Genomic DNA, 56271 nt, shown 5'->3' with positions numbered 1-56271 from the left:
CCGGGACGGGAGGGACCTTCAGCCTCCCGCAAGGCCGGGGCGCTATCCTGCGCGCGTGGACTACAACCAGCTCGCCGTCAATCTGCTCGACGCCAAATCGCTCGTCGCATCGGTCGGTGTGATCGGCATCCTGGCGATCATCTTCGCCGAGACCGGCCTGCTGGTCGGGTTCTTCTTCCCGGGCGACTCGCTGCTCATCCTGGCCGGCGTGGCCGCCTCCAGCGCAGCCGAGAAGGTGCTCGGGGAGGGGGCGCAGATGTCGATCGCGGCCCTGCTGATCGGCGCCCCGCTGTGCGCCATCGCCGGGGCCCAGCTGGGGCACCTGTTCGGGGTCAAGGTCGGGCCCAAGATGTTCGACAAGCCGGACTCGAAGATCTTCCGCCGCGAGTTCGTGGTGAAGGCGGAGGAGTACTTCGACAAGTTCGGCCCGGCCAAGGCCGTGGTGCTGGCCCGCTTCATCCCGATCGTGCGGACCTTCCTCAACCCGGTCGCGGGCGTGCTGGAGATGCCGGCCAAGACCTTCTTCGTGTGGAACGTGATCGGCGGCCTGCTGTGGACCGAGTCCATGCTGCTGATCGGCTACTTCACCGGTGACCAGCTGGCGCCGGTGATCGACAAGTACCTGATCCCGGCGATGCTGCTGATCATCCTGGTCTCGCTGTCGCCGGTCTTCATCGAGGTCTGGCGCGAGCGCAAGAAGCGGAAGGCCGGCGGCGCGGCGGCCGAGCAGGCCCCGGTCGAGGCGGCCGGCAACGGCCGGCACCGCAAGGGCTGATCCCCCGTCACGCGCGAGTGGCCCGCCGTTTCACGTGAAACACGTGAAACGGCGGGCCACCGTCATGTGGCCGTCCGTCAGAGGCCGAGGTCGTCCAGGTCGTAGGCGGTGACGTACTCCAGGCCCGCCTCGGCGATGGCCGGGGCCGCGCCGCGCTCGACGATCACCGCGACGCCGACCACCTCGGCGCCCGCCTCGCGGAGCGCCTCGACGGCGGTCAGCACCGAGCCGCCGGTGGTGGAGGTGTCCTCGACCGCCAGCACCCGGCGGCCCTTGACGTCCGGGCCCTCGATCCGGCGCTGCAGGCCGTGCGCCTTGCCCGCCTTGCGGACCACGAAGGCGTCCAGCTTCCGGCCGCGGGCGGCGGCGGCGTGCAGCATCGCGGCGGCCACCGGGTCGGCGCCGAGGGTCAGGCCGCCGACGGCGTCGTACTCCAGGTGCGCGGAGGCGTCCAGCATGACCGAACCGACCAGCGGGGCGGCCTCGGCGTCCAGGGTGATCCGGCGGAGGTCGACGTAGTAGTCGGCCTCCTTGCCGGAGGAGAGGGTGACCTTGCCGTGCACGACGGCCTTGTCCTTGATCTGCGCCAGCAGGGCGTCGCGGTCGTTGCTCATGGGCAGTCAGTCTACGGGCGGGTGGTCGTCGCCCCGGTCGGTGCCCGGCGCCGCCACGCAGTCGGCCGGTCGGCCCGGCCCGGCCCGGTCAGCGCCTGCGCAGGGCGCGGACCAGCACCACCGCACCGCCCAGCAGCACCGCCCCGCCGCCGATCACCCAGGGCAGCGGGCTGCGGTCGGCCGGGGCCACCGCCTCCGGGCCGCCCCAGCGGGTGGCCGCCCGGGCGCGGGCGCTGCGGGCCGGCAGGGCCGGGGCGTAGCGCCCGCGCGGCGGGGCGTGGTCCACCTCCTCGGCCGACCGGCCGACGATGCTGCGGCGGACCGGGCCGGTGGCGGCCGGATCGGTCAGGTACTCCAGGGCCGGCTCGGGCACGGGGTGCAGCTCCGGCTCGGGCTGCTCGGGCCGCTCGACCGGGGTGGCCTCCTCGGGGAGGTCGTCGGAGAACGCGATCAGGTCGGAGAGGTCGTCGTCCAGGTCGGCGGAGAAGCCGCCCGCGTGGTCCTCCAGGTAGACCACGGTGGCCTCCGGCGGCTCGGCGCCGCTCAGCTCGGCCGCCAGGTCGGCCGCGAAGCGGTCCAGCAGGCGGCGACCGGTGGCGGCCAGGGTGGCGGAGTCGAACTCGGTGAGCCGGCCGGTGGCGGACAGGTCGCCGGTGAAGCGCAGCGTGCAGGACGCCGGGGCGCCCTCCGGGTCGGCACCGGGCTCGGTGCCGGGGCCGGGCCGGACCGAGAGCCGGACGGTGGCCGTCACCTCGCCGCTGCCGCGCGCCTCCTGACCCTCCGCCAGGACGGTCAGCACGCCCTCGCGGCCCTCGATCAGGGAGAGCTCGCCCCGGTAGGTGATGGTCGATCCGCCGATTCGCAGGCGCAGGCGCCCGACGCCGCCGGGCTCCTCGTCGGTGGTCAGCCCGGGGACGCAGCGGGAGAGCAGCTCCTGGTCCCGCAGGGCCTCCTGGACGGTGGCGGCGGGCAGCTGGACGACAACCTCATGCTCCATGCCAGCGAGCCTACCCACCCGGGGTGGCGGGGGAGCAGAGGCCGCACGCACCAGGGCCGATCGGGGGTTGGGCGGGGGTGGCGGCAGGTGCGGCTCCCTCCGGGGGCGGGGTGCCTGTTGGGGGTGGGGAGTGGTCGTGGGTGCAGCCGGCTCGTGTGCCCCGGGCCGGGGGTGGGGTGTCTGCTGGTCCGCGCGGTTCCCCGCGCTCCTTGGGGCCTTCGGCCCCGAAGCAGCGGGTGTGTGGGGAGTGGTCGTGGGTGTAGCCGGCTCGTGTGCCCCGAGCTGGGGGTGGGGTGTCTGCCGGTTCGCGCGGTTCCCCGCGCCCCTTGGGGCCTTCGGTCCCGAAGGACCCGAGGAGCTGGGGGGCGTCAGCCGAGCAGGGTCCGGGGGGATGGCAGGGGGTCGGGGCGGGTGGTGGCGAGGGCGGCGGCTGCGGTGCGCAGGCGGTCGGTGGTGAGTGAGCGGGTCGGGGTGGTGAGGGAGAGGACCGGCGGGGTGCGGGCGGCGAGGACGAAGGTGGCGGGGGAGCGGGGACCGCGCGGGCAGTTCCGCGGGCCGTCTGCGGCGGGGTAGGGGGAGGTGCGCAGCCCGGCGGCGCGGAGGGTGGCCTCGGCGGGCCAGAGGTCCTCGGCCCGGACCGCGAGTCGGCCCCCCGGTGCGAGCAGTCGGGCGGCCAGCCCGTAGAACTCCTGGGTGTCGTACGGCCGCCCGCGCAGCTCGCTGAGCACCACGTCGTAGGAGCCGTCCGCGCCGCGCAGCCAGCGCAGCGGGTCGCCCGTCACCAGCCGGACCCGGGGGTCGGCCAGCGAGTGCTCGCCGAGGGCGGCGAGGGCGGCGTCCCGGCGGGCCAGGTCGGCCAGCGCCGGATCGGGCTCGACCACCACGACGGCCCGCACCGCCGGGTGCCGGAGCACCTCGCGCAGGGCCAGGCCGTCGCCGCCGCCGAGCAGCAGCACCCGGCCGGCCGGCCCGCCGCCGAGCGCGGGGTGGGTGAGCGCCTCGTGCTCGCGGTACTCGTCCGGGCCGCAGACCGTCAGCCGGCCGTCCAGGTAGAGCTCCAGCGGGCCGCGCTGCGCGGGCACCCGGGGAGCGGCCGGGCCGGCGGGGGCGGCGTCGCCGGTGAGCACGATCTCCTGGAGCCGGCTCTGCAGGGCCAGCCGGACCTGGGCGCCGTAGAGGGCCTGCCGGGCGGCGCGTTCGATCGCGTCGGTGCAGGCGGCGGCGACGGCCAGGGCGACCAGGACCAGGCCGCAGCCGGTCCAGAGCAGGATCCGGGTGCGGGGTGACACCTCGTCACGGAACAGCCGGAGCACCACCGCCGCGCCGGCGATGGCGTTGACCGCGCCGGTGAGCAGGGCGCCGGTGCTCTGGCCGAGCTGCGGCAGCAGGACGAACGGGAAGGCCAGCCCGCCGACCAGGGCGCCGACGTAGTCGGCGGCGAACAGGTCGGCGGCGGCCCGGCCGGCGTCCTCCCGGCGGATCCGCTGGATCAGGGTCATCAGCAGCGGGATCTCCGCGCCGATCAGCACGCCGATCAGGAAGGTGGCGCCGACCACCCCGGCCAGGGTGGCGCCGTGCTGGTCCAGCCGGGCCCAGGCCCAGTAGAGCAGCAGGACGGAGGTGCCGCCGGTGAGGGCGAGCGCGCACTCGATCAGCGCGAAGGAGGCGGCGGGTCGGCGAGTCAGCCGCTTGGCCAGCAGCGAGCCGACCCCCATGGCGAACACCATCACGGAGAGCACCACCGAGGTCTGGGTGGTGGTGTCCCCGAGCAGCTGGCCGCCGAGGGCGACCAGTTCGAGTTCGTACACCAGCCCGCAGGCGGCGCAGACGAAGGCCGCCAGCAGCACCAGCAGCCGGGCCGCCCGGGCCCGGCCGCGCAGCGGTGCCGGGCGGCCGGCGGTGTCCCGGGCCCGGACCGCGCTCGCCCCGATCACGGCCAGTCCGGCCGGGTCGTCGGGAGCGGGGCGCGGACGGAGGGGCGGGCCCGGTGGATGGTTGATCACGAACAAACGCTAGGCGAGGTGGGCGGCCGGACGCTGCACCCATTCGACGGACTTGACGGTGCGGGGAATTGACGTTTCATCACCATGGATGACCCCCGGGGCGGTCCGGTTCGGACGCGTTTCCGAAGATCGTCAACGAGGACCGGGTACAGACCAGCCGCCCCTCCTGCGGGTAGGCGTGCCAGGTCCGCCAGAGCACCCGCTGCTCGTCCCCGTGCGCGACCAGCGCGGTGAAGGCGCTCGGGTCGCCCGGGAAGACCCCGGCCAGCGCGTACGGATGCCCCTCCACCAGCGCCAGCAGCTCCTGGGCCCGGGCCGCGAAGACGTGCGGCGAGAGCTCCTCGATCCGGGCCGCGAACTCGTACTCCCACCCGCCGACCTGCTTGGCCACCCGGGCGGGCAGCGGAGTCTGACGGCCCGGCAGGCAGGCGACCGTCTCCAGGCACTCGCCGGGCCCGGCCGCCAGGATCACCTGGTGGGAGGCGCCGAGCAGTCTGAGCTGCAGCGTGCCGCCGGCCAGCCGACCGGGCGGCGTGCTGCCGATGCGGTCGAGTCTGAGGTCCCGCACCGCGAGCGCGGGCAGCGGACTGCCGCCCAGGCACCAGGCCAGGTCACCGGCTCGGGTGTCCGTGTAGGAGGTCTGCAGTGTGGTGAGCATGCTGGGCTCCGCGTTTCAGCTCCGTGCGCGCCCGCCGCAAGCGTCCGGCCCGGCGTTGGCGTCGGGGTCGTTCGAAGCTGTGCGGTCCGTGGCGCGGCCGACCGTGGAAGGAAGGATTCCGGCTGGAGATTCAGCAGCAGAGAAGCACGAATTCTCCGGGTCCGTCAGGGATTTACCCAGCTTTGCCCGGCATTCACCGTTCTGGCTACACCCTCTGCCCTGGTGTGATCAACCCGGTGCATGACTCTGAGCAACACGCGCCCCCCAGCCCGGAGTGTGCGCCGTTCACCACGGGTGTGCGCTGGGCGTATTCGCCCGGCGCGCCGGGACCGTTCCATCATCTGCCCGGACGTGGACTCCGGGCCGTTCCTGCATCCGGGTGGCGGACCGTCGGCTCCGGCTCGGTGCAGGAGGTGGTGAGAGGAGCGAAGCACGGACTCGCCCAGCGTCATTTCCGACGGGGCCGTCATGCCCGGAGGATTCGCCGACGGGGGTGAGGTCGGGCAGCTGCTCGCCGACTCGTCGACGCCGCGATGGACCGGCGCCGGATGTCGGTCGACCGTCCCGAGGAGGGGGTGCGCACCATTGCGGTCCGACCGGCCCGGCAGGCCGAACGCGAGATCGTCTGCCCGGTACCCGCGCCGTGCGGCCATGAGGTCGTCCAGGCCGCCCCCGCCCTGTCGGCACAGCTCCGGGAGCTCCGGCGCGATGGCCGGCAACTCGCCGTCCAAGCCCGCCTGTTCGGGCACCCGGATCACCGTCGCCCGGTCGGTGACGTTCCCACCGCGCTCCCGCCGGATGTCCAGCAGCGCCCGGAACGCCCGGTGCCGGTCACCCAGGGTGCCGAGCAGGCGGGTGGAGCCGTCGACGGTCTCCCGGCCGAGGCCGTACCTGGTCCCGGAAGTGCGTTGCCGTCATGACCGGCCGAGCTGCTGGGTCCGGCTCCACGGGGTGATCTGCCTGGAGGTCTTGGGACACCTGAGCTCCGCGCTGCCCGATCCCAGCGCCTTCTTCGAGCGCGAACTCCAGCAGCTGTGCCGGGAGTTGGACATGCCCGCAGAGGCATAGGGGCTGCCGCGGGCATGTCCTGCCGCCCGGCTCAGAGCCGCCGGAGCCGGGCCACCGCCTCGGCGAGCACCTCGTCCTGCTTGCAGAACGCCCAGCGCACCTGGCTGCGGCCGGCCTCCGGGTCGTCGTAGAAGACCGCGTTCGGGATGGCGACGACGCCGCAGCGCTCGGGGAGCTTGCGGCAGAACTCCAGGCCGTCCGTCTCGCCGAGTGGGGTGATGTCGGTGGTGATGAAGTACGTGCCCTGCGGGAGGTGCACCTCGAAGCCGGCCGCCGCCAGGCCGTCGGCGAGCAGGTCGCGCTTGCGCAGCAGGTCGGCACGGAAGCCGTCGAAGTAGCCGTCGGGCAGGCGGAGGGCGTCGGCGATCGCGTACTGGAAGGGGCCGGCGCTGACGAAGGTGAGGTACTGCTTGGCGGTGCGGACGGCGGCCACCAGCTCGGGGGAGCCGGTCACCCAGCCGACCTTCCAGCCGGTGAAGGAGAAGGTCTTGCCGGCCGAGGAGATGGAGACGGTGCGCTCGCGCATGCCGGGCAGGGCGGCGATCGGGTGGTGGGTGGCGGGGCCGTAGACCAGGTGCTCGTAGACCTCGTCGGTGACCACCAGCAGGTCGCGCTCGACCGCGAGTTCGGCGATGGCGCGGAGCTCGTCGGGGGTCAGCACGGTGCCGGTGGGGTTGTGCGGGGTGTTGATCAGCAGCAGCCGGGTGCGCGGGGTGACCTTGGCCCGGAGCTCGTCCAGGTCCGGGCGGAAGGCCGGGGCGCGCAGGGTGAGCGGGACCCGGGTGGCACCGGCCATCGCGATGCAGGCGGCGTAGGAGTCGTAGAACGGCTCCATCGCGATCACCTCGTCGCCGGGCTCCAGCAGGGCGAGCAGCGAGGCGGCGATGGCCTCGGTGGCGCCGGCCGTGACCAGCACCTCGCGGTCGGGGTCGTAGGCGAGGCCGTAGTGGTGCCGCTGGTGCTCGGTGATCGCGTGGCGCAGCTCGGGGATACCGGGGCCGGGCGGGTACTGGTTGCCCCGGCCCTCGCGGACGGCGCGGATCGCCGCCTCGGCGATCTCGGCCGGGCCGTCGGTGTCGGGGAAGCCCTGGCCGAGGTTGATCGAACCGGTGGCGGTGGCCAGGGCGGACATCTCCGCGAAGATCGTCGTGCCCATGCCCGCCAGGCTGCGGTTCAGCAGCGGCCTCGTACCCATCGCGGTGCTCCTCACGGTTCGTCGGATCACGGACATCCTGGCGGGGCCGGTGAGGAGGGGCAAGGGGACGCCCTGCGGGGACGCCGAAGGCCCGCCTCCCGGGGGAGGCGGGCCTTCGCGCGGGCGTGTCAGCTCTCGTCGGTGGGCGCGGCGGCGTCGCCGCCCTCGCCCTCCTCGATGTCCTTCTGCAGGCCGAGGCGCTCGACGATCCACTGCTCGAAGCCGACCGCGGCCTGGGTCCAGTTGGCGGTGGTGGTGACGAAGTACTCCAGGTTGACGCCGGTGCCGACGATCATCTGGGACTCGCCGATCAGGCGGACCACGCCGTCCTCGTGGGTGTGGGTGTAGACCTTCGGCCAGAGGGTCTCGCGGTTCCACTCGTCGATCAGGTCGAGGATCTCGCCCTTGTCCTCGAGCGGGTAGGCCCGGTCGTAGAAGGCCCGGACCGCGAAGAGCTCCTTCTGCTCGCCGCGGAACATGTAGTAGACCCGGAAGCCCTCCCAGGGGGCGGTGAGGTCACCCTCCTCGTCCACCACGTGCTTGAGCTGCATCTGGTCCAGCAGCTGGCCGACCAGCGCCTGGTCCGGGACGACGATCGGCGGCGGGCCCTGCGGAGCCGGCTGGCCGCCACCCTGTGGGGTGCCGAAGGAGGGGATGGACGACGGGTCGATGCTCATCGGGGGTCCTTTTCTCAGTGCGGGGAGGTGGCAGGCACTGAGGGCCGCCCTTCCGTGACCCATCCTGCCTCATTCGCGGCCCGGGACACAGGGCCTACCCGGCCCGGGCCGCGAACGTCGCTACTCCCTGGGCGAACGCGGCCGGAGTGCCCCGGAGCTGCTCCGGCTCACTTCCGCAGCCCGGTGCCGGGGGTCTGCGCCCGGACGGTCAGCCGGTCGCCCGCCTCGTCCAGCTCGACCACCACGGCGTCGCCGTCGTGCACCTGGCCGGAGAGGATCGCCCGGGCCAGCTGGTCGCCGATCGCGGACTGCACCAGGCGGCGCAGCGGCCGGGCCCCGTAGGCCGGGTCGTAGCCGGTGAGCGCCAGCCAGTCGCGGGCCGCCGGGGTGACCTCCAGGGTGAGCCGGCGGTCGTGTAGCCGGGCGCCGAGCGCGGCGACCTGGAGGTCGACGATCCGGCTGAGCTCCGCGGTGCCCAGCGGGTCGAAGACCACGATGTCGTCGAGCCGGTTGAGGAACTCGGGCTTGAAGGCGGACCGGACGGTGTCCAGCACCAGCTGCTTCTTCCGGTCCTCCGGGGTAGCCGGGTCGACCAGGTACTGGCTGCCCAGGTTGGAGGTGAGGATCAGGATGGCGTTGCGGAAGTCCACCGTCCGGCCCTGACCGTCCGTCAGCCGGCCGTCGTCGAGCACCTGGAGCAGGACGTCGAAGACCTCGGGGTGGGCCTTCTCCACCTCGTCCAGCAGCACCACGCTGTACGGGCGGCGGCGGACCGCCTCGGTGAGCTGGCCGCCCTCCTCGTAGCCGACGTACCCGGGCGGGGCGCCGACCAGCCGGGAGACCGAGTGCTTCTCGCCGTACTCGCTCATGTCGATCCGGACCATGGCCCGCTCGTCGTCGAAGAGGAAGTCGGCCAGCGCCTTGGCCAGCTCGGTCTTGCCGACACCGGTCGGGCCGAGGAAGAGGAACGAGCCGGTCGGCCGGTCCGGGTCGGCGATCCCGGAGCGGGTGCGCCGCACGGCGTCCGAGACGGCGCCGACGGCCTCGCTCTGGCCGATCAGGCGTCGGCCCAACTCCTCCTCCATGCGCAGGAGTTTGGCGCTCTCGCCCTCCATCAGCCGGCCGGCCGGGATGCCCGTCCAGGAGGCCACCACGTCGGCCACGTCGTCCGGGCCGACCTCCTCCTTGACCATCGAGTCGGAGGCGTCCTCGTCCTTCGCGTGCTGCTGGGCCTCGGCCAGCTCCCGCTCGGCGGCCGGCACCTCGGCGTACATCAGCTTGGAGGCGCGCTCGAAGTCGCCGTCCCGCTGGGCGCGTTCGAGCGCGCCGTGCAGGTCGTCCAGGCGCTCCTTGAGCTCGCCGACCCGGTTGAGCGACTTCTTCTCCTGCTCCCAGCGGGCGTTGAGCGCGCTCAACTGCTCCTGCTTGTCGGCCAGATCGCGGCGCAGCCGCTCCAGCCGGTCCACCGAGGCCGGGTCGAACTCCTTCTCCAGCGCCAGCTCCTCCATCCGGAGCCGGTCGACGGAGCGCTGGAGCTGGTCGATCTCGACCGGGGAGGAGTCGATCTCCATCCGGAGCCGGGAGGCGGCCTCGTCCACCAGGTCGATGGCCTTGTCCGGCAGGAAGCGGGCGGTGATGTAGCGGTTGGACAGGGTGGCCGCGGCGACCAGCGCGGCGTCCGCGATCTGCACCTTGTGGTGCGCCTCGTACCGGCCCTTCAGGCCGCGCAGGATGGCGATGGTGTCCTCGACGCTCGGCTCGCCGACCAGCACCTGCTGGAAGCGGCGCTCCAGCGCCGGGTCCTTCTCGATCCGCTCGCGGTACTCGTCCAGCGTGGTGGCGCCGACCATCCGCAGCTCGCCGCGGGCCAGCATCGGCTTGAGCATGTTCCCCGCGTCCATCGCGGAGTCGCCGCCGGCACCCGCGCCGACCATGGTGTGCAGCTCGTCGATGAAGGTGACGACCTGCCCGTCGCTGGCCTTGATGTCGTTCAGGACGGCCTTCAGCCGCTCCTCGAACTCGCCCCGGTACTTGGCCCCGGCCACCATCGCGCCCAGGTCGAGCGAGACCAGCCGCTTGCCGCGCAGCGACTCGGGCACGTCGCCCGCCACGATCCGCTGGGCCAGGCCCTCGACCACGGCGGTCTTGCCGACGCCCGGGTCGCCGATCAGCACCGGGTTGTTCTTGGTGCGGCGGGACAGCACCTGGATCACCCGGCGGATCTCCTGGTCCCGGCCGATCACCGGGTCCAGCTTGCCGTCCCGGGCGGCCTGGGTGAGGTCGGTGCCGTACTTCTCCAGCGCCTTGTAGGTGCCCTCCGGGTCGGCCGAGGTGACCTTGGCCGAGCCGCGCACCTCCTTGAACGCGGCCAGCAGCGCCTTCGGGGTGGCGCCGTGGTCCTTCAGCAGCTCGGCCACCTGACCGCCCTCGGCGGCCAGGCCGACCAGCAGGTGCTCGGTGGAGAGGTACTGGTCGTCCAGGTCCTCGGCGCGCTTGCCGGCCTCGGTGAGCACCGCGAGGGTGTCGCGGGCCAGCTGCGGGGCCGAGACGGTGGAGCCCTGGGCGCTGGGCAGGGCGGTCGCCTGCCGCCTGGCGGCGGCCGTGACGGCGGTGACGTCCGCGCCGACCGCTTCGAGCAGCGGGCGGGCGATGCCCTCCGGCTGCTCCAGCAGGGCCAGCAGGATGTGCACCGGCTTGACGTCCGGGTTACCTGCGGCGCTGGCCTGGCGGATCGCGGCGGACAGGGCGTCCTGGGTCTTGCTGGTGAACTTGCTGGCGTCCACTACGGGCGGTCTCCTTCTATGACTGGGGTGGTGTTCGACAAGTTGAGTCTAGCGCGCTCAACCTTGGATCGGCCAGCATCCCGGGGTACTCCGTGCGGTCGGACGGCGGGCCGCGCCGGGTGCCGTCCGGCGCGGCCCGCCGTCACCGCTTCCGGGTGAGGCCGAGCAACTCGCGGGCCGGGCCGGCCGGGCGCTGGCCGGCCGGCCAGACGGCGCGGAGCGGCCGGTGCAGGTCGACCCCCTCGACCGGGACGGCGACCAGGCGGCCGGTGGCCAGCTCCTCGGTGACGGCCAGCTCGCTGAGGCAGACCGGCCCGGCGCCGGTCATCGCGGCGGCCTTGAGGGCGGTGGAGGAGGCCAGTTCGAGCCGGGGCGTGCCGGCCCCGCCGTAGGGGGCGAGCGCCAGCTCGAACACCTCCCGGGTGCCCGAGCCCGGCTCCCGCAGGACCAGCGGGGTGGCGGCCAGCTCGGCTCCGGTGAGCGGGGTCCGGCGGCGGGCCCAGGGGTGGCCGGGCGCGACCACCACCACCAGCCGGTCGGCGGCGACCACCGCGCCGTCCAGGCCGGCCGGGGTGGTCGGGCCCTCCACGAAGCCCAGGTCGGCGTCCCCGGCCAGCACGTGGGCGGCGACGTCGGCGGAGTTGGCGGTGCGCAGGGTGACGGAGGTGTCGGGGCTGGTCTGATGGAGCGCCAGCAGCCAGCCGGGCATCAGGTACTCGGCCACGGTGAGGCTGGCCACCACGGTCAGCCGGGCGTCGCGGTGCTCCCGCAGGGCCTCGATCCCGGCGTCCAGGGCCTCCGCCGCCTCGACCACGCCGCGGGCCCACTCGACCACCAGCCGCCCGGCCTCGGTGGGCCGCGAGCCGCGCGGTGAGCGCTCCAGCAGCGGCACCCCGATCTGCCGCTCCATGCCCTTGATCCGGGCACTGGCGGCGGGCTGGCTGACCCCGAGCTGGACGGCCGCCCGGCCGACGCTGCCGAGTCTGGCCACCGCCAGCAGCAGCTCCAGGGCGCCGAGCTCGGGGACACGCGGAGAGAGGGGCATAAGCCCAGCCTATGCCCCCATCGATCCGGCCGCGCTACCGGCCGAGGCGGCCCGGGCGCACGGTGGAGGCATGGCCACCGTCACCGCACCCCGCACCCTCGCCGCCTACCGGCTCGACCTCTCCCGGCTCGGCCCGAACTGGTACGCCGCCGTGATGGGCACCGCCATCGTGGCCAACGGTGCCGCCGCCCTGCCGGTCGCCGTCCCCGGTCTGATCGGCTTCGGCGAGGCGGTCTGGGCCCTCTCCGCGCTGGCCCTGCTGGCCCTGGTGGCCGGCCGGCTGGTGCACTTCACCAGGCACCGCGAGGCGGCCCGGGAGCAGCTGCTGGACAACCCGGCCACCGCGTTCTTCTACGGCTGCCCGCCGATGGCCCTGCTCGCGGTCGGCTACGGCACCGAGGTGCTGGGCGCCCGGCTGATCGGCAGTCAGGCGGCGCTCACCGCCGACCTGGTGCTCTGGACCCTCGGCACGGTCTACGCGGTGGTGGTGGCCTTCGGCATCCCGTACCTGATGATCACCCGGCACCGGCTGGACCCGCTGGCCGCCAACCCCACCTGGCTGCTGCCGGTGGTCGCGCCGATGGTCTCGGCCGCGCTCGGCCCGGTGCTGGTGCCGCACCTGCCCGAGGGGCTGCGGCCGGCCATGCTCTACGGCTGCTACGCGCTGTTCGGCGCCAGCCTGCTGGCCACCCTGGTGCTGCTGCCGGTGGTCTTCGCCGGGCTGGTGCACAGCAAGCTGCCCGCGCTGGTGCTGACCCCCTCGCTCTTCCTGGTGCTCGGCCCGCTCGGCCAGTCGGCCACCGCGGTGAACCAACTGGCCGACGCGGCCCGGGAGGTGGCACCCGAACTGGCCGCCGCCGCAGTCGGTTTCGCGGTCCTCTACGGCGTCTCGGCGATCGGCTTCGCGATGCTCTGGCTGGCCGTCGCACTGGCTGCCAACCTGCGGGCGCTGCGGGCCGAGATGCCGTTCGCGATGACCTGGTGGGCCTTCACCTTCCCGGTCGGCACGCTGGTCACCGGCGCTGCCGGGCTGGCCAGGCACACCGGTTTCGCCGGGTTCACCGGCCTGGCCGTGGCGCTCTACCTGCTGCTCCTGGCAGCCTGGTCGGTGGCCTCGGTGCGGACCCTGGCGGGGCTGCGCAGTGGTCGCCTGTTGGGACCCGCACGGTCCGCCTGATGAGACGGATCCGGCCCGGCCGGCCACCTCGCCGACGGTCCTGCCGACGGGCCGGACGGAGCGGCCCGGGCGGCGCCGGAATGCAAGTTCCTGCACTTGCGGGAACATGCAGCCGGAGGCCCCTTGTCCGCGTCCCCCCCTGCTGTGAAGGTTGGGTTCACGCCAAGGTCGTTCCGGGCAACCGCAGCCCGGGAGAGGCGACTTGTCCCACCACGGGGGAGGCCGGTGCGCTCGCGCGCCGGTCGATCGAGGTGGGGCCCCGGCCGGTACGCCATGTGTGGTGATGGCCCCGGTCCGGTGCCGGCGAGGCGTTGCTGCTCCGCCTCGACGGAGGTCCTCGGACCCTGGCGCGAGATCGACGGGTTCCCCGGGACGTGGCATCCCGGGGGACACGTCGGCCGCCGCCGCTGAGATCATGGGCCGGACGGTCAGCGGAGATCGGCGAGGAGGCGGGTGGGGATGGCTGAGGAGACGCCGGAGGACGGGTTCCCGGACGAGGCCGCCCAGCAGCTCTACCGCACCATCCTGACGGCCGGCGGCCGGGTCCCCTTCACGGCCGTACCGGAGTCCGAGCAGCCCGCCCTGGAGCAGTTGCTGCGCACCGGCCTGGTGATCCCCAACATCATGGACAAGGCGTACGTCGCGGTCAGCCCGCGCTCGGTGAGCGAGCGGATGAGCAGCGAACTGCGGGCCGACGCCACCCGACTGCTGCTCCAGGCCGAGCAGCTCCCGGACGCCCTGGGCAGCCTGACCCGCGCCTACGACGCCGTCCCGCGCGGTGCGACGGAGCCGGCGCCGCCGGCCCTGGTGGTGGGTCAGGACCGGATCCGGCACCGGATCGCCGAGCTGGTCTCCGAGTGCGCCGAGGGGGTGCTGGCGGCGCAGCCCGGTCCCCGTGACCCGCAGGGACTGGCGGTGGCCCGCCACCAGGACCTCGCGCTGCTGCGCCGGGGCGCCGGGCTCCGCAGCCTCTACCAGCCGATGACGACGACCGATCCGGTCGCGGTCGAGTACGCCAAGGCCCTCGCCGCCGAGGGTGGCGAGGTCCGGGTGCTGGACGAGCCGTACCAGCGGATGCTGATCATCGACCGCAAGGTGGCGGTGGTCCCGGCCGAGGCCGAGTACAACCGTGCGGCCTTCGTCACCGACCCGGCGGCGGTGGCCTTCCTGGTGGCGGTCTTCGAGCGGGACTGGGCCCGGGCCGAGATGGTCGACTGGGGCGGCGCCGCCGGTGATCCGCCGGTCCAGGCCGCGACCCGGCGGGTCGGGCGGCTGCTGGCGACCGGACTGACCCAGAAGGCGGTGGCCACCCGGTTGGGGCTGAGTGAGCGGACGGTGGCGGGGCACATCTCCCGGCTGCGGGAGCAGTACGGGGCGCAGACGCTGTTCCAGCTCGGCTGGCGGATGCGGGACCGCTCCGAGTAGGGCGACGGGCTGCGAAGGGGATGTTCGGATGGAAACCACGGCAGTGCCGGACGAGGCGGCACAGACGCTCTACCGAACCATCCTGGCGGCGGGGGGACGGATGCCGTTCGCTGCTCTGGCGGAGGACGAACGGACGCTGATGGAGCGGTTGTTGGGTGCCGGTCTGGTGGTGCCGGACGCCGCCTCCGCCAGTTACCAGGTGGTCAGTCCGCGCTCGGCGGGTGAGCGGCTCGGTGGTGAACTGCGGGCCGCCGCAACCCGGATGCTGCGGCAGGCCGATCAACTTCCGCGTGTGATGGGTGGGTTGGCACTGGCCTACGACGCGGTGCCACGTCCGGTCCTGGCGGCGGAGCAGGGCGCGGTGTTGGAGGGCCGGAGTGCGATCCGGCACCGGGTCGCGGAGCTGGTCGGGGACTCCCGGGAGGAGGTGCTGGCGGCCCAGCCCGGGGCACGGAAGCCGGAGACCCTGGCCCTCGCGCGACACCAGGACGGGCCGCTGCTGGCCAGGGGAGTGCGGTTGCGCACCGTCTACCAGCCGGTGGTGCTGTCCTCGCCCGAGACCGTCGAGCACTCGGCCCTGATGGCCGTGGCCGGGGCGCGGATCCGAGTCCTGGACGAGCCCTACCAGCGGATGGTGATCATCGACCGCAGGGTGGCCGTGGTTCCGACCAGCGCGGACAACGGCAAGGCCGCGTTCATCGCCGATCCGGCGGTGGTCGCTTTCCTGGTGGCGGTCTTCGAGCGGGACTGGGGGCGGGCGGAGGAGCCGGACTGGGGTGCCGTCAGCAGGTCGCCCCGGACCGGGGCGGCCACCCGGCGGGTCGGGCGGCTGCTGGCGACCGGGCTGACCCAGAAGGCGGTGGCCACCCGGTTGGGGCTGAGTGAGCGGACGGTGGCGGGGCACATCTCCCGGCTGCGGGAGCAGTACGGGGCGCAGACGCTGTTCCAGCTCGGCTGGCGGATGCGGGACCGCTCCGAGTAGGAGCGGCGTTCGCTGCCGGACCGGGTCCGCTGGGATCATGGCCGCGTCGGACGGTCGGGGAGGGAGGTGCGGTCGGGATGGCGGGTGGTGAGCTGCTCGACGGGGCTGCCCAGCGGCTCTACCGGGCGTTCCTGGCGGTCGGCGGACGGGTGCCGTTCGCGGACCTGGTCGAGTCCGAACGGCCCGCGCTGGAGCAGCTGCTGGCCGCCGGGCTGGTGCTCCCGGACGCCGTGGACCGGGCGTACGTGGCGGTGAGCCCCCGCTCGGTGGGCGATCGGATGGACCGGGAGCTGCGGGCGAGCGCCACGCGGATGCTCCGCCGGGCCGAGCAACTGCCGGATGCGATGGCCGCATTGACGCTGGCCTACGAAGCGGTGCCGCAGCCCGCCGCCCCGCCCGGCCCTGGTGGTGTGATCGAGGGGCAGAGCGCCATCCTGGAACGGATCTCCGAACTGGTCTCGGAGTGCCGCACGGAGGTGATGGCCGCCCAGCCGGGCCCCCGGGCGCCGGAGACCCTGGCCGCCTCCCGGCACCAGGACCTCGCACTGCTGGCCCGGGGGGTCCGGCTGCGCACGGTCTACCAGCCGGCGGTGCTGTCCTCGCCCGAGACCGTCGGGCACGCCGCACTGCTGACCGGGGCCGGGGCGCGGATCCGGGTGCTGGACGAGCCGTACCAGCGGATGCTGATCATCGACCGCAGGGTGGCCGTGGTGCCGGCCGGAGTCGGCCTGGGCCAGGCCGACTTCATCACCGATCCCTTGGTGGTGGCCTGCCTGATCGGGGTGTTCGAACGGGACTGGGAGCGGGCCGAGCAGGTGGCCTGGGTCGATCCGGCGCAGAGCGGGCCGCTCCCGGAGGCTGCCGGGTGGGTCGGGCGGCTGCTGGCGACCGGGCTGACGCAGAAGGCGGTGGCCTCGCGGCTAGGCCTGGGTGAGCGGACGGTGGCGGGGCACATCTCCCGGCTGCGCGAGCAGCACGGGGCACGGACGTCGTACCAGCTCGGCTGGCGGATGCGAGGAGAGCGTGATGCCTGAACTCCCGGACACCGAGGGAGAGTCGGAGGAGGTGGCGCTGCCGGACGAAGCCGAGCGGGCGCTCTACCTGGAGGTGCTGGCCAGTGGCGGCCGGGTGCCGCGCGGCACGTTCGGCGCGGCTGATCAGGCGGCGGTGGCCCGGCTGGTGGCGGGCGGGCTGCTGGCCGGAAGCCCGGACGGTCTGAGCTGGCTGGCGGTGGATCCGCGGTCGGTGAGTGCCCGGATCAGCGCGGGGCTCCGGTCGGCCGGTACCCGGAAGCTGCTGGAGGCCGAGCAACTCGGTGAGCAGTTGGCCGACTTCACCGCGGCCTTCGACGCCGCGCCGCGCCGATCGGTCCGCTCCGGAGTGGTCCGGCACGTTCACGACGCCCGGCAAGTGGTTGATCAGGCCAGGGAGTTGGAGGCGGCGGCGCGGGAGATCCTGACCGCCCAGTCCGGCGCCCCGCTGGCACCGGAGCAGCTGGCCGACTCCACCGCCCGGGCCCGGGCCTTCGTCGCCCGGGGCGGCACCGCCCGCGTGCTCTACGAGCCGGCCGCCCGGACCGACCCGGCCACCGTCGCGTACGCCCGCTCGTTGACCGAGCTGGGCATCGCGGTCCGGGTGCTGGGCGAGCCGTTCAAGCGGATCACGGTGTTCGACCGGACGGTGGCGGTGGTGCCGGCCGCCGCCGACCAGAGCAGCGCCGCCTTCGTGGAGGACCCGGCGGTGGTGGCCTTCCTGGTCGGGGGCTTCGAGCGGGACTGGCAGCGGGCCGAGCAGGTGGCCTGGGCGGGCGATCCGGCGGCCGAACCGGAGCGCCCGGTGGAGGAGCAGATCGGCCGGCTGCTGGCGGCCGGTCTCACCCAGCGCACCATCGCGCTGCGGCTCGGACTCAGCGAGCGGACGGTGGCCGGTCACCTCTCCCGGCTGCGCGAACTGCACGGGGCCGAGACGCTCTTCCAGCTAGGCTGGCGGATGCGCGAGGGCGACGGCTCGCAGTGACGGCCCGGGGGCCCGACGCAGTCCTTCGGGAGCGGCCGGCTTCCAGTTCCTGCACTTGCGCGAACCTGCATGCATGCAGGTCTTGCCCGGTCTACCGGGGCCTGTGAGGCTGAACCACGCCAAGGCCGACCGGGTGCGCACCATCCGGCGGAGACGACTTGGCCCGCCCCCGGGGGTGTGCCGGTGCCCCACGCACCGGTCTCGAACGGGCGGGCCGTGGCCGGGGTGCCGCTTGTGGTGAACGGCCCCCGGTGCGCGCTGCGGGACGTTGCTGCTCCGTCCCGCCGGAAGCCGTCCGGCCTGGTGTGATGTCGGCGGGCTTCCCGGGGTTCCCTACCCCGGGGGGCACGTCGGGCCGGGCCGCGCTGGGATCATGGCCGGAGCGGACCGGAACGTACGAGGAGGCACACGGTCATGGCCACGGTGACGCCGACCGGAGACGTCGGGCTGCTGGACGACGAGGCCCGTGAGCTCTACCTGGCCGTGCTCAGCGAGGGCGGCCGGCTGCCGATGGCCGATCTCTCCCGGGGATCGTCGCTGGACCGGCTGCTGGAGACCGGACTGGTCCGGGCGGACCGCCAGGCCGGTCACTACGTGGCCGAGAGCCCGCGCCTGGTCGGCGAGCGGATCAGCGCGGAGCTCTGCTCGGCCGCCGCCCGCCTGCTGCAACGGGTGGAGGAGCTGCCCGACGCGCTCGACGGGCTGACCCAGGCCTACGACTCGGTGCCCCGCCGCAGCGGCGAGCCCGAGCAGGCCGTCTACGTGGACGGCCTGGTGGGCATCCGGCAGCGGCTGGCCGAGCTGCTCTCCGAGTGCGAGGGCGAACTGCTCACCGCCCAGCCCGGCTCCCGTCCGGCGCAGGGCCTGCAGATGGCCGTCCGGCAGGACACCGCGCTGCGCCGCCGGGGGGTGCGGGTCCGCACCCTCTACCAACCGCTGGTGCTGGCCGAGCCGGCCACCCTGGAGTACGCCACGGCGCTCACCGACGAAGGGGCCGAACTCCGCCTGCTGGACGAGGACTTCCGCCGGGTGATGATCATCGACCGACGGATCGCGGTGGTCCCGGCCGCCGAGGACCTGACCCGGGCCGCGTTCGTCTCCGACCCGACGGTGGTCTCCTTCCTGCTCGCCGTCTACGAGCGGGACTGGGCCCGGGCCGAGGCGGTCGAGTGGTCCCGGCAGGGCACCGAGTCCGCAGCCGAGCAGGCACAGGACCGGATCGGCCGACTGCTCTCGACCGGGCTGACCCAGAAGGCGGTGGCCTCCCGGCTGGGCCTGAGCGAGCGGACGGTGGCCGGCCACATCTCCCGGCTGCGCGAGCGCTACGGCGCCCGGACGCTGTTCCAGCTGGGCTGGCGGATGCGGCGGCGGTGCGGGCATGAGTGAGCGTCGGGTGCTCGGTGCGGCGGTGCGGGCATGAGTGAGCGTCAGGTGCTCGGTGCGGTGGAGCGGGCGGTCTACGGTGCGGTGCTGGCCGAGGGCGGTCGGGTGTGGTTCCGGGACGTGCTGCCGGGGGATGCTCCGGCGGTGCTGCGGTTGCTGGAGGTCGGTCTGCTGGTGCACCACACCGAGGACGGCACCCTGACGGCGGTCAACCCCCGCTCGGTGGTGGACCGGCGGGCAGCCGAACTCCGGTCGGAGAGCCGGGTATTGCTGGACCACGCCGACCGCGTCCCGGCTTCCCTGGAGGGGCTGGCTCAGGCGTACGACGCCGTACCGCGCCGGGCCGAGGTCCCGGACGCGGTGGAGTACGTCCGGGAGAAGGAGAGGATCCGCTCCCGGCTGCTGCAGAGCGAACTGGCCCTCCGGGAGGAGGCCATGGTCGCCCAACCGGGTGGCGCCCGGCCGATGGGACAGCTGAGGGAGACCCAGGGGCGGACCTTCGGCTATCTGGAGCGCGGTCTCACCATGCACCTGCTCTACCAGCCCGCCGCCCGCGAGGACGGGCCGACCGCCGCCTACGCGGCCTCGCTGGTGGAGCGCGGAGCCCGGGTACGGGTGCTGGACGAGCCCTTCTCCCGCCTGCTGGTCTTCGACCGCCGGACGGCGGTGATTCCGGCGGCGGCCGACCACACGGCGGCGGCCTTCGTGGAGGACCCGGCGGTGGTGAACGTGCTGCTCGGGGTGTTCGAGCGGGACTGGGAGCGGGCCGAGCGGGTGCGCTGGAGCGAGCTCGGTTTCCTGGCAGGCGAGTTGCCCATCCATGAGCAGGTCGGTCGGTTGCTGGCCCAGGGGCACACCCAGAGGGCGGTGGCGTCCCGGCTGGGGTTGAGCGAGCGGACGGTGGCCGGTCACATCGCGCGGCTGCGGGAGCTGTACAGCGCGGAGACGCTGTTCCAACTGGGCTGGCAGATGAGCCGGGCGGGTCGGCGGTGAGTGGGCGTCAGGTGCTCGGTGCGGTGGAGCGGGCGGTCTACGGTGCGGTGCTGGCCGAGGGCGGGCGGGTGTGGTTCCGGGACGTGCTGCCGGGGGATGCTCCGGCGGTGCTGCGGTTGCTGGAGGTCGGTCTGCTGGTGCACCACACCGAGGACGGCACCCTGACGGCGGTCAACCCCCGCTCGGTGGTGGACCGGCGGGGAGCCGAACTCCACTCCGAGAGCCGGGTCCTGCTGGACGCTGCCGAGCTCGTCCCGGCTTCCCTGGAGGGTCTGGTGCAGGCGTACGACGCGGCGCCGCGTCAGGCCGAGGGCGTTGGCGGCGTGGAGTACGTCCGGGAGAAGGAGGCGATCCGTTCGCGGCTGCTGCAGAGCGAACTGGCCCTGCGGGACGAGGTCCTCCTCGCCCAACCCGGCGGCGCGCGCCCGGTCGAGCAGTTGCGGGAGATGCAGGGGCGGACCTTCGGCTATCTGGAGCGCGGTCTCACCATGCAGCTGCTCTACCAGCCGGCCGCCCGCGAGGACGGGCCGACGGTCGACTACGCCGCCTCGCTGGTGGAGCGCGGAGCCCGGATCCGGGTGCTGGACGAGCCGTTCGTCCGCCTGCTGGTCTTCGACCGCCGGACGGCGGTGATTCCGGCGGCGGCCGACCACACGGCGGCGGCCTTCGTGGAGGACCCGGCGGTGGTGAACGTGCTGCTCGGGGTCTTCGAGCGGGACTGGGAGCGGGCCGAGCGGGTGCAGTGGAGTGAACTCGGCCGATCCGGAGTCGAGTTGCCGGTGCACGAGCAGGTCGGTCGGCTGCTGGCCCAGGGGCACACCCAGAAGGCGGTGGCCTCCCGGCTGCGCCTGAGCGAGCGGACGGTGGCCGGTCACATCGCGCGGCTGCGGGAGCTCCATGACGCCGAGACGCTGTTCCAGCTCGGCTGGCAGATGCGGGGGCGCGGTGCCGGAGTCGACTGACTGCGCGGTCTATGCGGCGGTGCTGGCCGAGGGCGGTCGGGTGTGGTTCCGGGACGTGCTGCCCGAGGACGCTCCGGCGGTGCTGCGTCTGCTCGGCCGGGGCCTGTTGGTGCACCACACCGAGGACGGCACCCTGACGGCGGTCAACCCGCGCTCGGTGGTGGAGCGGGTGGGCGCCGAGCTCCGGTGGGAGGGGGTGGCCCTGATCACGGGCGCGGACCTGGTGCCCACGCCGCTGCAGGAGCTGATCCAGGCGTACGACGCCGCACCGCGCTGCGGCCCGACCACCGGGGTGCAGTACGTACAGGAGTTGGCGGCGATCCGCTCGCGGCTGCTCCAGGTGGACCAGGACTGCCGGGAAGAGGCGTTGGCCGCCCAGCCGGGCGGGAAGCGTACGGCCGCCTACCTGGCACACGTACTGACCCGTGGCCGTCGCTTGCTGGAGAACGGCGCCACGATCCGGACGCTCTACCAGCCGTCTGCCAAGCAGGAGCCGGCGACCGTCGCGTTCGCCGTGACCATCAGTGAACTCGGCGAGCGGATCAGGGTGTTGGACGAGCCGTTCACCCGGCTGCTGGTCTTCGACCGTCGGGTCGCGGTGATTCCCGCCGAGGAGGACAACAGCGCGGCGGCCTTCGTCGAGGACCCGGTGGTGATCGACCTCCTGGTCAACCGGTTCGAGCGGGACTGGGAGCGGGCCGAGCGGGTCAACTGGCGTGCGCTGGTGGCCGGTGACCCGGAGCCGACAGTCCATGAGCAGGTCGGCCGACTGCTCGCGCGGGGCCACACCCAGAAGGCGGTGGCCTCCCGGCTGGGCCTGAGCGAGCGGACGGTGGCCGGTCACATCGCGCGGCTGCGGGAGCTCTACGACGCGGACACGCTCTACCAGCTCGGTTGGCAGATGCGGGCTGGGCGTGACTGAGTGGTCCGAGCACCGGGTACACGTGCAGCCAGGTGGCGCTGAGGCCAGCCGGGCTGATGAGAAAGGACCAGGAGCGGACCCGGGTTCTCCCGGTGGTCGTCGGTACCGGCCGTGCCTTCGTCCGGTCGTCACCATCGAGGACGGTGGCAGCGTCTTCGCGGAGGAGCCGGCGGTAGGTGCGCCCCTGGTGCGCCGGTCCAAGTAGTGGCAGGCAAGTCAACTCGCTGGCCAGGGTCCAGAGTTGACGGCGTTCGGGCGAACGGAGCGGTGGTCGGTCGCATCGCGGGGCTGCGAAGCGGATATGCCGAACCTGCTCGAGTGACACATTCGCGGGGCGGAGGGAATGTCAGCGACAGACCGCCCCGGCGCGTCCGGGATGGTGTCACCCGGTCGCGACGCCGCCCCAGTCGCTCCAGTAGCCGAAGCCGGAGGTCTCCTGACGGGGCGTCGGGAACGCCTCGGCCGGGGCCGTCCAGAAGCCCTCGCGCAGCGACAGCGCCATGCCGGCCCAGTCCAGCGCGGTCTCCACGGTGTGGTTCAGCGCCTCCTGCGACCAGGTGTCGTCGAAGACCAGCGGCAGCACGGGGGCGACCTGCTCGATGGTGGCTATCAGCGGGTTGTGGGTGATCGCCTCGTCCACCAGCAGCACGATCGGCTTGCGCAGCGAGGAGGCCCAGCCCAGCTCCAGCGCGACGCCGGCCGAGAGCGGAGCGCCCACGTAGGCGAAGACCAGGTCGGCGGTCTGCAGCGCACGGAAGTCGGACGGCACACGGGGCTCGGGGGCGCGCCCGTTCACCGTCCAGGCGTCGCTGTGGTGGGCGCTGTAGACGGCGGCGCCGCTCTTCAGCAGGGTCGAGCGCAGGGTGGTCAGCCGGGTGCGGCTGGCCAGCGTCACCACGCTGTCGGCGGGGCCGGTCAGCCGCATGAGCGGCGCGGCGAGGAACACCCGGGCACGCCGACCCTCCTGGGTCTGCGTGGCGCGGTTGCGCAGGTAAGGCTCACTCATGACGACTCCGGGGGACGGCCGGCCGTGTTGTGGTTGGTGCGGTCGGCGCTTGGATTCCTGCTGCTCAGGAGGGGGCGTGAAGTTGTTACGCGATGAACAATTTGACAGTTCATTGGCAAGTCGAGGGATCATGCCTGGACCATCGGGAGCGAACTGATCGTCCATCGGCCGGAGTGTCCGCGTCCAGGTTTCCGGCCTGTCATCTGAGTGCCTGGCAGTGAGATGACGCACCTGCCGGGGACGGACAGATGACACCGAAGGAGTGGTGCGGCATCATGTGGGCGATAGTCCTATAAGTGCCAGCGAATCTAGCTGAAAGGGGAGGGTCCGTGTCCCGTATGAATCGACTTGTCCGCAAGGTCGTACTCCCGGTTGTAGCTGCTGTGGCCGTGTTGACCGGTGGCTTCCTCTCGGCTGGCGCCGCCCAGGCCGATTCAGCCCAGGCCGCACCGGCGCAGGCTCGAGCCGCCTCTGCGATGGACGACCTCAACTGGGGTTGACCTGCTGTTGTGGTGCTTCCCGGGCGTGGGGACCGGGTCACCTGGGTATCGGGAGCGATTGCCAGGGGATGTCGGGAATGCACAGCAGCGGGACTGGGGTGGCTAGCCGGGTTGGCCGTAGTGGCCGCGGCCGAGCATGTAGCCGAGTTGGAACAGGGAGTCGACGTTGTACTCCTCCCGCATCTCGGCGATGTGCCGGGCGAGCGTCCGTTCGCTGATGCCGAGCCTCCTGGCGATCACCCTGTGGTTAGTGCCGGATAGCAGCAGCTCGATGATGGTTTTGCGGAGCTGTGAGACGACCTGTTGAGGGACGGTTCGGTCACCGTCGAATTCCAGCGCCCGGCTCCAATTTCGTTCGAACACCTCCTCGATGAGGAAGCTGACCACGGCTTGGTCGTAGATGAACGCAGCCAGGTTGTCGTCGGCGACCGGGATGACGGCGAACCGTCGGTTGACCACGATCAGCCGGGCGTAGGGTTCGTCCAAGGTTCGGAACTGCCAGCCTTCGGTCGCCAGGGTGGAGACGTAGTCCCTGGTCGGCTGGTGGTAGCGGGTGCTCGCGTTGTAGATGGTCCGCATGGAACCGCCTCGGCGCACGGTCTCCAGATCGCGCTCCAGGCTCGATGCCAGAAGCTCAGGTGGGCGTGGTCCGCCGGGTTGCATGGCCAGCCCCTCGGAGATGCCGCCCGAGGTGTTCTGCTGGAGCCGTTGATTGATGAGCGCCTTGCCGTGCACGTACTCGATCGCACCGCCACTCTCGTTCGGAGAGTGGAATGCTTCGGCGAGCTCCCGCAGATCGAGCGGGAGGGCGACCGCCCTGGAAAGCAGCCCCAGCGCTTGTCGCTGCCATGCCGAACTCAGACTTGCCGACAACTGGGTGGGATCGACCGCGACCACTGCGCCGGGCTCTTCGCTATCGGGGATGAGAAGTCCGAGTTCCAGCAACTCGGTGAGTGCTTCCTCCTCGTCGGGTGCGCACCCGATCGGAAGTAGCCGACCGTTGCCTTGAACCGCTTTCAGGTACAGCGCACGGGCATTGGGCGAGAGTATTCGGGTGCTGGGAAGGCTCACACCCGGCTGCTCACGCCCACTCATCTTCGGCTCCTTGTCGTCGACCGAACAAGCAGTCCACGGGCCCAATGCCTCCTGCACCTGTGAGGATCTTAGGCCGAGGACTGGCCGATGCTACCCAGGAATCGTCAGCTCGGTTGCCGGAACAACCGGTGGGGAGCACTCTCTCACCACGTGCAGGCCGCCGGCACCCCCGACTGGGGGGTGCCGGCGGCCTGCACGTGGGCCTTCAGCGCTTCGGCCGCCACACCACCAGCGCGCTCGACTGCTGGACCTGCTGGTACGGCACCAGGTCCCGCCGGTAGGAGGCGTGCACGGCGGCCTCCCGCTGCTGGAGCGCGGCGGCGGCCCCCTCCAGGGCGTCGACCAGCTCGGCGGCCTTGGCCTGCAGGGCGGCGACCTGGTTCTCCAGCTCGATGATCCGCTTGATGCCGGCCAGGTTGATGCCCTCGTCCTGGGAGAGCCGCTGGACCTCGCGGAGCTGCTGGATGTCCCGGGCCGAGTAGCGGCGGCCCCGGCCGGCCGTGCGGTCGGGGCAGACCAGGCCGAGGCGGTCGTACTGGCGCAGGGTCTGCGGGTGCAGGCCGGAGAGCTCGGCGGCGACCGAGATCACGTAGACCGGGGTCTCCTCGGTGAGCACGTAATGAGCCCGGGGGCGGGGGGTGCCGCCGGGCAGGCCCTCGCCGAGGCCGGGGCCGATCGGAGGAGTCGTCGGGCTCATCTGGTCATCACGCTCCCTCTGCCGCCTTGAACAGGGCGGCTCGCGGGTCGTCCGAGGCGGTGGCCTCGCGGTACTGCTCCAGGGCGGCGAGGGCCTCGTCGTCCAGGTGCTTGGGGACCACGACCTCCACGGTGACCAGCAGGTCGCCGCGGGTGCCGTCCTTGCGGGTGGCGCCCTTGCCGCGGGCCCGCAGGGTGAGGCCGTTGGCGCTCCCGGCGGGGAGCCGGAGCTTCACCGAGGGGCCGTTCAGGGTGGGCACCTCGATGGTGCCCCCCAGCGCGGCTTCGGGGAAGGTGACCGGCACCGTGACGGTCAGGTTGTCCGCCTTGCGGCCGAACACCGGGTGGGCGTCGACGTGCACGGTGACGTAGAGGTCACCGGGCTGGCCGCCCCGCTCGCCCTGGGCGCCCTTGCCCTTGAGCCTGATCCGCTGCGCGTCCTGGACCCCGGCCGGGATCCGCACCTGCATGGTGCGGGCCGAGGAGGCCCGGCCGCTGCCGTGGCAGACGGTGCAGGGGTCGTCGACCAGCATGCCGCGGCCCTTGCAGTCCCGGCAGGGCTCGGAGAGCGCGAAGGCACCCTGGCCCCGGCTGACGGTGCCGGCGCCGACGCAGGTCGGGCAGACCCGGGGGGTGGTGCCGGCCTTGGCGCCGGTGCCGGAGCAGGCCCGGCAGGCGGCCTGACTGGTCATCCGGAGCGGCACGGTGGCGCCGTCCACGGCCTCCTCGAAGGCCAGCGTCACCTCGGTCTCGACGTCCGCGCCGCGCCGGGGCTGGGGCTGCCGGGGGCCGCGGTTGAACAAGCCGCCGAAGATGTCGCCGACGCCCCCGCCCCCGCCGCCCGGGGCGCCGCCGTTGAACAGGTCGCCGAAGTCGAAGCCGCCGCCCTGCTGGCCGCCGGCCCGGAAGCCGCCGCTGCCGAACAGGCTGCGGGCCTCGTCGTACTCCTTGCGGCGCTTGTCGTCGGAGAGCACGTCGTACGCCTCGGAGATGTCCTTGAACTTCTCCTCGGCCTTCGCGTCACCCTTGTTGGCGTCCGGGTGGAACTCGCGGGCGAGCTTGCGGTAGGTCTTCTTGATCTCGGCGGTGGTGGCGTCCTTGGGCACGCCGAGGACCTTGTAGTAGTCCTTCTCCACGTAGTCCTTCGCGCTCATGGCTGCTGCCACCTCCCGTGGCTGTTCCGTACTGGGTCGGTCGGGGATACGGCACTGCGGAGCCGCCCGTCGTCCAGGACGACGGACGACTCCGCAGTGCGTGCCGTGTCAGCTCTCCGAGGCACCGTCGGCCTTGTCGGAGTCCGACGAGTCGGCATCCGCGGCGGCGGTGGTCTGGGTGCCCGGCTGGGGCTCCGCGACGGCCACCATCGCCGGGCGGATGATCCGCTCGCCGATCCGGTAGCCCGGCTGGAGGATCTGCACGCAGGTGTCCTCGGTGACGTCCGAGGAGTAGCTGTGCATCAGCGCCTCGTGCAGCGTCGGGTCGAAGGGCTCGCCCTCCTTGCCGAACTGCTGCAGCCCGAGCTTGGCGACGACCGTCTCCAGGCTGTCCGAGACCGACTTGAACCCGCCGGTGACCTCACCGTGCTCGCGGGCCCGGCCGATGTCGTCCAGCACCGGGATCAGCGCCTCCAGGATGTTGGAGACGGCGATCTCACGGACCGTCAGACGGTCCCGCTCGACCCGCTTGCGGTAGTTCTGGTACTCCGCCTGGAGGCGCTGGAGGTCACCGGTGCGCTCGGCCGCCTCCCGCTTGGCGGCGGCCAGCTCGTCCGCACCCGCCAGGGCCTCCTCGGCGGCCTTGAGCACGGCCTCCTCGGCGGAGTCGTCGCCGGGCTCGGTGCCCTGCGGCTTCTCCGTCATGCCGACGCACCGCCCTTGGGCTTCTCGTCGTCGACGATCTCGGCGTCGACCACGTCGTCGTCCTTGGCACCGGCCGCACCGGCCGCACCGGCGTCACCGGCCGGGGCGGCACCGGCGGCGTCGTTCTGCGCGTACAGCGCGGCGCCGAGCTTCTGGGCGGTGGTGGAGACCTTCTCGGTGGCCTCGCGGATGGCCGCGATGTCCTCGCCCTTGAGGGCTTCCTTGAGCTCGCCGATCGCGGTCTCGACCTCGGTCTTGACGTCGGCCGGGAGCTTGTCGGTGTTGTCCGCGATGAACTTCTCGGTGGAGTAGACCAGCTGCTCGCCCTGGTTCCGCGTCTCCACGGCCTCGCGACGCTTGGTGTCCTCCTCCGCGTACTGCTCGGCCTCGCGCATCATGCGCTCGATGTCGTCCTTCGGCAGCGCGGAGCCACCGGTGACGGTCATCCGCTGCTCCTTGCCGGTGCCCAGGTCCTTGGCACCGACGTGCATGATGCCGTTGGCGTCGATGTCGAAGGTGACCTCGATCTGGGGCAGGCCGCGCGGGGCCGGCGGCAGGCCGGTCAGCTCGAACATGCCGAGCTTCTTGTTGTACGCCGCGATCTCGCGCTCGCCCTGGTAGACCTGGATCTGCACGGACGGCTGGTTGTCCTCGGCCGTGGTGAAGATCTCGGACCGCTTGGTCGGGATCGTGGTGTTGCGCTCGATCAGCTTGGTCATGATGCCGCCCTTGGTCTCGATGCCGAGGGACAGCGGGGTGACGTCGAGCAGCAGGACGTCCTTGACCTCGCCCTTCAGGACACCGGCCTGGAGCGCGGCGCCGATGGCGACGACCTCGTCCGGGTTCACGCCCTTGTTGGCGTCCTGACCGCCGGTCAGCTCCTTGACGAGCTCCGCGACGGCGGGCATCCGGGTGGAGCCGCCGACCAGGACCACGTGGTCGATCTCGGACAGCGCGATGCCGGCGTCCTTGATGACGTTCTGGAACGGGGTCTTGCAGCGCTCCAGCAGGTCCGCGGTCAGCTGCTGGAACTGGGCCCGGGTGAGCTTCTCGTCCAGGTGCAGCGGGCCCTCGGCCGAGGCGGTGATGTAGGGCAGGTTGATCGAGGTCTCGGAGGACGAGGAGAGCTCGATCTTGGCCTTCTCGGCCGCCTCGCGCAGGCGCTGGAGCGCCATCTTGTCCTTGGAGAGGTCGACGCCGTGGCCGGCCTGGAAGACCTTGACCAGGTGGTCCACGACCTTCTGGTCCCAGTCGTCGCCACCGAGGTGGTTGTCGCCGTTGGTGGCCTTCACCTCGACGACGCCGTCGCCGATCTCCAGCAGCGAGACGTCGAAGGTGCCGCCACCGAGGTCGAAGACCAGGATGGTCTGGTCGTCCTTGTCCAGGCCGTAGGCCAGCGCGGCGGCGGTCGGCTCGTTGACGATGCGCAGGACGTTGAGGCCCGCGATCTCACCGGCCTCCTTGGTGGCCTGGCGCTCGGAGTCGGAGAAGTAGGCCGGGACGGTGATGACCGCGTCGGTCACCGTCTCGCCCAGGTACGACTCGGCGTCCCGCTTCAGCTTCTGCAGGATGAACGCGGAGATCTGCTGGGGGTTGAAGTCCTTGCCGTCCAGGTTGATCTTCCACCCGGTGCCCATGTGGCGCTTGACCGAGCGGATGGTCCGGTCGACGTTGGTGACCGCCTGACGCTTCGCCACCTCGCCGACCAGGATCTCGCCGTTCTTGGCGAAGGCGACGACGGACGGCGTGGTCCGGGCGCCCTCGGCGTTGGTGATGACGGTGGGCTCACCGCCTTCGAGAACGCTGACGACCGAGTTCGTCGTGCCGAGGTCGATGCCGACCGCGCGTGCCATCGTGAATACCTCCTGGAAGAAGTTGAGCTTTACGGACTCAAGGATGCACGGCCCTCCGAGGAGAGTCAACTGCCATGAGTGGATCCGGCTCAACTTTACTGCGCTCTTATGTCGGAGGCTGCGCCGGGCGGGTGAGTCTGGCCTTAGTGACAGCCGCCATACCTGGTGCGTCTTCTGAACGGGTGTTAACGCGCGGTAGTCTCCGGGCCGTCGGCCCTGAAAGTTACCGACGAGTACAATCAGGGAAGCCCAACCGGGAAGCCCGTAACACCAAGCCGCTGGAGACGGAGAGCCGATGCAGCTAGCAGCGATCGTCATCTCGCTGGTCACGACTGTGATCGGCACCGCGCTAGCCGCCCGTGCGGTCGCGCACATCTTCAAGGTGGTGACGGTCGGTCAGCCCGACCCCACCCGGTTCGGCAACCCCGGGGGCCGGCTGAAGACGCTGGCGGTCGAGTTCTTCGGCCACACCAGGATGAACCAGTGGGGCATCGTCGGCATCGCCCACTGGTTCGTCGCGATCGGCTTCTTCAGCCTGGTCGCCACCCTGGTGACCGCCTTCGGCCAGCTCTTTGACCCCGAGTTCGCGCTGCCGGTCATCGGCCACTGGACCCCGTTCGAGGTCTTCACCGAGCTGATCGGCCTGCTCACCACGCTGGGCATCGCCACCCTGATCGTGATCCGGCTGCTCAGCCTGCCGTCCCGGGCCGGCCGCAAGTCGCGGTTCGCCGGCTCGATCGCCTGGCAGGCGTTCTACGTCGAGTACACGATCCTCGGCATCGGCCTGTGCATCCTGGTGCTGCGCGGCCTGGAGGGCGCGCTGCTCGGGGTGGAGCACTACGAGGCCGCGTACGTCGTCTCCTACCCGCTGGTGGCGGCCTTCCGGGGCCTGTCGGCGGGCACCCTGGAGAACCTGATCTACCTGTTCGCGATGCTGAAGATCTCGATCTCCTTCGCCTGGGCGATCACCATCGGCGTCAACCCCTCGATGGGCGTGGCCTGGCACCGCTTCCTGGCCTTCTTCAACATCTACTTCAAGCGCGAGGAGGGCGGCGGCGTCGCCCTCGGAGCGCTCCGTCCGATGACCAGCGGCGGGCAGCCGATCGACTTCGAGGACCCGGCCGAGGACGCCGTCTTCGGCGTCTCGCAGGTCGAGCACTTCGCCTGGAAGGGCATCCTCGACTTCTCCACCTGCACCGAGTGCGGTCGCTGCCAGTCCCAGTGCCCGGCCTGGAACACCGGCAAGCCGCTCTCCCCGAAGCTGCTGATCATGAGCCTGCGGGAGCACGCCTACGCCAAGGCGCCGTACCTGCTGGCCGGTGGCGGCAAGGACATGGAGGGCAACGAGCAGGCCACCGCCGAGCAGCTGAAGGACGTCCCGGCCGCCGCGCTGGCCGAGGCCGAGCGCCCGCTGATCGGCACCGCCGAGGAGAACGGGGTCATCGACCCGGACGTGCTCTGGTCCTGCACCACCTGCGGCGCCTGCGTCGAGCAGTGCCCGGTGGACATCGAGCACATCGACCACATCGTCGACATGCGCCGCTACCAGGTGATGATCGAGAGCTCCTTCCCGACCGAGGCCGGGACGATGCTCAAGAACCTGGAGAACAAGGGCAACCCGTGGGGCATGGCCACCAAGGCCCGCCTGGACTGGGTGAAGGAGCTCAAGAAGGAGACCGGCATCGAGGTGCCGGTGATCGGTGAGGACATCGACCCGGCCGAGGTCGAGTACCTCTACTGGGTCGGCTGCGCCGGTGCCCTGGAGGACCGGGCGAAGAAGACCACCAAGGCCTTCGCCGAGCTGCTGCACACGGCCGGCGTGCAGTTCGCCATCCTCGGCAAGGAGGAGTCCTGCACCGGTGACTCGGCCCGCCGCCTGGGCAACGAGTTCCTGTTCCAGATGCTCGGCGCGCAGAACGTCGAGACCCTGAACGCCGCGCTGGAGGACGCCCCGAAGAAGCGGATCGTGGCCACCTGCCCGCACTGCTTCAACACCATCGCCAACGAGTACCCGCAGCTCGGCGGGCACTTCGAGGTGATCCACCACACCCAGCTGCTCCAGCACCTGATCGACGAGGGCAAGCTGCTGCCGGTCAACCCGGTCGAGGGTCTGATCACCTATCACGACCCGTGCTACCTGGGCCGGCACAACAAGGTCTACACCCCGCCGCGCGAGATCATGGACAAGGTCCCGGGCCTGCGCCAGCAGGAGATGCACCGGCACAAGGAGCGCGGCTTCTGCTGCGGCGCCGGTGGTGCCCGGATGTGGATGGAGGAGCGGATCGGCAAGCGGATCAACACCGAGCGGGTGGACGAGGCGCTCTCCCTCAACCCGGACATCGTCTCCACCGCCTGCCCGTTCTGCCTGGTGATGCTCTCCGACTCGGTCAACGGCAAGAAGAACGAGGGCGCGGCCAAGGAGCACCTGAAGGTGGTCGACGTGGCGCAGCTGCTGCTGGAGTCCGTCAAGGCGCAGCCCGAGCCCGAGCCGGAGCCCGTGGAGGCCTGAGCGCGGGCCCGGAAGGGCTCCTGAGGGACCGTCGGCCCCGGCTCCGGCCACCCGTCACGGGTGGCCGGAGCCGGGGCGTTTCCGCGTTGATTCGATGGCCTACCATGTCGCCCCATGAGCGAAGACGGGGGCATAACCGCCGGTCCGGCCGCCGCGGCCCGGCCGGGGTACCTGCCGACGGTGACCAGCACACCGGACTGGGCGGCACTGGCCGAGCGGAACGCGCAGGAGGCGAAGCGCCGCCGGCAGCTGCGGATCGGCGGGGGCGTGCTGGGCGTGGTGCTGGTGGGGGGTCTGACGGCCGGTCTGCTGGCCACCCGGGGCGGTGGCGGCGGGGAGCCGGAGCCGTCCAGGACGGTGGCCGGCTCGCAGGCGCCCACCGAACTGCTCCCGGTGGGACCCGAGGAGCTGCCGTCCCCGTCCGGCAGTCCGTCCGGATCGCCGTCCGCGAGTGCCTCGGCCAGTGCCTCGGCCTCGCCCTCCGCGAGCGCCTCGAAGACCCCGACGGCCACGGGGGCCGCCAAGGCGCCGTCCGGAACGCCGGCCCAGCCGTCCGGCCCGGCCCAGCCGCCCGCCGCCGGCGGCGGCCAGCCCGCTCCGTCGGCTGCGCCGGGCGGCGCCGCCCCGCCGCCGGCCCCGCCCGCCCCGCCGAGCCGCCTGGACGACCGCCTGGGCCGTTTCCCGATCGGGCTGTCCGGCAGCCCCGTGGTCGGCCAGCTGGACGGCCGCACGGCGCTCCAGCTGAACGGCAGGGGCGAGGGCTACGGGCAGAGCAGCGGACCGGTGGTGAACACCGACGCGAGCTTCACCGTCTCCGCCCTGGTGCGCAACAACGCGCCGACCGGCGGGCGGGCGGTGGTCACCCAGGGGGACGGCACCTACCACTCCTTCCACCTCGGCCGGGACTACTGGGACGCCCACAACCAGTGGGTGTTCAAGGTGCAGCAGGGCACCAAGGGCTCGGACAGCACGACCACCCAGGCGCTCTCCAAGGAGGACGCGACCACCGGCCGGTGGACCCTGCTCACCGGGGTGTACGACGCCGGTGCGAAGAAGATCACCCTCTACGTGGACGGTCAGGCGGCCCAGACCACCTCGGTCACCGGCATCTGGAAGACCGACGGACCGCTCCAGATCGGCCGCACCCGCTACAAGTCCGGGTGGACCGACTTCTGGGACGGTGCAATCACGAACGTCCAGCTCTGGGACCGGCCGTTGACCGGGGACCAGGTGAAGCGGCTGGCCGGCAGCGGCGGCGTCAATGCGGGGATCGGTGCGTACGCCGCCTGGTTGCTGCCCTAGCCGCCGGTGCCCGGGGAGCCGGGCCGGTACGTATCGGACCCCCGTTGGAATGGCGGTGGTTTGGAACGAAATACAGTAGGCGTCGAACGCGTGCGCCAGGAGCGGACGACAGCGACAACGTCACCTCGTGGCCTGGCGGGGCGGACGGCAACGGAACCGAGGGGTAAGCGCGACCATGACCGAGGCGATCATGCTGGTCGGCGGCAAGGGCACACGACTGCGCCCGCTGACCACCCACACCCCCAAGCCGATGCTGCCCGTCGCGGGTGTCCCGTTCATCGCCCACCAGCTGGCGCGGGCCGCCGCCGCCGGGGTGACCCGGGTGGTGCTGGCCACCTCCTACCTGGCCGAGGTCTTCGAGGAGCACTTCCAGGACGGCAGCCCGTACGGCCTGGAGCTGGTCTACCTGACCGAGGAGGTGCCGCTGGGCACCGGCGGCGCGATCCGCAACGCCGCCGAGGGCCTGACCTGCGGCCCGGACGAGCCGGTCCTGATCTTCAACGGCGACATCCTCTCCGGCCTGGACATCGCCGCGCTGCGGGACGGCCACGTGGCGGCCGGCGCCGACGTCACCCTGCACCTGACCCGGGTCGAGGACCCGCGCGCGTTCGGCCTGGTGCCGACCGACGAGCACGGCCGGGTGCTGGAGTTCCTGGAGAAGCCGGAGACCCCGGAGCAGATCGTCACCGACCAGATCAACGCCGGGTGCTACGTGTTCACCCGCTCGGTGATCGACCGCATCCCGACCGGCCGCGAGGTCTCGGTCGAGCGCGAGACCTTCCCGGAGCTGCTGGTCACCGGCGCGCTGGTGCGCGGCGTGGTGGACACCTCGTACTGGCTGGACCTGGGCACCCCGGGCGCCTTCGTGCGCGGCTCGGCCGACCTGGTGCTCGGCAAGGTCGACTCCCCGGCGGTCCCCGGCGTGACCGGTGAGGCGCTGCTGCTGCCGGGCGCCGAGGTGGCTCCGGGCGCGGTGCTGGGCAACGGCACCGTGGTCTCCGAGGGCGCCGTGATCGAGGGCGGGGCGATCGTCGAGGGCAGCGTGATCCTGCCCGGTGCGGTGATCGCCGCCGACGCCTTCGTCAAGGACTCCATCGTCGGCGCGTACGCCACCGTGGGGGAGCGCACCACGCTGGACGGCGCGGTGATCGGCGACGGCGCCACCGTCGAGTCGGACAACGAGCTGCCGGCCGGCATCCGGATCGCCTGCGGCGTGCTGCTGCCGGTCGGCGCGGTGCGCACCACCGCCGGCCCGGGCGGCTGCGTGGCCGGCGAGACCTCGGCCGTCGCGGTGCACGGCCCCCGGGTCGCCGCCCGCTGACCGGCCGCTGACGGGCCGTCGGTCCGGCGCGGGGTCACAGCACTGCTGCAATCCCGCGCCGAAGCCATGATCGACCGGCGTCCGGTCGGCCCCAGCGGGTACCTTCGTGCCGTGGCTGGCAACGCATACGACAACGGTGAGGGCCCCGCCGACCCCCGGCAGGGGTGGGCGGCCGGGCCCGGTGGGCCGGGCGCTCAGGGAGCCCCCGGTCCGCAGGGGTACGCGCCGACGGGGGAGCCCGAGTACTTCACGGCCCCGCACCCGGGCTACCCGGGGCAGGGCTACCCGCAGCAGGGGTACCCCGGCTACCCGCCGCCCGGGTACCCGGAGCCCGGGTACCCGGAGCAGGGCTACCCCGAGCAGGGTCACCCGGACGGCGCCTACGGCGTCGACCAGCCCGGGCACACCCGGGTCTTCTCGGTCGACGAGGAGCAGCGCTACGCCTCCGCCCCGCAGGGCGACAACGTCGCGGTCTACCGGGCCGGCGGCCAGTCCACCCCGAGGGCGGCCGGGCCGCGGCCGGGCTGGAAGGACCTGCTGCTCGGCCTCTACCGGTCCCCGGTGGCGACCTTCGACCGGGTCCGCGACCACCAGGTCTGGCTGCCCGCGCTGACCGTCTCGCTGCTCTACGGCGCCTTCGCGGTGCTCGGCATGGGCGCGACCCGGGACGACGTCTTCGGCTCGACCTTCTCGATCGCGCTGTCCGCCATCGCCGGTTCGGCGGTCGCCTTCTCGCTGGCCGGCGGGATGCTCGGCGCGGTCACCTACGGTCTGGCCCGCCAGTTCGGCGGCGACGGCCCGTGGCAGTCCACCGTCGGGCTGGCCGTGCTGATCGCCTGGACCAGCGACGTGCCGCGCCTGCTGCTGGCGCTCTTCCTGCCGGCCGACAACGTGGTGGTGCAGGTGCTCGGCCTGGCCACCTGGCTGCTCTGTGCCGGGCTGCTCACCACCATGGTGCGCCGGGTGCACGACCTGCCCTGGGGCAAGGCGGCCGGCGCCGCCGCCCTCCAACTGCTCGCCCTGCTGGTGCTGATCAAGCTGCCGACCCTGGGCTGATCCGCCGGCCCACCGCTTCCACCCGATCCATCCCGCTGCACGTACGGAGCCACCGCATGACCACCCTCCCCACCACCCGCGTCAGCTTCCCGGCCGGGGAGGTGAGCGGCGCCTCCACCGTGCTGGCCGTCCACCCGCTGGCCGACGGCCGCTACGCGGTGGTCACCGAGGAGACCCCGTTCCACCCGCTCGACCACACCTGGCCGGACCAGCCCGCCGACCTCGGCACCCTCACCGCGGACGGCACCGTCCATCCGGTGGTGGACTGCCTGACCGGTGGTCACGGTCCGGCGGGCGAGCTGCTGGTGGGCGCCGACATCCCGGTCCGGCGCGGGGACGAGGAGTGGTCCTGGCTGGTGCTGCACGTGCTGGCGGGTGACCCGGGCGACCTGACGGGCCGTCCGGTGGAGCTGGCGGTGGACCCGGAGCGCCGGGCGCTGCTCTCCTCCGCGCACAGCGGCTGCCACCTGCTGGCGCTGGCTCTGAACGAGGCACTGGCCCCGCGCTGGCGCAAGGACCCGGGCCGCTCCGACGCGCTCGGCCACCCGGACTTCGACAGCCTGGCGATGGCCTCCTCGGTGATGGACACCGAGGCCTCCACCGACACCTACCGGCTGGGCAAGTCGCTGCGGAAGAAGGGCTTCACGGCGGAGGCGGCCGAGGAGCTGCCCGCGCTGGCCGAGGCGCTGCCCGCGATCACCGAGGCGGTCAACGCTCGGCTGGCCTCCTGGGTGGCCGCCGACGCCGCCGTCCGGATCGAGGTGCCCGGCCCGGAGCTGACCGCCCGCCGCCAGTGGCACGCCGAGCTCCCGGAGGGCGCCGCGACCATCGCCTGCGGCGGCACCCACCTCCACCACCTGGGTGAGCTGGCGGAGCTGCGGACCGAGTTGACCCTTTCGGTGGACGGCAGCGAGCTGGTCGCGGTCACCCGGCCGAAGCGGGCCTGAACGCACCGGAGGGGCGGCCACCGGACCGGTGGCCGCCCCTCCGACGCGTCGTCACACCTGGGTGCGGTGGAAGTTCAGGTACGAGCGCGAGGCCGTCGGGCCGCGCTGGCCCAGGTAGCGCGAGCCGTGCAGGGCGGAGCCGTACGGGTGCTCGGCGGGCGAGGAGAGCCGGAACAGGCAGAGCTGACCGATCTTCATCCCGGGGTAGAGCTTGATCGGCAGGGTCGCCACGTTGGACAGCTCCAGGGTGACGTGACCGCTGAAGCCCGGGTCGATGAAACCGGCCGTGGAGTGCGTCAGCAGGCCGAGCCGGCCGAGGCTGGACTTGCCCTCCAGGCGGGAGGCCACGTCGTCCGGCAGGGTGATGACCTCGTAGGTGGAGGCCAGCACGAACTCGCCGGGGTGCAGGATGAACGCCTCGTCGCCCTCCGGCTCGACCAGCCGGGTCAGGTCGGGCTGCTCCTCCGCCGGGTCGATGTGCGGGTACCGGTGGTTCTCGAACACCCGGAAGAAGCGGTCCAGCCGGACGTCGATGCTGGAGGGCTGGATCATCGAGGGCTCGAACGGGTCGATGGTGACCCGGCCCTTGTCGATCTCGGCGCGGATGTCAGAGTCGGAGAGAAGCACGACACGAGACTACGGGAACCCGCCCCCCGCCCGCGTCGCGGGACCGGGGAGCGGACGGCCGCGCCACCTGCACGTCTCAGGCGAGGAACTCCACCGCCTCCCGGCGCAGGGCCCGCTCCACCTGGGCCCCGGTCAGCTCGCTCGGGTCCGCCAGGACCGAGCTGCGCAGCCGCCCGCACTGCGGGCAGCGGATCAGCCGGCTCTGCCCGAGCCGCCCGGCCCCCAGCGTTCGCATCGGGAATCCCACCGTGCTGAACAGGTGCCCCTCGGCACACCGGACGACGGTACGCTGCTCCATCGCGATCCCCTTCCCAGGCCCACTCCGAACCCGCGCCACATTAGGGGATCTACCGGACAATCCACACGGCAACGCGCCGCCCCGTCCGGGCACGGCGCAGGCAACTCCGCAGATGCGGTAGAGTGTTGATCGATCGGCCGTCTTCTGACGGTCCGTCAGTGCGGATGTAGTTTAATGGTAGAACAGGAGCTTCCCAAGCTTCTAGCGCGAGTTCGATTCTCGTCATCCGCTCCACCACGAAAGCCCCGGGCCTGCGGTCCGGGGCTTCGTCGTTCCCCGGCGGGGCCGGGTCCGGGTCGGTGGGGGTGTCGAGGGGGCACGCGGACTCCGGGGAAGTTGATCAGTCTGTGACCGGATGCGCGTACGGATATGCACTAAAGTCAGGTCGCCATACCCCGTATCCACACCACGGGCGGGAGACCCCGATGTCGGCTGCACCGGCCACGACCTTGTCGGTTGTCGTTCCCATGTACAACGAGGAGGCGGCGCTGCCCGCCCTCGTGGCGAGGTTGCGTCCCGCGCTGGACGGCGCCGGTGTGACGTACGAGGTGGTGGCGGTCGACGACGGCTCCGCCGACCGGACGGCCGAGGTGCTGGAGGAGGCCCGGCTGGTCTGGCCGGAGCTGCGGGTGGTGCGGCTGCGCCGGAACTCGGGGCACCAGGCGGCGCTGACGGCGGGTCTGCACAGCTCGGTGGGTGCGTACGTGGCGAGCATCGACGCGGACCTGCAGGACCCGCCGGAGAAGATCCCGGAGATGCTGGAGCTGGCCCGCAAGGAGCGCCTGGACATCGTCTACGGGGTGCGCGACGACCGCAGCACCGACAGCGGCTTCAAGCGTCGCACGGCCGGTCTGTACTACTGGCTGATGCGCCGGCTGGTCGGCAAGAGCGTGCCCTCGCAGGCGGGTGACTTCCGGTTGCTGAGCCGGGAGGCGGTGGATGCGCTGAAGTCGCTGCCGGACCAGCAGCAGGTCTACCGGCTGCTGGTGCCGTGGCTGGGCTTCCCCAGCGGCACGGTCACCTACGTCCGTGAGGAGCGGGTGGCGGGCGAGACCAAGTACTCGCTGGGCAAGATGATCGGCCTGGCGCTCGACAGCATCACCACCTTCTCCGCGGCCCCGCTGCGGATCGCCACCTGGCTCGGTGTGCTGAGCTTCTTCGCCTGCTTCGGCATGGTGGCCGTCACCCTCGGTATCTACCTCGTCGGGCACACGGTGCCGGGCTGGACCTCGCTGTTCGTCGTGATGCTCTTCATCGGCGGCATCCAGCTGATCTCGGTCGGCCTGCTCGGCGAGTACATCGGCCGGATCTACACCGCCGTCCAGAAGCGCCCCACCTACTTCATCGGCCACGACTCGGCCAGGGCCGAGGACCGCGTCGACGCCGGCGCCTGACCCCGCGTCACCACCACGCCGGGAGCCCCGGGCCGCAGCGGCGGCCCGGGGCTCCCGGCGTTCCGATCGGCGTCGCACGTGCCAATCCAGGCCCCGGCTCGGTAGAATCACCGGGGTCTGGTCTAGACCACACTGCGCGTACGACCTCAGAACGGTGGAGCCATGGAAATCGTGATCGTCCCCGATGCCGCTGCGGGCGGCGAGCTCATCGCCTCGGCCATCGCCGAGCTGGTGACCCGCAAGCCCGACGCGCTGGTCGGGGTGGCCACCGGGTCCACTCCGCTGCCGATCTACACCGCGCTCACCGCCAAGGTGGCCGGCGGTCTGGACGTCACCCGGGTGCGGATCTGCCAGCTGGACGAGTACGTCGGCCTGCCGGCCGGCCACCCGGAGTCCTACCGCTCCACGGTGATCCGCCAGGTGGTGGAGCCGCTCGGCCTGAGCGAGGGCTCCTTCATCGGCCCGGACGGCACGGCCGCCGACGTCGCGGCCGAGGCCATCGCCTACGACCACGCGCTGGCCGAGGCCGGCGGCGTGGACTTCCAGATCCTGGGGATCGGCACCGACGGGCACATCGGCTTCAACGAGCCCTGCTCCTCGCTCGCCTCGCGCACCCGGATCAAGACCCTGACCGACCAGACCCGGATCGACAACGCGCGGTTCTTCGAGGACGACATCGAGCAGGTGCCGCACCACGTCATCACCCAGGGCATCGGCACCATCCTGGAGGCCCGCCACGTGGTCCTGCTGGCCACCGGTGCCAACAAGGCCGACGCGGTGGCCGCCACCGTCGAGGGCCCGCTCTCCGCGCTGGTGCCGGCCTCGGCCCTGCAGCTCCACCCGCACGCCACCGTGGTGGTCGACGAGGCCGCCGCCGCCGGGCTCAAGCTGGCCGACTACTTCCGCGCCACCTACGCCGCGAAGCCGTCCTGGCAGTCGATCTGACGCACGGCCGGCAGGCTGACGCACTGCTGCGCAGGAGAGCCGCGGACCCCCACCAGGGGTCCGCGGCTCTCCGCCGTCCAGCGTTCTAGCGCGCCTCGGCGGTCCGGGGGCCGTCCGTGGGCCGTCCGGGCGGGCCGGGCTCGCCGCGGCGGACGGCGCCCGGGGCGCGCGGGGCCGGACGGTCCGCCCGGGCCGAGGAGTTGAGCTGCCAGGGGACGCTGATCACCATCACGCCGGGGGTGAAGAGCAGTCGGCTCTTCAGCCAGAGCGCGGACTGGTTGTGCAGCAGCGTCTCCCACCAGTGCCCGACCACGTACTCCGGGATGAACACCGCCACGGCGTCCCCGGGGCTTGCCTGGCGCACCGAGCGGACGTACGCGGTCACCGGCTTGGTGATCTCCCGGTAGGGCGAGGCGAGTTGCTTCAGCGGGACGTCCAGCCCGGCCGCGTCCCACTGCGCGCGCAGCTCGTCCACCGCCTCGGGCTCCACCGCGACGGTGAGCGCCTCCAGGGTGTCCAGCCGGAAGGCCTCGGCGTAGTTCAGCGCCCGCAGGGTGGGCTTGTGCAGCCGGGAGACCAGCACGATGCCGTGCACCCGGGCCGGGCGGACGGCGGTCTCCTGAGGGTCCGTCACCGCGAGCTCGGCCGAGACCCGGTCGTAGTGGCGGCGGATGCCGCGCATCAGCAGCCAGAGGGCGACGGCGGCCAGCACGGCCAGCCAGGCGCCCTGGGTGAACTTGGTGGCCAGCACGATCACCAGCACCAGCGCGGTGGTCAGTGCGCCGAGCGCGTTGATCACCCGGGCCCGCCGGGCGCGGGTCCGGGCGGTGGGGTCGGTCTCCTCGGCCAGGGTGCGGTTCCAGTGCCGCACCATGCCGAGCTGGCTGAGGGTGAAGGAGGTGAAGACGCCGAGGATGTAGAGGTGGATCAGGCTGGTGACGTCGGCGTCGTAGAGCCAGAGCAGGCCGCCGGCCACCAGGGCGAGGGCGATGATGCCGTTGGAGAAGGCGAGGCGGTCGCCCCGGGTGTGCAGTTGCCGGGGCAGGTAGCGGTGCTCGGCCAGGATCGAGGCCAGCAGCGGGAAGCCGTTGAACGCGGTGTTGGCCGCCAGGATCAGCACCAGCGCGGTGACCGCCTGGACGAGGTAGAACAGCGCGCCGCCGCCGAAGGTGGCTGCCGCGAGCTGGGCGATCACGGTCTGCTGGGGTGCCGTCGCGCAGTCGGCGAAGCCGGTCAACTGGCAGGCGTCCTCGGCGATGTGGACCTTGGCGATCAGGGCCAGCGCCGTCACCCCGGTGAACATCACCACGGCGATGATGCCCATCGCGGCCATGGTGGTCGCGGCGTTCCTCGACTTCGGGGCCCGGAAGGCGGGCACGCCGTTGGAGATCGCCTCCACCCCGGTCAGCGCCGTGCAGCCGGAGGCGAAGGCGCGCAGCCCGAGCAGCAGCAGGGCGATCCCGGCCAGCGCGTCCTTGCCGTGCTCGGGGGTGACCCCGTACCCGGCGCTGGCCGCGACCGGTGCGTCCCCGAAGGCCAGCCGGACCAGGCCGGTGACGATCATCAGCAGCATGGCGCCGATGAACAGGTAGGTCGGTGCGGCGAAGGCCTTGCCGGACTCGCGCACGCCGCGCAGGTTCATCGCGGTCAGCAGGGCGACGAAGCCGACCGCGAGGAGGACCCGGTGGTCGTCCAGGCCGGGGAAGGCCGAGATGATGTTGTCCACGCCCGAGGCGACCGAGACGGCGACGGTCATCACGTAGTCGACCAGCAGGGACGCGGCCACCACCAGCCCGGCGTTCGGCCCGAGGTTGCGCGAGGCCACCTCGTAGGAGCCGCCGCCGCTCGGGTAGGCGTGCACCACCTGACGGTACGACAGCACCACGACCACCATCAGCGCCACCACCGCCGCCGCGATCCACGGGGTCAGGTAGAGGAACGCCGTGCCGCCGACGGTCAGCACCAGCAGGATCTCCTGCGTCGCGTACGCCACCGAGGAGAGCGGGTCCGAGGCGAAGATCGGCAACGCCAGCCGCTTCGGCAGCAGCGTCTCACCCAGCTCCTCGCTGCGCATGGCCTTGCCGATCACGAGGCGCTTCAGCGCCTGGGGCAGATTGAACACAGGGGCGAGAGTAGGACGGGGTGCCGATTCTCCGAAACCACCCGGAAGACCCCCTCCGTAGCACCATCGGTGCAGATCGGAGGGGTTGCGGGGGGAGGTGACGAGCCGTCAGGCCGGGTGTTAAGGGTCCGTCAAGGTCTCTGTACGGAATCGGGCGATACGGTGCATGGCGGTCAATTCGCCGAGCGCATCCGGAGCCGGAGCCGGCACACCGTGGCATCGGTACGGCGCCGCAGCGCGCGGTCGATGACCGCGCCGCGCTGGTTCTGCAACGCGCGCTGCCAGAGGTGCGCGGGCTCCACCTCGGGGATCAGCACCGTCACCCGGCGGTCCGCGCCGAGCCCGTTCACGTAGTCGGCGATCGGCCGGCCCAGCCGGCGGTGCGGATCGGCGATCTCCACCAGCTCCACGCCCGGCCGCCACAGCTCCCAGTCCCGGCGCAGCGCCTCGGCCGCCGCCCGGTCCTCCGGGTCGGGGTCGGTCGGCACCACGGTGAAGGCGCGCACCTCCGCGCCGAGCGAGCCGGCGGTGAGCAGCGCCTCCCTGGTCAGCCGGGAGATGGTGCTCACCGGCACCAGCACCAGGGAGGGCTCCGGCGGGGTCAACGGGCCCGGCACCCGGCCGAGTTCGAGCCGCTCGCCGATCCGGGCGTAGCTCCGGTGGACGGCCTCGAAGAGCAGCACCAGCAGGGGCAGCGCCAGGCAGATGCCCCAGGCCCCCTCGGTGAACTTGGTGCCGGTCACCACCAGGGCGGCCACGCCGGTGAGCAGCGCGCCGAAGCCGTTCAGCACCGCCCGGGCCGGCTGCCGGGCGATCAGCCAGTGCCGCACCATGCCGACCTGGCAGACGGTGAAGCCGACGAACACCCCGATGGCGAACAGCGGGACGAGCGTGTTCACGTCCCCGCCCGAGCCGACCAGCAGCAGGGCGGAGACGCCGGCCAGGAAGAGCACCCCGTGCCGGTGCACCCGGTGGTCGGCGCGCAGTGCGAAGACGTGCGGCAGGTGGTTGTCCCGGGCCAGCAGGTGCAGCAGCACCGGCAGGCCGCCGAAGGAGGTGTTGGCGGCCAGGCCGAGCAGGACGACGGTGGCGAACTGCACCAGGTAGAAGCCGGATCCGTGGCCGAGCGAGGCGTCCGCGAGCTGGGCCAGCACCGTGACGCCCTCGACCGGCTGGAGCTGGAACTTCCCGATCAGCACCGCCAGCCCGATCAGCATCACGCCGAGCAGCGCACCCAGCGCCACCTCGGTGCGCTGCGCCCGGCGGGCGGCCGGCGCCCGGAAGGAGGGCACCGCGTTGGCCACCGCCTCGACGCCGGTGAGCGCGGAGCAGCCGGCGGCGAAGGCCTTGAGCAGGAGCAGGGCGCCGACGGTGGTGGCGTTGTCGCCGAGGGCGGAGGCGTGGCCGGCGGCGGCCTCGGTGGAGACGGGCGCGTCGCGGAACAGGCCGACGACGACGATCGTCAGGATCGCGAGGACGAACACGGCGGTGGGCACCATGAACCACCGCGCCGATTCGGCGATCCCGCGCAGGTTCACCGCCGTCACCAGCGCCAGCACGCCCAGGCAGAGCCAGACCCGGTCCCCGTGGAGGGAGGGGAAGGCGGAGGTCAGTGCCGCCACGCCCGCCGTCACCGACACCGCCACGTTCAGCACGTAGTCGATCACCAGCGAGCCGGCCGCCGCCAGCGCGGTGCGCCGCCCGAGGTGGGCCTTGGCCACCGCGTACGAGCCGCCGCCGTCCGGGAAGGCCGCGATCACCTGCCGGTACGAGGCCACCAGGACCGCCAGCAGCACCGCGATCGCGAGGGTCACCGGCAGGGTGAACCCCAGCCCGTACGATCCGGCCGCCGCCAGCACCAGCACGATCGCCTCGGGGCCGTAGGCCACCGAGGCCATCGCGTCCAGGGACAGGGCGGACAGCCCGCCCAGCGCCGACAGCTGGTGCCGCCGGGTATCAGGGGGCTCCTCGGTCCCGGTGCCGGTCTCGGCCGGGACGGCGACGGTGACGGACATGCTGGTCCTCCGGTGGGGCGGTCTCGAATGCCCCGATCCTCGGCCCGCCGGACCGGCCACGGCCCGCTCCCTGACGCATCCCTGACGGACCGGCAGGAGCTCTTGACGCCCCGCTGACGTCCGGTCGCCGTGTCGGGCCCGGCGGGACGGTCGCCACGGCGGGACCGGCGGGACGGATGCCACGGCGGCCCCGGTGGGACGGTCGCCGCGTCGGGCTCAGCGGGTGCGGCCGTCGCGGACCACGATCTCGCGGTCGGCGTAGGCGGCCACCCGGGAGTCGTGGGTGACCAGCAGGACGGCGGCGCCGGTCTCCTTGGCGGTGCTGCGGATCAGTTGGAGGACGCGCTCGCCGCTCAGCGAGTCGAGCGCACCGGTCGGCTCGTCGGCGAACAGCACCCGGGGGCCGGTCACCAACGCCCGTGCGGTGGCGACCCGGTGGGCCTGGCCGCCGGAGAGCTCGCCCGGGCGCTGCCCGGCGTTCCCCTCGGCGCCGAGCCGCTCCAGCCACTCCCGGGCCCGGGCCTCGGCGGCGCGGCGGCGCAGGCCGTTCAGCCGCAGCGGCAGGGCGACGTTCTCCAGGCAGCTCAGCTCCGGCACCAGCTGGCCGAACTGGAACAGGAAGCCGAAGTCGGTGCGGCGCAGCGCGCTGCGCTCGCCGTCGGAGAGCAGGTCGAGCCGCCGGCCGTCGTACTCCACCGCGCCCGCGTCCGGCCGGACGATCCCGGCCAGGCAGTGCAGCAGGGTGGACTTGCCGGAGCCGGACGGGCCCATCACCGCGACCAGCTCGCCGGGGGTGAGCCGCACCGAGGCGTCGTGCAGCGCGGTGGTCGGGCCGTAGTGCTTGGCCAGCGCGGTGGCGCTGAGCAGGGCGGGGGCCACGGTGCTCGCCGGCTCGACGGCGGCCGGGGCGGTCACCGGAGGACCTGCCCGCTCAGCTCGTCCAGCCGGGCGGCGGTCAGCTCCAGCCAGCGCAGGTCGGCGTCCAGGTGGAACAGCGCGTGGTCGCAGATCAGCTGGTCCGCCAGGTCACCGCTCTCCTTGCGCCGGGTGAGCGCCCGCATCTGCCGCAGGTGCTCGGTGCGCTGGGTGTCCAGCACCTCGGCCGCCGGACGCCCCGTCAGCAGGGCCAGCACCACCTTGGCGTACAGCGTGTTCTGCAGGTACGGCTCCGGGCTCTCGGCCCGCCCCAGCCACTCCCCGACGTCGGTCACCCCGGCCTCGGTGATGGCGTACCGCTTGCGCTCCGGCCCGTCCCCCGGCTCCACGCCCTCGACCTCGACCAGCCCGCTCTTCAGCAGCCGGGAGAGCGTCGAGTACACCTGCCCGTAGTGCAGCGAGCGGGTCCGGCCGAACTGCTCGTCGTAGGCCCGCTTGAGGTCGTACCCGTGGCGGGGCTGGGACTCCAGGAGCCCGAGGAGGATCTGACCGAGTGACATGCCTCGCACTGTACACACGGTGTATAGCCGACCGGGCCCCGCGCCCCTCGGGCGGCGGGGCCCGGCGGGCGGTCAGGCGTTCTTGGCGTTGGTGAAGCGGGTGGTGACGTCCTGCCAGTTGACGACGTCCCAGAGGCGGGTGACGTAGTCGGGGCGGACGTTGCGGTACTGGAGGTAGTAGGCGTGCTCCCAGGCGTCGAAGGCGAGGAGGGGGGTGGTGCCCTGGCCGACGTTGCCGTGGTGGTCGTAGACCTGCTCGATGATGAGGCGCTGGCCGAGGGGTTCCCAGGAGAGGATGCCCCAGCCGGAGCCCTGGACGCCGACGGTGGCGGCGGTGAGCTGCTTCTTGAAGGCCTGGAAGGAGCCGAAGTGCTCGCCGATGGCGTCGGCGAGGTCGCCTTCGGCCTCGCCGCCGCCCTCGGGGGAGAGGTTCTCCCAGAAGAGGGAGTGCAGGACGTGGCCGGAGAGGTGGAAGCCGAGGGTCTTCTGGAGGCCGACGAGGCCGCCGAAGTTCTCCTTCTCGCGGGCTTCGGCGAGCTGTTCGAGGGTGGTGTTGGCGCCGGCCACGTAGGCGGCGTGGTGCTTGGAGTGGTGCAGCTCCAGGATCTCGGCGGACATCGCCTTCTCCAGGGCGGAGTAGTCGTACGGAAGGTCGGGGAGCGAGTAGGTGCCCACGGGGCGCACCGCCTTTCGGAGCGGGAGGTTGTCGTCTCCGACCCCAACATCCGTGCACGGCAAGGGGCAAGGACCGCCGGGCCGGTTCCGACCAAGGTCCGAGCCGGCCTAGGTCCGCAGACCCATCCGGCTTGTTGCACAATCAATGCAAGTACTTGAACGACCGCGACGACGCGACGAGCGGCTGCGCGACGAGAGGGACCGAGGTAAGAGGCCATGCCGGATTCACCCGTGGTGCTGGGCATCGAGTCGTCCTGCGACGAGACCGGCGCCGGTCTGGTCCGGGACGGGGTGCTGCTCGGACAGGCGGTGGCGTCCAGCATGGACGAGCACGCCCGCTTCGGCGGCGTGGTGCCGGAGATCGCCGCCCGGGCGCACGTGCACGCGGTGGCCCCGGTGGTCCGCGAGGCGCTGGACCGGGCCGGTCTGACGCTCGGTGACATCGGCGCGGTCGCGGTCACCACCGGGCCCGGGCTGTCGGGTGCGCTCCAGGTCGGGGTGGCCGCCGCCAAGTCGTACGCCTTCTCGCTCGGCGTGCCGCTCTACGGGGTGCACCACCTGGCCGGGCACGTGGCCGCCGCTACGCTGGACGGCGGGCCGCTGCCCGACCCGAGCATCGTGCTGATCGTCTCCGGCGGCCACACCTCGCTGCTGCTGGTCCGCGACCTGGCCAAGGACCCGATCGTGCACCTCGGGGACACCCTGGACGACGCGGCCGGCGAGTGCTTCGACAAGGTGGCCCGGATCCTCGGCCTGCCCTACCCGGGCGGCCCGGCGATCGACCGGGCGGCCCGCGAGGGGGACCGCAAGGCGGTGCGCTTCCCGCGTCCGCTGATGGGGGCTCAGGACCACCCGTACGCCTTCTCGTTCTCCGGCCTGAAGACCGCCGCCGCCCGCTGGGTGGAGGCTCAGGAGGAGCCGCACGTGCCGGACGCCGCCGCCGCGCTCCAGGAGGCCATCGCCGACGTGCTCACCCGCAAGGCGATCCGGGCCTGCACCGACCACGGCATCAAGACCCTGGTGGTGGTCGGCGGGGTGGCCGCCAACTCCCGGGTGCGGGAGCTGGCCGAGCGCCGCTGCACCTCCGCCGGGATCACCCTGCGGGTGCCGCCGATGAGCCTGTGCACCGACAACGGCGCGATGATCGCCGCCATCGGTGACCTGCTGGTCCGCTCCGGCGCCGAGCCGGCCCCGGCGGACGTCTCGGTCGATCCCTCGGCTCCGCTGGAGTACGCCGCCCTGGTGCCGCTCGCCCACCGGCAGCGCAGCGCCGCCTGACGGTACGGTCGGCCCCGAAGACCTAGCGGAGGAGGGGCATGACCACCGAGGTGCTGGACGCCAGGGCGCTGAACCGGGCCACCCTGGCACGGCAGTTGCTGCTGGAGCGGGCCGAGTTGACGGTGCCGCAGGTGCTGGAGCGGGTGGTCGGGCTGCAGGCGCAGACCGCGCACACCTGGTACGTCGGGCTGTGGAGCCGGCTGGCCGCCGATCCGGCGGAGGAGGCCTCGGCGCTGCTGGCCGACGGCTCGGCGGTGCGGATCGCCGCGATGCGCGGCACCATCCACCTGCTGACCACCGGGGACGCGGCCCTGCTGCGGCCACTGGTCGATCCGGTGATCGAGCGCGGCACGCTGACCGCCTTCCGCCGCAAGCTGGACGGCCTCGACCTGGCCGAGGTGTCGGCGGCCGGCCTGGCCGCGTTCGCCGACGGGCCGCTCACCTTCGCCGAGTTGGGCCGCCGGCTGGCCGAGCGGTGGCCCGGGCACGACGGCCCGGCGATGGCCCAGTGGGTGCGGGCGGCGGTTCCGCTGGCCCAGGTGCCCCCGCGCGGACTGTGGGGGCGCAGCGGTCCGGTCGCCCACCTGCCGCTGGAGCAGTGGACCGGGCAGGGCCTGCGCGCGGCCCCGGTCGAGGAGCTGGTGCGGCGCTACCTGGCCGCCTTCGGCCCGGCCACCGTGAAGGACGTGCAGGCGTGGTCGGGGCTGACCAGGCTGGCCGAGGTGGTGCGGCGGCTGCGGCCGGAGCTGGTGGTGCTGAGGGACGAACAGGGGCGGGAGCTGTACGACCTGCCGCAGGCGCCCCGGCCCGACGGGGACACCCCCGCGCCGGTGCGCTACCTCTACGAGTTCGAGAACCTGCTGCGCGGCCACGCCGACCGCAGCCGGGTGCTGACGGTGGACTTCGCCGACCAGGGCTACTCGGGGGTGAACGACATCCCCGGCGCGGTCCTGGTGGACGGTCTGGTGGCGGCCACCTGGCGGGTTGCGGCCGGACGGGAGGAGACGGTCCTGACGGTCCGTCCGTTCCGCCGGCTGACCGCCGCGGAGCAGGACGAGGTGGTGGCGGAGGGCGAGGCACTGCTCGGCTTCCTGGAGCCCGGTGCGGCCCGCCGCGAGGTCCGGCTCACCGCGCCGGTGCCCGGCTGAGCCGGGCAGTCCGGCCGGACACCTGACACTGTCCCGTTGGGACCATGGCGAGCTCCGTGCTCCGTCCACATACTCGGTCACGCGCGCCACCCTCAACGACGAGGCGCCACGGGCACGTTGACCGGAAGAGGTGGTGGTCGGTGCGCAGGGTGAGTGCCGCCGAGGGATTCCTCGGAGCCGAGGCGTGGCGGGCGAACGGCCGCTGGGACGTGGTGGTGGTCGGCCTTCCGTACAGCGGGAGCAGCGCGGCCGGCCGGGCCGACCTGGGGCCGGGGATGGTGCGCAGCGTCTCCCGCACGCTCGGCCAGGGGCCGCTGGCCGGGCCGGCCAAGGGCTGGTACGACCGGGCGGAGCAGGAGCTGCTCTGTGCGGGGCTGACCTTCGCCGACGCGGGCGACCTGCGGATGGACCCGCTCAACGCCGGGCAGGACCTCGACCTGGTACCGGAGGTGCTGGAGCGCCTGCGCGGTACCTGCCGGCTGCTGGTGGTGCTGGGCGGGGACGACTCGCTCGGCTACTGGGTGCACGAGGGCTTCACCGGCGTGCTGGTGCACCTGGACGCGGACGAGGACGCCCAGCAGCCGCGCTGCCCGTCCGGCCCGACCCGGACCGACTTCATCCGGCACCTGGAGCGGGCCGAGGGGCTGCGGATCGTCCAGTACGGCCAGCGCGGACTGGTGCAGGGCCCGCCCGAGCCCCCCGGTGACAACCGGGACGTGGCCCGGGACGTGGCCGAGCTGAAGTCCCTGGTGGCCGGCTCCGGGGCGGCGGCCTGCGCGGTCTCGCTGGACGTCTCGGTGTTCGACCCCGGGGTGGTCCGGAGCGTGGCGACCCCGCTGCCGGACGGCCTGACGGCCGAGCAACTGGGCGGCGCACTCCGGGCGGTGGGCTCGGCGGGGGTGCCGGTGCGGCAGCTCGCGGTGACCGAGTTCGCCCCGGACGGGGCCGAGGGTGCGGTCGGGCGGCTGGACGCGATGCGGCTGGTGCAGCTGGTGATCCGGGCCTGCCACGACTGGCTGACCTAGGGCTGCCGACGGTTTCCGCCGGGGGTGGCCCGCTCTGATCCGGCGGAGGACGGTCAGACGGGCCCCGGAGCCCGGAGGCTCCCCGAGGGGGCGTCAGAGCAGGGCCAGTGCCTGGTCGGTGGCGGCCCGGATGCGGGCCCGGTCCGGGGCGGCCCGGGCGATCACCCGGATGCCCTGGAGCAGCACCAGCAGGAAGCGGGCCAGCGCGTACGGGTCCCGGGAGTCGTCCAGCTCGCCCTGGGCGTGGGCGCGGACCAGGGCCGAGCCGAGGGCGGTCTCCAGCACCGTCCAGCTCTTGTCCACCTGGGCGGCCACCGCCGGGTCCCGGGAGGAGAGTTCGACGGCCGCGTTGACCACCAGGCAGCCGCGCCGGGTGGGGTCGTGCAGGGCCTCCTCGGCCCAGCTCTCGACCAGGGCCCGGACGGCGGGGAGGGCCGGGCCGGGCTGGGAGAGGGCCGCGACGAAGCCGGTCTCCCGGCTCTCCAGGTAGCGCCGCAGGGCGCTGAGGTAGAGCTCGTGCTTGCTGCCGAAGGTGCCGTAGATGCTGGCCCGGGCGATGCCCAGGTGCCCGACCAGGTCGGCCATCGAGGTGGCCTCGTAGCCGCGCTCCCAGAACAGGTCCATCGCCTGTACCAGCACCTCGTCCGGATCGAACTCCTTGGTCCTCGCCATGCCCCGACGGTAGGTCATTCCGGACCGTTCGGTCGAGTATCGGGCGGCGGAGGCCTTATCTAGACCGACCGTTCTGGAACTGCTACGGTTCTGACCATTGGGGAGCACGGATCCCCGGGCTTATTCTGGACCGATCGTTCTGGAGGTGTCATGGCTGCGGAGCAGTCGGCTTCACGGCAGCGGGTCGCGTTCGCACTGCTGGGCACGGTGCAGGTGGTGCTGATCGCCACGATCACCGTGATCACCGTCGCGCTCCCGGCGATCCAGGTCGAACTGCGGCTCTCCGAAGCGGAGTTGGTCTACGCCGTGGCGGCCTACGGCCTCTCCTTCGGCGGGCTGCTGCTGCTCGGCGGCCGACTGGCCGATCTGCTCGGGCACCGCCGGGTGCTCGGTGCGGGGCTGCTGGTCTTCGGGATCGCCTCGGCGTTGGCCGCCGTCGCGCCGGGCCTGCCGCTGCTGGTGACGGCCCGCTTCGGCCAGGGGGCCGGTGCGGCTGCCGCCGCGCCGGCCGCGATGGCGCTGCTCGGTTCGGTCTTCCCCGAGGCCGGTCGGCGCGGCCGGGCGCTCGCGCTCTGGGGCGTGCTGGCCTCGGTCGGGGCCGGGGCGGGGAACGTGCTCTCGGGGGTGGCGCTGCACTGGGTCTCCTGGCGGTGGACCTTCGTCGCGCCGGCCGTGCTGGCGGTCGGGGTGGCCCTGGCTGCGCCCCGGCTGCTGCCGCCCGGGCCGGCGCCCCGGCCGGAGCGGCTCGACCTGACCGGCGCGGCGCTGGTCACCGCCGGGCTGGCGGCCCTGATCCACGGGCTGACCGAGCTCCACAGCCTGTGGACGGCGGGTGGCGTGCTGCTGCTCGGTGTCTTCGCGCTGACCCAACTCAGAGGAGCCGCACCGCTGTTGCCGCCTACCCTGCTGGCCTCGCCACGGCGGCTGGCCGCCCTGCTGGCGATCGGGCTGACGGCCGGCTGCATGGCCGCCTTCTTCTTCCTGCTCGCGCTGCACTTCCAACGGGTGCTCGGCTACTCGGCCCTGGCCACCTCGGCGGCCTTCCTGCCGCCGGCCCTGGCGGTGCTGCCGGCCGGTCCGCTGGCGGCCCGGGCGCTGGTGCGGCTGCACCCCGCCCTGGTCACCTCGGCCGGGCTCGGGCTCGCCGCCCTCGGGCTCGCGGTGCTCGGCGCTGCCGGAGGCGGCGGCTCCTACCTCGGCCCGCTGCTGCTCGGTGCGGTGCTCTTCCCGGCCGGGGCCGGGATCACCTTCTCCGGCGCCACCGTCTGGGCGGTCGGCGACGCCCCGGCCCACCGGGCCGGCCTGGTCGGCGGGGTGGTGAACACCGCGATGGAGCTCGGCCCACCGCTCGGCCTGGCCGTGCTGGTGCCGCTCGCCGCCGCCCGCACCGGGCCCGGCCCGGCCGGGACGGTCGGTGGCTTCGGCGCCGCCTTCCTGCCGGCCGCCGCCGCCCTCGCGGTGGCCGCCCTGCTGGTCCTGTCGGTCCGGCTGCTCCCGCGCCCGCGCGCCCGCGCGGCCGACTGAACCCCGGTGCCGGCCTCTGCCGCCGGGCACCGCTGAACGTCTCAACCTCACCATCAACCAAGGGAGTTCCCATGTCTGCCCGCTTCACCGACAAGGTCGTCCTGGTCACCGGCGCCGGCGGTGTGCTCGGCCGGACCACCGCGCTGGCCTTCGCCCGGGAGGGCGCCACCGTGGTGGCGGCCGACCGCAACGAGGACCGGGTCGAGGAGACCGTCGAACTGATCGAACGGGCCGGTGGCAAGGGCAGCGGCGTGCGGGTCGACGTCGCCGACTCGGCCTCGGCGGCCGCTGCGGTGCAGACCGCTGTCAGCCGCCACGGCGGCCTGCACGTGGCCTTCAACAACGCGGGGGTGCTGCGGGGCGGCACCCCGATCGCCGAGCACGACGAGCAGGCCTGGCACGAGTCGATCGCGATCAACCTGACCGGGGTGTTCTTCGCGCTCAAGCACCAGATCGCCCACATGGGCGCGCACGGCGGCGGCGCCATCGTCAACACCGCCTCCAACCTCGGCGCGCACTGGCGGCTGGCCAACCTGGCGGCCTACTCCACCTCCAAGGCCGGCGTCTCCGCCCTGACCAGGACCGCCGCCCTGGAGGCGATCGGCCAGGGCGTGCGGATCAACGCGATCAGCCCCGGCCCGATCGACACCCCGATGACCTACCTGCCGGGCGAGACCCGCGAACAGCGCGACGCCCGCCTCGGTCCGACCGTGCCGCTGGGCCGAGTGGCCGATCCGGCGGAGATCGCCGCCGCGGTGCTCTGGCTGGCCTCCGACGAGGCCTCCTTCGTGGTCGGCCACGACCACGTGATCGACGGCGGCGCCACCGCCTGACACCGGCCGGGCCGGGCCGGGGCCGCCCGGCCCGGCCGCCGCGCGCACCCCGTCCGGACGGTCGGCCGCCCGTCGGGGACCTGATCTAGTCCGGGCCGGATCCGCTCCGACCGGGGCGTCCGGCGGCGCGACGAGGTGACGCTGTCCTGGAAGCATTGCCGACGCGGGACCCGTTCTGACGAGGAGGAGGACTGCCCATGTGCGGTCTGGCCGGTTGGGTGTGCTTCGGGCGGGACATCTCCGAGGAGACCGCCGTCGCCGAGGCGATGACCCGGACGATGACCTCCCGGGGGCCGGACGCGGGCGGGGTGTGGAGCGGGCGGCACGCCCAGATCGGCCACCGCCGGCTGGCGGTGATCGACCTGGCGGGCGGTCGGCAGCCGATGGCCGCCGCAGCGCCGGGGGAGCCGGGGCGGCCGGGCGGGCAGGTGGTGCTGAGCTACACCGGCGAGATCTACAACTTCCGCGAGCTGCGTGCCGAACTCGCCTCACGGGGGCACGAGTTCGACACCGGCAGCGACACCGAGGTGGTGCTGCGCGCCTACCTGGAGTGGGGCGCGGAGTGCGCCGGGCGGCTCAACGGCATCTACGCCTTCGCGATCTGGGACGACCGCACCGGGGAACTGCTGCTGGTCCGGGACCGGATGGGCGTCAAGCCGCTCTACTACTACCCGACGCCGGACGGCGTGCTGTTCGGCTCGGAGCCCAAGGCGATCCTGGCCCACCCCGAGGCCGAGGCGGTGCTGGACGCCGACGGCCTGCGGGAGATCTTCTCCATCGTCAGGACGCCCGGCCACGCGGTCTTCCGGGGCATGTACGAGGTCCGGCCGGCCACCGTGCTGCGGTTCTCCCGGACCGGCCGCGCCGAGTCGGTCTACTGGCGGCTGGCGGCCACCCCGCACACCGACGACCTGCCCACCACGGTGGCCACCGTGCGCGGGCTGCTGGAGGACGTGGTGGAGCGGCAGTTGGTCGCCGACGTCACCGTCGGCACCCTGCTCTCCGGCGGCCTGGACTCCAGCGCCCTGACCGCACTGGCCGCCCGGGCGCTGGCCCGGCAGGGGATCGGCGATCCGATCCGGGCCTTCTCGGTGGACTTCACCGGACACGAGGCGCGCTTCGCCCGGAACGTCCAGTGGGCCGACCCGGACACCCCGTTCGCGGTCCTGGTGGCCGAGCACGTCGGGGCCGAGCACATCGTGGTCGAGCTGGACAACGCCGACCTGCTGGACCGGGAGGTGCGGGCCGATGCGCTCCGGGCCCAGGACCTGCCGGTCTCCACCGGCGACATGGAGTACTCGCTGCTGCTGCTCTGCCGGGCGCTCAAGCAGCGGATGACGGTCGCCCTGTCCGGCGAGGCGGCGGACGAGCTGTTCGGCGGCTACACCTGGTTCCACGACCCCGGCGCCGTCGAGGGGGACACCTTCCCCTGGCACCACCCGTTCGAGCAGGCCGGCGGCATCGGCGCGCTGCGCGAGGTCGGCCTCTGGGACCGGCTGGCCCTGACCGACTACGTCAAGCAGCGCTACCAGGAGGCCCTGGAGGAGGTGCCCCGGCTTGCCGGCGAGACCGGACTCGAAGCCAGGATGCGGGAGTTGACCTACCTCAACCTCACCCGCTGGGAGAACTTCCTGCTCGACCGCAAGGACCGGATGAGCATGGCGGTCGGCCTGGAGGTCCGGGTGCCGTTCACCGACCACCGGCTGGTCGAGTACGTCTACAACACCCCCTGGGCCTTCAAGAGCTTCGACGGCCGGGAGAAGAGCCTGCTGCGGGCGGCCATGCGCGGCCTGCTGCCGGACGAGGTGCTGGACCGGAAGAAGAACCCCTACCCCTCCACCCAGGACCCGGGCTACGAACTCGCCCTGCGCGAACGGGTGGCGGCCCTGCTGGTGCCCGGCGCCCCGGTGCTGCGGATCGTCGAGGAGGAGGACGTCCGCCGGCTGCTGGCCCGGCCGGTCGGCAGCTTCGCGATGGGCGGTCCGTGGAGTGCCCGGTCGGTGCTGGAGCGCCTGATCGAGTTCGACACCTGGGTGACCGACTACCATGTGACCGTCGTGGTCTGACGAGTCGTCAGGACGACGACGGAGCGGGTCCGGACCGCCACCCCCGTGGGCGATCCGGACCCGCTCGTCCCTCGGTGCCGTCGGCCCCGGAGGTCTCAGGCGGCCTCGCCCGCCTCGGCGATCACCCGCTCGGCGATCCGCCCGGCGAAGACGTTCCCCAGCACGATGCCCAGGCCGATCGCCGCCACCAGCATCACGGTGCCCAGCCAGACCATGGTCTCCACCGGCAGGACGTACGCACCGACCGCCTTGGCCGCGCACTCCGCGACCAGCACGCCGCCCCAGGCCAGCGAGAAGCTCCGCTCGTCCCGGCGGAACGCGGCCGAGCCGGCCGCCAGCCGCTGCCAGGCGGCCTCCCGGGCGGCCCGTCCCTTCACCACGAAGGGCTTCATCCCGGCCGTCATCAGCGGGCGTCCGAGCAGGGCGGTGACGATCATCGAGCCACCGATCACGCTGCTCAGCGCGGCGTCCTTGAGCAGCATCAGCCGGGCGTCTCCGGCCAGCAGGGACAGCCCGATCCCGGCCAGGTTCACCACCAGCATCACGGCCGCCAGCGCGTTCACCCGCCGGTCCCGCAGCAGCCCGCCGACCGTCCGCACCACCGGCACCGCGCTGGCCACCGTCAGCGAGGCGACCAGCCCGAGGCCGAACGCCCCGTGCGCCAGGTAGTACGCCGCCAGCGGCACCGCCACATCCACCGCGAGCGGCTTCAGCCCCGCCCACGGGCTGCCGTCCCGCTGCTGCCGCCGGACCGTCGTGCTCTCGATGACCGCCATGACCACTCCCCGTGTCCGCTGTTCTCCGACCTCTCAAGAGTCGCGCGCGGCAAGGGTCTTGGGGCAGTGCCGGACGTGCGGGAAACCGCATGACGGATGTCACGGCCGGGCCGGTGCCTGCTGTCGTGGCGCGGCCGGGGCGGGGGCCGCGGCCGGGGTCGTGGCCTGGGACGCGGCCGGGGCGGGGGCCGGGCGCTCGCGCAGGTCGGGGATCTGGCGCAGACCGCCGGTGACGGAGGAGTAGACGGCGAGCAGCAGCAGGACGGCGGAGCAGAGCAGCAGCACGGCGGGGGAGGGGAGCCGCTCCAGCAGGGCGGCGGCCAGCAGCGGGCCGAACGGGATGACCAGCGCGGGCACCAGGCCGCAGGCGGTCTGCACCCGGCCCAGCAGGTGGTCGGGCACGGTGTGCAGCCGGGCGGCCGAGATCACCGCGTTGGCCGAGGGCGTGGCCAGGCTGCACAGGAAGATCAGCACGGCGGTGCCCGCCGGATCGGCGAAGACCGCCAGCAGCGGGGTGACCAGGGCGGTGGACCAGCAGATGGCGAGCACCAGCGAGCGCGGCGAGAAGGTCCGCCCGGCCCAGCCGCTGAACAGTGCGCCCAGCAGGTTCCCGGCGCCGGAGGCGGCGATCACCAGACCGTTGTGGAAGCCGCCGGAGGGCTGCCCGGCACCCCGGGAGATCAGCACCAGCACGATCCCGGCGAAGGCGAAGTTCACCAGGGCCGCGTTCACCAGCGTGTAGCGCAGGAACGGGCTGCGCCGCACCTCGCGCAGACCGGTGGTCAGATCCGGCAGGAAGGGCGCGCGGGCCTTGGCCGCCGGTGCCTCCCGGGGCAGCCGGACCAGCGCGACGCAGCAGGCGGACGCGACGTACGAGAGGCCGTCCACCACGAAGGGCAGCACGGGATGCACGGCGTAGAGCGCGGCGCCGACCATCGGGCCGGCCAGCATCACGCTGGCCGAGCGGGCCTGGGAGAGCGAGACGGCGGTGGTGAGCTGGGACTTGGGGACCACGTGCCGCATCGAGGCGGAGGCGGCCGGGCCGAACGGCGCGCTGAGCACGCTGTTCACCACCGCCACCGCGACGGCCAGCGGGAGGCTGACCCGGTCGGTCAGCACCGCGAGGGCGAACAGCCCGAAGACCACTGCCCGGCCCAGGTCGCAGACCAGCATCACCGCGCGCCGGGAGAGCCGGTCCACCAGCACTCCGGCGGGCAGCCCGGCCACCAGCGGGGTGGCGATCTCGACGAAGGTGACGATGCCGAAGGCGGTCACCGAGTGGGTGGCCGCCAGCAGTACCAGCGGCAGCGCGACGTGGGTGGCCTGCGAGCCGAAGGCCGAGAACGCGTGGGCCAGCCAGAGGCGTTGGTAGTCCCGGTTCCGGTGCAGTGGCGGGGGCGGGGGCGGTGGGGTCTCCATGGCGGGCCGGGGTCCTCTCTGGCGGGACAGGTGGGGAATGCCGAAGCGGCCGGCACAGGGGAGTGCCGGCCGCTTCACGTGGTCGGGGCCGGAGCCCCGGGGATCAGATCGCCTCGGGCTCGCCCTGCGGAGCGGCGCAGTGGTTGGAGATGGTGCTCCACTCGTCGCGCTTCTCCTCGATGTCGGCGACGGAGAGGTT

Annotated in this window: 46 protein-coding genes, 1 tRNA gene and 1 pseudogene; 24 read left to right on the top strand and 24 right to left on the bottom strand. The window is 72.9% G+C overall.

Annotated elements, in window-relative coordinates; genetic code table 11:
• The first annotated feature begins 55 nt into the window (after positions 1-55).
• Positions 56-775 (top strand): DedA family protein, encoded by a 720-nt coding sequence (locus ACIRBX_RS05965; RefSeq protein WP_402293988.1) that lies wholly within the window; start codon positions 56-58, stop codon positions 773-775.
• A gap of 77 nt (positions 776-852) precedes the next feature.
• Here the strand turns inward: ACIRBX_RS05965 and pyrE are convergent, their stop codons facing one another.
• The 8 genes from pyrE to ACIRBX_RS05925 all read right to left on the bottom strand — a co-directional run bounded on the left by pyrE (position 853) and on the right by ACIRBX_RS05925 (position 11815).
• Positions 853-1389, bottom strand: coding sequence for an orotate phosphoribosyltransferase (gene pyrE / locus ACIRBX_RS05960; RefSeq protein WP_345289968.1), 537 nt, complete (start codon positions 1387-1389; stop codon positions 853-855).
• An 88-nt stretch (positions 1390-1477) separates the two neighbouring features.
• The gene (locus ACIRBX_RS05955) at positions 1478-2386 is read right to left on the bottom strand and encodes a carbon monoxide dehydrogenase subunit G (RefSeq protein ID WP_402293987.1); all 909 of its coding nucleotides are present in this window, start codon (positions 2384-2386) and stop codon (positions 1478-1480) included.
• A 368-nt stretch (positions 2387-2754) separates the two neighbouring features.
• Positions 2755-4389 carry a spermidine synthase gene (locus tag ACIRBX_RS05950; RefSeq protein WP_402293986.1) on the bottom strand — a complete coding sequence of 545 codons (1635 nt, stop codon included), beginning with the start codon at positions 4387-4389 and terminating at the stop codon, positions 2755-2757.
• 79 nt (positions 4390-4468) lie between these two features.
• Positions 4469-5047, bottom strand: a complete 579-nt coding sequence (locus ACIRBX_RS05945) for a DUF2617 family protein (protein WP_402293985.1) — start codon at positions 5045-5047, stop codon at positions 4469-4471.
• Between the two features lie 1099 nt (positions 5048-6146).
• Positions 6147-7310 carry a pyridoxal phosphate-dependent aminotransferase gene (locus ACIRBX_RS05940; RefSeq protein WP_402293984.1) on the bottom strand — a complete coding sequence of 388 codons (1164 nt, stop codon included), beginning with the start codon at positions 7308-7310 and terminating at the stop codon, positions 6147-6149.
• 128 nt (positions 7311-7438) lie between these two features.
• Positions 7439-7987 (bottom strand): YbjN domain-containing protein, encoded by a 549-nt coding sequence (locus tag ACIRBX_RS05935; protein ID WP_402293983.1) that lies wholly within the window; start codon positions 7985-7987, stop codon positions 7439-7441.
• Positions 7988-8154: 167 nt separating this feature from the next.
• Entirely contained in the window at positions 8155-10770 is a 2616-nt protein-coding gene (clpB, locus tag ACIRBX_RS05930; RefSeq protein ID WP_402293982.1) for an ATP-dependent chaperone ClpB, read from the bottom strand.
• A 142-nt stretch (positions 10771-10912) separates the two neighbouring features.
• Positions 10913-11815 (bottom strand): LysR family transcriptional regulator, encoded by a 903-nt coding sequence (locus tag ACIRBX_RS05925; protein ID WP_402293981.1) that lies wholly within the window; start codon positions 11813-11815, stop codon positions 10913-10915.
• A gap of 70 nt (positions 11816-11885) precedes the next feature.
• Here ACIRBX_RS05925 and ACIRBX_RS05920 point away from each other — a divergent pair, with 70 nt between their 5' ends.
• The 9 genes from ACIRBX_RS05920 to ACIRBX_RS05880 all read left to right on the top strand — a co-directional run bounded on the left by ACIRBX_RS05920 (position 11886) and on the right by ACIRBX_RS05880 (position 21675).
• Positions 11886-12992: a TDT family transporter gene (locus ACIRBX_RS05920; protein WP_402293980.1), complete on the top strand. Its 1107-nt coding sequence runs from the start codon at positions 11886-11888 to the stop codon at positions 12990-12992.
• 459 nt (positions 12993-13451) lie between these two features.
• On the top strand, positions 13452-14417 hold the full coding sequence (locus tag ACIRBX_RS05915; protein ID WP_402293979.1) for a LuxR C-terminal-related transcriptional regulator: 966 nt from the start codon (positions 13452-13454) through the stop codon (positions 14415-14417).
• 28 nt (positions 14418-14445) lie between these two features.
• Entirely contained in the window at positions 14446-15399 is a 954-nt protein-coding gene (locus ACIRBX_RS05910; RefSeq protein WP_402293978.1) for a LuxR C-terminal-related transcriptional regulator, read from the top strand.
• A gap of 77 nt (positions 15400-15476) precedes the next feature.
• Entirely contained in the window at positions 15477-16433 is a 957-nt protein-coding gene (locus tag ACIRBX_RS05905; RefSeq protein ID WP_402293977.1) for a LuxR family transcriptional regulator, read from the top strand.
• Complete coding sequence (locus ACIRBX_RS05900) at positions 16426-17415, top strand: LuxR C-terminal-related transcriptional regulator (RefSeq protein WP_402293976.1); 990 nt, start codon at positions 16426-16428, stop codon at positions 17413-17415. The genes ACIRBX_RS05905 and ACIRBX_RS05900 overlap by 8 nt, the downstream gene beginning before the upstream one ends.
• Before the next feature lie 414 nt (positions 17416-17829).
• The gene (locus ACIRBX_RS05895) at positions 17830-18801 is read left to right on the top strand and encodes a LuxR C-terminal-related transcriptional regulator (protein ID WP_402293975.1); all 972 of its coding nucleotides are present in this window, start codon (positions 17830-17832) and stop codon (positions 18799-18801) included.
• 30 nt (positions 18802-18831) lie between these two features.
• On the top strand, positions 18832-19791 hold the full coding sequence (locus ACIRBX_RS05890) for a LuxR family transcriptional regulator (protein WP_402293974.1): 960 nt from the start codon (positions 18832-18834) through the stop codon (positions 19789-19791).
• Positions 19788-20753, top strand: coding sequence for a LuxR family transcriptional regulator (locus ACIRBX_RS05885; RefSeq protein ID WP_402293973.1), 966 nt, complete (start codon positions 19788-19790; stop codon positions 20751-20753). Before ACIRBX_RS05890 ends, ACIRBX_RS05885 begins: the two co-directional genes overlap by 4 nt.
• Positions 20737-21675 (top strand): LuxR family transcriptional regulator, encoded by a 939-nt coding sequence (locus ACIRBX_RS05880; protein ID WP_402293972.1) that lies wholly within the window; start codon positions 20737-20739, stop codon positions 21673-21675. Before ACIRBX_RS05885 ends, ACIRBX_RS05880 begins: the two co-directional genes overlap by 17 nt.
• 382 nt (positions 21676-22057) lie before the next feature.
• On the opposite strand, the gene ACIRBX_RS05875 is transcribed toward ACIRBX_RS05880, so the two are convergent.
• The 6 genes from ACIRBX_RS05875 to dnaK form a co-directional block, all read right to left on the bottom strand.
• Complete coding sequence (locus ACIRBX_RS05875; RefSeq protein ID WP_402293971.1) at positions 22058-22681, bottom strand: hypothetical protein; 624 nt, start codon at positions 22679-22681, stop codon at positions 22058-22060.
• A gap of 602 nt (positions 22682-23283) precedes the next feature.
• Positions 23284-24276: a LuxR C-terminal-related transcriptional regulator gene (locus ACIRBX_RS05870; protein ID WP_402293970.1), complete on the bottom strand. Its 993-nt coding sequence runs from the start codon at positions 24274-24276 to the stop codon at positions 23284-23286.
• A 205-nt stretch (positions 24277-24481) separates the two neighbouring features.
• Positions 24482-24973: a heat shock protein transcriptional repressor HspR gene (locus ACIRBX_RS05865; protein WP_402293969.1), complete on the bottom strand. Its 492-nt coding sequence runs from the start codon at positions 24971-24973 to the stop codon at positions 24482-24484.
• A 7-nt stretch (positions 24974-24980) separates the two neighbouring features.
• Complete coding sequence (gene dnaJ, locus ACIRBX_RS05860; protein ID WP_402293968.1) at positions 24981-26126, bottom strand: molecular chaperone DnaJ; 1146 nt, start codon at positions 26124-26126, stop codon at positions 24981-24983.
• A gap of 108 nt (positions 26127-26234) precedes the next feature.
• Positions 26235-26831 (bottom strand): nucleotide exchange factor GrpE, encoded by a 597-nt coding sequence (gene grpE / locus ACIRBX_RS05855; RefSeq protein ID WP_402293967.1) that lies wholly within the window; start codon positions 26829-26831, stop codon positions 26235-26237.
• The gene (gene dnaK / locus ACIRBX_RS05850) at positions 26828-28684 is read right to left on the bottom strand and encodes a molecular chaperone DnaK (protein ID WP_402293966.1); all 1857 of its coding nucleotides are present in this window, start codon (positions 28682-28684) and stop codon (positions 26828-26830) included. The genes grpE and dnaK overlap by 4 nt, the downstream gene beginning before the upstream one ends.
• Before the next feature lie 295 nt (positions 28685-28979).
• On the opposite strand from dnaK, the gene ACIRBX_RS05845 reads away from it, so the two are divergent.
• From ACIRBX_RS05845 to ACIRBX_RS05825, 5 genes and pseudogenes are all read left to right on the top strand, one after another.
• Positions 28980-31193 (top strand): (Fe-S)-binding protein, encoded by a 2214-nt coding sequence (locus ACIRBX_RS05845; protein ID WP_402293965.1) that lies wholly within the window; start codon positions 28980-28982, stop codon positions 31191-31193.
• A gap of 114 nt (positions 31194-31307) precedes the next feature.
• On the top strand, positions 31308-32495 hold the full coding sequence (locus tag ACIRBX_RS05840) for a LamG domain-containing protein (protein WP_402293964.1): 1188 nt from the start codon (positions 31308-31310) through the stop codon (positions 32493-32495).
• Between the two features lie 175 nt (positions 32496-32670).
• Positions 32671-33735: pseudogene (locus ACIRBX_RS05835) on the top strand (sugar phosphate nucleotidyltransferase); the annotation flags it as partial.
• A 192-nt stretch (positions 33736-33927) separates the two neighbouring features.
• The gene (locus ACIRBX_RS05830; protein WP_402293963.1) at positions 33928-34872 is read left to right on the top strand and encodes a Yip1 family protein; all 945 of its coding nucleotides are present in this window, start codon (positions 33928-33930) and stop codon (positions 34870-34872) included.
• Positions 34873-34928: 56 nt separating this feature from the next.
• On the top strand, positions 34929-35819 hold the full coding sequence (locus ACIRBX_RS05825) for a metal-dependent hydrolase (protein WP_402293962.1): 891 nt from the start codon (positions 34929-34931) through the stop codon (positions 35817-35819).
• A 51-nt stretch (positions 35820-35870) separates the two neighbouring features.
• On the opposite strand, the gene dcd is transcribed toward ACIRBX_RS05825, so the two are convergent.
• Together dcd and ACIRBX_RS05815 are read right to left on the bottom strand one after the other, a co-directional pair.
• Complete coding sequence (dcd, locus tag ACIRBX_RS05820; RefSeq protein WP_402293961.1) at positions 35871-36446, bottom strand: dCTP deaminase; 576 nt, start codon at positions 36444-36446, stop codon at positions 35871-35873.
• A 76-nt stretch (positions 36447-36522) separates the two neighbouring features.
• Positions 36523-36744: a hypothetical protein gene (locus ACIRBX_RS05815; protein ID WP_402293960.1), complete on the bottom strand. Its 222-nt coding sequence runs from the start codon at positions 36742-36744 to the stop codon at positions 36523-36525.
• Between the two features lie 160 nt (positions 36745-36904).
• Here ACIRBX_RS05815 and ACIRBX_RS05810 point away from each other — a divergent pair.
• The 3 genes from ACIRBX_RS05810 to ACIRBX_RS05800 all read left to right on the top strand — a co-directional run bounded on the left by ACIRBX_RS05810 (position 36905) and on the right by ACIRBX_RS05800 (position 39083).
• Positions 36905-36978 (top strand) — tRNA-Gly (locus ACIRBX_RS05810).
• A 233-nt stretch (positions 36979-37211) separates the two neighbouring features.
• Complete coding sequence (locus tag ACIRBX_RS05805) at positions 37212-38138, top strand: glycosyltransferase family 2 protein (protein WP_402293959.1); 927 nt, start codon at positions 37212-37214, stop codon at positions 38136-38138.
• Between the two features lie 162 nt (positions 38139-38300).
• On the top strand, positions 38301-39083 hold the full coding sequence (locus tag ACIRBX_RS05800) for a glucosamine-6-phosphate deaminase (protein WP_402293958.1): 783 nt from the start codon (positions 38301-38303) through the stop codon (positions 39081-39083).
• An 85-nt stretch (positions 39084-39168) separates the two neighbouring features.
• On the opposite strand, the gene ACIRBX_RS05795 is transcribed toward ACIRBX_RS05800, so the two are convergent.
• From ACIRBX_RS05795 to ACIRBX_RS05775, 5 genes are all read right to left on the bottom strand, one after another.
• On the bottom strand, positions 39169-41157 hold the full coding sequence (locus ACIRBX_RS05795; protein WP_402295248.1) for an APC family permease: 1989 nt from the start codon (positions 41155-41157) through the stop codon (positions 39169-39171).
• Between the two features lie 221 nt (positions 41158-41378).
• Positions 41379-43220: an APC family permease gene (locus ACIRBX_RS05790; protein WP_402293957.1), complete on the bottom strand. Its 1842-nt coding sequence runs from the start codon at positions 43218-43220 to the stop codon at positions 41379-41381.
• A gap of 216 nt (positions 43221-43436) precedes the next feature.
• On the bottom strand, positions 43437-44135 hold the full coding sequence (locus ACIRBX_RS05785; protein ID WP_402293956.1) for an ABC transporter ATP-binding protein: 699 nt from the start codon (positions 44133-44135) through the stop codon (positions 43437-43439).
• Positions 44132-44656, bottom strand: a complete 525-nt coding sequence (locus ACIRBX_RS05780) for a PadR family transcriptional regulator (RefSeq protein WP_396293030.1) — start codon at positions 44654-44656, stop codon at positions 44132-44134. Before ACIRBX_RS05780 ends, ACIRBX_RS05785 begins: the two co-directional genes overlap by 4 nt.
• A gap of 72 nt (positions 44657-44728) precedes the next feature.
• Positions 44729-45331: a superoxide dismutase gene (locus ACIRBX_RS05775; protein WP_402293955.1), complete on the bottom strand. Its 603-nt coding sequence runs from the start codon at positions 45329-45331 to the stop codon at positions 44729-44731.
• A 216-nt stretch (positions 45332-45547) separates the two neighbouring features.
• On the opposite strand from ACIRBX_RS05775, the gene tsaD reads away from it, so the two are divergent.
• The 3 genes from tsaD to ACIRBX_RS05760 all read left to right on the top strand — a co-directional run bounded on the left by tsaD (position 45548) and on the right by ACIRBX_RS05760 (position 48782).
• On the top strand, positions 45548-46609 hold the full coding sequence (gene tsaD / locus ACIRBX_RS05770; RefSeq protein ID WP_402293954.1) for a tRNA (adenosine(37)-N6)-threonylcarbamoyltransferase complex transferase subunit TsaD: 1062 nt from the start codon (positions 45548-45550) through the stop codon (positions 46607-46609).
• Between the two features lie 38 nt (positions 46610-46647).
• The gene (locus ACIRBX_RS05765; RefSeq protein WP_402293953.1) at positions 46648-47757 is read left to right on the top strand and encodes a winged helix DNA-binding domain-containing protein; all 1110 of its coding nucleotides are present in this window, start codon (positions 46648-46650) and stop codon (positions 47755-47757) included.
• 140 nt (positions 47758-47897) lie between these two features.
• On the top strand, positions 47898-48782 hold the full coding sequence (locus tag ACIRBX_RS05760; RefSeq protein WP_402293952.1) for an arginase family protein: 885 nt from the start codon (positions 47898-47900) through the stop codon (positions 48780-48782).
• Positions 48783-48875: 93 nt separating this feature from the next.
• On the opposite strand, the gene ACIRBX_RS05755 is transcribed toward ACIRBX_RS05760, so the two are convergent.
• Entirely contained in the window at positions 48876-49454 is a 579-nt protein-coding gene (locus ACIRBX_RS05755) for a TetR/AcrR family transcriptional regulator (protein ID WP_402293951.1), read from the bottom strand.
• A 150-nt stretch (positions 49455-49604) separates the two neighbouring features.
• Here ACIRBX_RS05755 and ACIRBX_RS05750 point away from each other — a divergent pair, with 150 nt between their 5' ends.
• The 3 genes from ACIRBX_RS05750 to asnB all read left to right on the top strand — a co-directional run bounded on the left by ACIRBX_RS05750 (position 49605) and on the right by asnB (position 53877).
• On the top strand, positions 49605-50978 hold the full coding sequence (locus ACIRBX_RS05750; protein WP_402293950.1) for an MFS transporter: 1374 nt from the start codon (positions 49605-49607) through the stop codon (positions 50976-50978).
• A 71-nt stretch (positions 50979-51049) separates the two neighbouring features.
• Positions 51050-51811: an SDR family NAD(P)-dependent oxidoreductase gene (locus ACIRBX_RS05745; protein WP_402293949.1), complete on the top strand. Its 762-nt coding sequence runs from the start codon at positions 51050-51052 to the stop codon at positions 51809-51811.
• A 197-nt stretch (positions 51812-52008) separates the two neighbouring features.
• Entirely contained in the window at positions 52009-53877 is a 1869-nt protein-coding gene (asnB, locus tag ACIRBX_RS05740; RefSeq protein ID WP_402293948.1) for an asparagine synthase (glutamine-hydrolyzing), read from the top strand.
• Positions 53878-53972: 95 nt separating this feature from the next.
• On the opposite strand, the gene ACIRBX_RS05735 is transcribed toward asnB, so the two are convergent.
• Complete coding sequence (locus tag ACIRBX_RS05735; RefSeq protein ID WP_402293947.1) at positions 53973-54653, bottom strand: VC0807 family protein; 681 nt, start codon at positions 54651-54653, stop codon at positions 53973-53975.
• A gap of 99 nt (positions 54654-54752) precedes the next feature.
• Positions 54753-56072 (bottom strand): MFS transporter, encoded by a 1320-nt coding sequence (locus tag ACIRBX_RS05730; protein WP_402293946.1) that lies wholly within the window; start codon positions 56070-56072, stop codon positions 54753-54755.
• Between the last annotated feature and the right edge of the window lie 199 nt (positions 56073-56271).

The organism is Kitasatospora sp. NPDC096147 (genome assembly GCF_044763225.1).
Lineage (GTDB): Bacteria > Actinomycetota > Actinomycetes > Streptomycetales > Streptomycetaceae > Kitasatospora.
Note: the sequence above shows the minus strand (reverse complement) of the source record. Positions and strands in the feature narration are given on the sequence as shown.

Bases quoted from the DNA above. Each gene is read 5' to 3' on its own strand.
- pyrE (WP_345289968.1), bottom strand. From the start codon at position 1,389: ATGAGCAACGACCGCGACGCCCTGCTGGCGCAGATCAAGGACAAGGCC.
- ACIRBX_RS05955 (WP_402293987.1), bottom strand. From the start codon at position 2,386: ATGGAGCATGAGGTTGTCGTCCAGCTGCCCGCCGCCACCGTCCAGGAG.
- ACIRBX_RS05945 (WP_402293985.1), bottom strand. From the start codon at position 5,047: ATGCTCACCACACTGCAGACCTCCTACACGGACACCCGAGCCGGTGAC.
- ACIRBX_RS05940 (WP_402293984.1), bottom strand. From the start codon at position 7,310: ATGGGTACGAGGCCGCTGCTGAACCGCAGCCTGGCGGGCATGGGCACG.
- ACIRBX_RS05935 (WP_402293983.1), bottom strand. From the start codon at position 7,987: ATGAGCATCGACCCGTCGTCCATCCCCTCCTTCGGCACCCCACAGGGT.
- ACIRBX_RS05925 (WP_402293981.1), bottom strand. From the start codon at position 11,815: ATGCCCCTCTCTCCGCGTGTCCCCGAGCTCGGCGCCCTGGAGCTGCTG.
- ACIRBX_RS05920 (WP_402293980.1), top strand. From the start codon at position 11,886: ATGGCCACCGTCACCGCACCCCGCACCCTCGCCGCCTACCGGCTCGAC.
- ACIRBX_RS05915 (WP_402293979.1), top strand. From the start codon at position 13,452: ATGGCTGAGGAGACGCCGGAGGACGGGTTCCCGGACGAGGCCGCCCAG.
- ACIRBX_RS05910 (WP_402293978.1), top strand. From the start codon at position 14,446: ATGGAAACCACGGCAGTGCCGGACGAGGCGGCACAGACGCTCTACCGA.
- ACIRBX_RS05905 (WP_402293977.1), top strand. From the start codon at position 15,477: ATGGCGGGTGGTGAGCTGCTCGACGGGGCTGCCCAGCGGCTCTACCGG.
- ACIRBX_RS05900 (WP_402293976.1), top strand. From the start codon at position 16,426: ATGCCTGAACTCCCGGACACCGAGGGAGAGTCGGAGGAGGTGGCGCTG.
- ACIRBX_RS05895 (WP_402293975.1), top strand. From the start codon at position 17,830: ATGGCCACGGTGACGCCGACCGGAGACGTCGGGCTGCTGGACGACGAG.
- ACIRBX_RS05890 (WP_402293974.1), top strand. From the start codon at position 18,832: ATGAGTGAGCGTCAGGTGCTCGGTGCGGTGGAGCGGGCGGTCTACGGT.
- ACIRBX_RS05875 (WP_402293971.1), bottom strand. From the start codon at position 22,681: ATGAGTGAGCCTTACCTGCGCAACCGCGCCACGCAGACCCAGGAGGGT.
- ACIRBX_RS05870 (WP_402293970.1), bottom strand. From the start codon at position 24,276: ATGAGTGGGCGTGAGCAGCCGGGTGTGAGCCTTCCCAGCACCCGAATA.
- ACIRBX_RS05865 (WP_402293969.1), bottom strand. From the start codon at position 24,973: ATGAGCCCGACGACTCCTCCGATCGGCCCCGGCCTCGGCGAGGGCCTG.
- dnaJ (WP_402293968.1), bottom strand. From the start codon at position 26,126: ATGAGCGCGAAGGACTACGTGGAGAAGGACTACTACAAGGTCCTCGGC.
- grpE (WP_402293967.1), bottom strand. From the start codon at position 26,831: ATGACGGAGAAGCCGCAGGGCACCGAGCCCGGCGACGACTCCGCCGAG.
- dnaK (WP_402293966.1), bottom strand. From the start codon at position 28,684: ATGGCACGCGCGGTCGGCATCGACCTCGGCACGACGAACTCGGTCGTC.
- ACIRBX_RS05845 (WP_402293965.1), top strand. From the start codon at position 28,980: ATGCAGCTAGCAGCGATCGTCATCTCGCTGGTCACGACTGTGATCGGC.
- ACIRBX_RS05840 (WP_402293964.1), top strand. From the start codon at position 31,308: ATGAGCGAAGACGGGGGCATAACCGCCGGTCCGGCCGCCGCGGCCCGG.
- ACIRBX_RS05825 (WP_402293962.1), top strand. From the start codon at position 34,929: ATGACCACCCTCCCCACCACCCGCGTCAGCTTCCCGGCCGGGGAGGTG.
- ACIRBX_RS05815 (WP_402293960.1), bottom strand. From the start codon at position 36,744: ATGGAGCAGCGTACCGTCGTCCGGTGTGCCGAGGGGCACCTGTTCAGC.
- ACIRBX_RS05805 (WP_402293959.1), top strand. From the start codon at position 37,212: ATGTACAACGAGGAGGCGGCGCTGCCCGCCCTCGTGGCGAGGTTGCGT.
- ACIRBX_RS05800 (WP_402293958.1), top strand. From the start codon at position 38,301: ATGGAAATCGTGATCGTCCCCGATGCCGCTGCGGGCGGCGAGCTCATC.
- ACIRBX_RS05795 (WP_402295248.1), bottom strand. From the start codon at position 41,157: ATGCGCAGCGAGGAGCTGGGTGAGACGCTGCTGCCGAAGCGGCTGGCG.
- ACIRBX_RS05790 (WP_402293957.1), bottom strand. From the start codon at position 43,220: ATGTCCGTCACCGTCGCCGTCCCGGCCGAGACCGGCACCGGGACCGAG.
- ACIRBX_RS05780 (WP_396293030.1), bottom strand. From the start codon at position 44,656: ATGTCACTCGGTCAGATCCTCCTCGGGCTCCTGGAGTCCCAGCCCCGC.
- tsaD (WP_402293954.1), top strand. From the start codon at position 45,548: ATGCCGGATTCACCCGTGGTGCTGGGCATCGAGTCGTCCTGCGACGAG.
- ACIRBX_RS05765 (WP_402293953.1), top strand. From the start codon at position 46,648: ATGACCACCGAGGTGCTGGACGCCAGGGCGCTGAACCGGGCCACCCTG.
- ACIRBX_RS05755 (WP_402293951.1), bottom strand. From the start codon at position 49,454: ATGGCGAGGACCAAGGAGTTCGATCCGGACGAGGTGCTGGTACAGGCG.
- ACIRBX_RS05750 (WP_402293950.1), top strand. From the start codon at position 49,605: ATGGCTGCGGAGCAGTCGGCTTCACGGCAGCGGGTCGCGTTCGCACTG.
- ACIRBX_RS05745 (WP_402293949.1), top strand. From the start codon at position 51,050: ATGTCTGCCCGCTTCACCGACAAGGTCGTCCTGGTCACCGGCGCCGGC.
- asnB (WP_402293948.1), top strand. From the start codon at position 52,009: ATGTGCGGTCTGGCCGGTTGGGTGTGCTTCGGGCGGGACATCTCCGAG.
- ACIRBX_RS05735 (WP_402293947.1), bottom strand. From the start codon at position 54,653: ATGGCGGTCATCGAGAGCACGACGGTCCGGCGGCAGCAGCGGGACGGC.
- ACIRBX_RS05730 (WP_402293946.1), bottom strand. From the start codon at position 56,072: ATGGAGACCCCACCGCCCCCGCCCCCGCCACTGCACCGGAACCGGGAC.